Source organism: Ruminobacter amylophilus, from assembly GCF_900115655.1.
Lineage (GTDB): Bacteria > Pseudomonadota > Gammaproteobacteria > Enterobacterales > Succinivibrionaceae > Ruminobacter > Ruminobacter amylophilus.
Map to the genome: position 1 here is coordinate 57,672 of NZ_FOXF01000005.1, position 55,278 is coordinate 112,949.

The following is a 55,278-nucleotide window of genomic DNA, read 5'->3' on the forward strand; positions in this document are numbered from 1 at the left end:
AGAATATGGTTCAGATGCTGCATCAACCATTACCGGATCCCAAGGCAGACAATCCATTGGAGACTGGCCCATTGTGGTGAACCACATTACCTTGACACCATGGCTGGTCATCCATGCTGAATCAACGCCTATGCTTGCCAGTGGAATCGTAACCTGATACATACGACCTGCAGCATTCTTGTTTGAAGTCGGCATCAGATCAGTATAAAGGGATGTATCCTTGTACTGGTCAGCACCACCATCGTAATTATTGGCAATACCCCAGTAATTTGCTGATACTGGCTGCTGATAAACCACACGTTCAATACCAGCGGCATCAAAACCGATTAAATAGCCACCTTCTACGTCATAAGAGAACAGGCCTTCTGAATTAGTAAGGAAGAGCCCCGGCTTGTTAACGGTAGGAAGACGAGGGTGGAACATAAGTAAAGTGTCCAGACCATCTTTAATATTCCAGAATGTTAACTTATCATTCCAAGGATTACCGCCTTCATCCATCAGACCTACACCGGCCTTTCTCTTGCCGGTATTAATTGCAATACCGTTAGGAAGGAACTGGTAAGAAGAGGCATCGAAATCACTTCCTGTTTCAGCATCCTGAAGATTTGGGAATTCCACCATCAGATAAAGATTTGTGTCATCCCATGCTGCGTGAAGACTGTAAACATCAGTTGGATATTCATGGTAGCCACGATAAGCGCGAGGGTCATCGTTTGCGGCACTTACAGCTATTAAAGTGTCATCCCCCCAGTCAGACGCTCCAGAGATAGTCTTATTGGCACCTACGTTACCGTTAGGATTTGTTGCATGATACGCATCTGAAACAGCTCCTTCAGTAGTACCACCGGTACATACTGTTTCGGTCTTGGTGGTGCACACTTCCTCGCATGAAGTATCTGCATCACCCTTACAGTACGGATCGCTGTCAGTACAGATATCTGAAACATTGATGCTTACTGGATTGGTAACAAAAACACTTGTCTTTCCGTCAGACACTGTAAGTTTTGCGGTGTAATTACCATTTGCAGCATATGTATGTTTTGGATTCTTTTCAGTAGATGTAGCACCGTCACCGAAATTCCATGAATATGTGAGTTCATCACCATCCTGATCTTCAGAGTTATTGGTAAACGTTGCAGTGTATCTGTCTACCGAAACGCTGAATTTTGCAACAGGTGAATTATTTTCCATTGTTACGGTAACATTCTGCGTGAACTCTTCTGATGCCAGCTTACCGTCGTTAACAGTTAATTTAACGGTGTAGGAAGCATTCTTTGCTTCATAGGTATGCTGAGGATTCTTTGCAGTAGATGACTGGCCGTCACCGAAATCCCAAACGTATGATAACTGATCACCATCAGCGTCTGTTGAAGCATCAGTGAAAGTAACCACATTCTGTGCGGCACTGTAACTAAACATTGCAACAGGCTTGTGGTTTACAACTGGATCAATGATGCTAACATTTACACTGTGTTCCTTAGTAACAGTAGCTGCGCCATCATTTGCAGTCAGCTTGACTGTGTAGGCACCTGATTTAGCATACTGATGTTCCGGACTAACCTGAGTTGAGGTAGTGTTATCACCGAAATCCCATACATATGACAATTCGTCACCATCAGGATCGTTTGATGTATTTGTAAATTTCACCAGTCCATTGTCTTCTGTATATGAGAACTCAGGGACAGGAGGATTATTTTCAGATGAAACCTTTACAGGATTGGTGATACTTGACTCGGTCTTGCCATCTGAAACAGTCAGTTTAACACTGTAATTGCCATAATCAGCATATACATGAGTTGGATTCGCATCAGTTGATTTCTGACCGTCGCCGAAATCCCAAACGTATGATAACTGATCACCATCCTTATCAGATGACTTATTAGTAAATTTAACTGTCTTTCCGTTAACTTCTGAAGTGAACGCAGCTTCTGGAGCATTATTTACATTAGCGGTAACATTAACAGTTACAGACTGAGTTAACTGATAAACATCTCCGTCAGCAATGGTAACTACAACAGTATATGTACCTGATTTCTTGTATACATGAGTTGGGTTCAGTTCAGTTGAGGTTTCATTGTCACCAAAATTCCACTTTACACTTGCTGCATCTGAAACATTTGTCAGTTTAAAGGTAACACTTCCGGTTCCTTCAGTCACGCTATATGACATTTCCGGTGCATCAGGTGATGGAGGAACTGGCTGATCCGGATTATCAAATGTCTTCATACCTATGGCAGAAACACTTCTTAACATCTTGATTCTGTCATTATCGTTTTCTGACAGATATGTCTTAATCTTCTGCAGTAAACCATGCAACTGATTCGATACAGTACCGTAAGCACCTGAAGACAGGTCATTTGCAAGCTTGCCATAACCTAAAATAAGTAAAGTATCGGATAACGATTTAACATCTGCATCAAGACTGTTGAACACGGTATCATAACCAAAATCATTAGAATTTGCACTTGTGCCGATAATGCTGGCAAGATCATCAGGCCCTGCTATATTGCCTGAACCGGAATTCTGGGAATACGCCAGATTGGTTAATGGATTCAAATTAACTACATCTGAAACAGACTTTGTTGATGCCCCTGAAGCTGCTCCGCCAACGTTGGCCTTGATTCTCATCTTTGAAAGAGCGTTCTGGGCAATGACATTCACATCATTTAAGTTGATTGAACTATCGTATTCTAATTTAGCTGAACCGCTAACACCATTCACGGTTTTGTTTGGCTCACCTGAGTCACAGCTGTCATTTTTGTTTAAATCAAGACAGATTTGGGTTACAGTGCTTGATGCATCTGCATTACCATCAGCCATTGCTGCGTCATTAGAAGAATAAAGACTGTAATTTACAGTCATATATGCATTATCTGGTGTTGGATTATCCCCACCACCACCGCCACCGCCACCACACGCAGTGACTGCCATAGCAGATGCAATAGCTAAAGATAAAGTTGTTAATTTCATTGTCTATAATCCTGAATTGGGTTTAACATCTGACAAATTTAAATAAATTTAAACATGTTTTAACATTGAGTTAACATTTCAAATTTACTTTAATTTAAAATTTTAATACATAAAAAAAACGATTTCAAACTTATTTCATAAATATCTATTTTTTATATTTTTTCTGAAATACAGATCACATTTATACAATGTTTTCTAAATTTTATAGGCACACAAAATAATAAAGAGTTCGTCTTTATGAAAACGAACTCTTTTATAAATTTGTGGTTTTAATATCAGTTATTACTTAAGAAACTGACTCTTTGAAACCACTTTTCCACCGGTATATCCCTTAACAAGAACTCTCATAGAAGCACCAGGAATATTACCAAGATTTACGGTTCCGCCACTTACAGTGTAGCTGGTTCCGGTCACGAGATCCTGATAGGTACCATCGGTAGCACCGCTTACAGTCACATCACCGCCACCTGTTCCAGGAATGGCAACAATGGCAACATCATTTTCGTACTGTCTTTCAAATACGAAAGGTTCGCCGTTAAGAACTTTCAGAGTTCCTCGTCTTAAAGCAATCGATGCCTTTCTTATTGCATTTAAATCTGTAATGTGACTGATGATTGGATCACCGTTATCAATTGTATCCCCGACATACAGTCTACCGGTGTCCTTCACGAGGTCGTCTGCACTGGTAAGATCCGGAGGTAGACCAACGCGAACTCCGGTTTCATCACCGGCATACATTACTGGAATACCGCGAACGGTCCATAGCACGTTGTATGCAAGGGCTGAATTAGCTCTGTCAGTACAGCAGTGCTGTGCACCTGAACCTGACCAGGTGTTATCCGGAGTAAGGTCATGATTCTGGAAGAAAGTTACCAACTTGGTCGGATCGGCATACCAGCTGTCAAATGAGTTAAAGACGTTAGCCAGTTCGTTTACCCCGCCCTTGGTTACGTTATTTCTGAAGGTACTCATTAATGAGAAGTCCAGAACAGAAATACCTGAATCTCCTGATTTTTCCGCACCAGCAGCAGACGTTCTGGTGTAGTACCAAGGATGCAGTTCTGAAGGAGTGTTATCACCGAATCCCTTAATCAGAGCTTCGCCGAATACAAACAAACCAGGCTTATACTTCTGCCACTTTGATGTCATAGCCATAACATCCTCTCTAGGCATATGCTTAAGAGTATCTATACGAACAGCATCAATACCCATGTCAAGGTACATTCTCATCATGGCATTCATATAGTTCTGAACCTGCTCTGTTTCAGTTGTTAAGTCAACACAGTCACCAGCCATACTGCGCTGCTGTACTTCATCAACACTTTCCCAGTTGTTGGTGTAAGTTGAGTGATACCAGTAAGAATAAAGCTGCTGTCCTGAACCAGGAGACCAGTAATAATTATCGTATGGCTTTTCACTGTCAGCATTTCCATCCACAGGCACTGAAGCATCATTGAAGTGAACAGTGAACTTGGCGGAAGCATCTGGATCACCAGCGCAGACACGTCGATGCCATGTTGGAGCAACAGGATTGTCATTGTCACAGCGGTTATATGACTTATAATCACCTACATTCTTGACATACACATCTCCCATATTTATGCCGTCCTTGCCGTATTTAGCGTCGACATGATATTTGGTAGGAATTTTATCAAGATATACCTGACCGCGAATACCGTAGTTACTTGAATGGTTAAGCACCACGTCCTGAACAACCTTGATTCCCTTGGCATGAGCTGCCTTAATGAAATCAAAATAAGTTGCACCAGGGCTTTCAAGTCTGAGATCCGGCTGGAACCAGTCATATGCATGGTAACCGTGATAATCAAGACCTGAACGGTTTTCTACCGGTGGAGTAATCCAAATTGCGGTGAATCCCATTGATTTGATGTAGTCAAGCTGTTCAATCAGTCCCTTAAAGTCACCTCTCCAGCTTGGGTCATCAATATCAAAACGGTCACGACAATAATAGTTGTTGTCCTTATCACCATCGTAGTAACGTGCTGTTACGACAAAATAGATTGTCTCATCACGGAAATCAGTTGATGCTGAAACAGCAGGATTCTGCGATTTGATAAACCAGAAGAAGTGCTGTTCCTGTTTAGCACCGTTACTGCCTACAACAAGAGCGCGAAGTCTGTATGCTGTGCCTAACTTATCAGTGGAAGTATCCTTTAATGAAATCGGACCGGTATACTTGGTTGATGAAGTAGTTGGTTCAGTATTATCCAGTGTGTAGTAGATAGTAGCATCAGTACCGTTTCTGTCGGCATCCTCGGTAGTTAAAGTAACAACCTGATCTTCATGGTAACTGCCTGGAATAAGACTTGGAACAATGAATGGAGCAGAATCAACACCATCTAATCCTTCGGCAGTGGAGTCAAAACCTGCTGTACTGAGGTCATTCCAAGGAATATTGTTGGTGAGAACACTATCATCAGGATCTACCTCAGGATCAACCTTGCCGCCACCGGAAACCTTAGTAGCTGATCCAGAAAGAACACAGGAATCAATTACAGTCCACTTTCCGTCATAACATCCCGCTGAAGGAGCATTGGTCAAATCACCTGTAATTTTCTCTCCGCCTTTCAGGAATATGACGTTGACTTTGCTTTCTGTTATTGCTGAAGTGTCATAGAAAGACCATGAACTGTCTTCTGAAGCAGTAGTCATGGCTGAACCAGGCCATTCACCTGCCAGTACCCCTGAATCATTCCAGATATAGATACCGTCAGCAACTCCCTTATAGTAGATTCCCTTCTTCTCAGGAACAACACTTGTGCCTTCAGCAAGTTCGAATGTATAGGATTTAGATACACTCTTACCTTCACTGGTAACAGTGAGAACCACTGTCTTGGTTCCCCCCTGGGTATAGGTCACGGTCGGATTCTTACCGGTTGCAGTCTTACCGTCATCCAAATCCCAGCTGTATGTCTGAGGTTTTGAAACTTTAACAGTTGAATAGGCTGTTAAAGTGCCTTTCAGACCGTTAAAATCATAAGTGAAATCAACTTCAAAATCACCTGTTGCTCCGACGGTAACATTCTTTGTTGCAGGTTGACTTTCCGCTTTGCCGTCAGAAGCAGTCAAAGTAACAATGTAAGTACCTTCCTTGGCATAAGTATGAGTACCGCTTTCAGTCTCAGAAGTTGAACCGTCTCCGAAATTCCACTTATAAGTGAGAGTATCTCCATCTTCGTCTGTTGATTCGGATGCATAGGTTAATGTTAAACCATCAACACTTGACTTAATTTTAGCAACCGGAGCATGATTGCCGGATGTAACGGTAATCTTTTTAAAAACTGTTTCACTGTTTACCTTACCATCAGAAACAGTAAGTTTAATGGTATATTCACCTTCCTGGGAATAATCATGTGTACCTTTTTCCAGTTCTGATGTAGTTCCATCACCGAAATCCCACAAATAAGTGAGTGAATCTCCGTCTGCATCTGTTGATCCGCTGGCGTCATAAGACAGCTGCATACCAGACAGGGATGATGAAATAACAGCTACAGGAGCATTATTGATAACAACATCAATGCTTACCTTGTTCTGAACTTTTCCGTCTAGCTGACCATCACTGGCAGTAAGAGTTACAGTATAATCCTTCTTTTCTGAAGGGTACTTATGGATCGGATTTTCTTCAGTTGAAGTAGTGCCGTCACCAAAATCCCATACGTAACTGAGTTTATCCCCGTCATCGTCCTTAGAGTTATTGGTAAAACTTACAGTTACTTTGTCATCCGCAACCTGATGTGTAAAATCAGCCTTTGGTGCATGATTAACAACATCTTTCCTAACAACTACAGTATGAGTATCCGTTGCTACGGTAGTACCTTCAGAATTCAGCAGTTTTAAAATAATGGTGTATTCACCATCTTCATTATAGGTATGGACAATTTCCTGTCCCTTTTCGGTATTTCCGTCTCCCATGTTCCATTCATATGTAACATCACCGCTGATACCTGATGATTTTGCCTTCATTGATACCACAAGACCGTTTGATTCAATGTCGGAAATGGAAACTGTAGGAACAAGAATACTTTCTACCGTAACAGTGAATGGGTAAGAAGCTGTTGAATCACCTGCTGTATAATACAGAATAACAGTATATGCCCCTGCCTTACTGAAAGTTTTTGTAACTTCTGCTCCGGAAATTTTTTCAGATGTACTCCCGTCCGTAAAGTCCCAGACAGGATCCTTCGCATCGGTTTTTAAAGTTACAGTCAGACCATTTGTAGTAATATCGATATTTGGAATTACTACAGGTTCATCCTTGGAAACTTTTACACTGAATGTTGCAGGCTCTGACTGATTTCCAGCCTCGTCTTCAACAACTAAAGAAATGGTATAGCTGCCTGCTTCACTGTATGTATGAACCGGAGACTTTTCAGTTGAAGTGCTGCCATCTCCAAAATCCCACATGTATTTTGCAATATTGCCGGAAGAATTATTAGACAGTTCAACAGTCAGCTGCTCAATCTTTGATATACTGAAACTTGCCTTAAGATCTGCACCGCACATTGAAGATGTGGTTTCAAATTTTTTAACTTCCTTTACGGTTGCCAGTCCATCAGTAACTGACAGAGTAGCCTGATGTTCGCCTATATTACTGAATACATGCTGAAAACTCTGCTTCTTTTCAACGGTTCCATCATCAAGTTCCCATTTATATGACAGGGTATCACCATCCTGATCTGTAGCCTTCGCGGTAAAAATCACTTCACGACAGGCAACTTCTACAGCCTGAACATTGGTGATCTGTGGCTCATGATTAGTATCAACGCCGTCAATCAAATGATCAAAATTACTATGGGTAGCATATGAACTTATAATACCCTCGACTGAAACACCTTTATTCAGGGCTGTCTCAATTTTGGCGATTGCTCCTTTAACATTCTGAACAACTGCATCGCTGCCAAGATTATGATTCATATTGGACAGGGACTGCAGGAATACGGATACAGCACTTCCAGATCTGATGGTTGAGTCAAAGGCTGAAGCATTGATACCGATTAAATTTGCCAGAGAACTCTTTGCTGCAACAATATCAAGTCTCTGGTTTTTGGAATATCTGTAAAGCTGAGAAGTCAGCGGATTGACATTGATTGAAAGATTGTTTGATTCAGCCTTTGTAACTGAAGATAACATCTCGGCACTGGTAACGTTAATAAACGTTTTTTGGTTATTAACAACAGCCATCAGGTTGCTGCCCTGAGTAATCTGATCTTTGGTAAGAGTCTGATTTGCATAACCATTGCTGTCTGTTGAAGTTAACTCAAGATCATCTGTTACGCTACATGATTCATCACGATTATCATCCAGACACACGGTTATATTTGATACTGGAGCTCCGGTCTCGTCCTGAACGGCCAACTTGACGTTATAATCGGAAATAACTGGATCATCTCCATTACCGCCGCCACCGCCGCCTCCACAGGCTGTTACACCTACGGTGAGCATAATGGCTGAAGCAAGTCTGCTATATTTAAAATTCATGTTTCAACACCTGTAATTTTGTTCATGAAAAAGTTTTCAGAGAAAAATTTTATCATATCAATATCACAATCCATTTAACACATTTAACAGATATTTAACACCGATCACACTAATAATTTGATATGTGTAGACATTTTATATAGACATTTAGTATACGTTTTTAAAACAGAAAACCACTGTCAAACAGATGACAGTGGTTTTAAAGATTGATAAATATCAGCTAAATTACATTATTCCAATGTACATTTCAGCAACTCATCAACAGCAACATATTTATCTGATACAGGATCACTGTTAAGTCCGCCATCGGAAACCACGAGAGTCACGGTATATTCACCTGGTTCAGCATAAGTATGTGTACCTGACACTTCTTTTGATGTACTGTTATCACCGAAATTCCAAGAATAAGTCAAAGTATCACCATCTTCATCAGTTGATTTGCTTGCATCAAATGATAGAACCATACCGGAAATTGAGTTGGTCATCACTGCTACAGGCTTGTGAGAATCTGGCACATAAACAATATCAACAGGATTAGAAAACTCATCTGTCAGCGCACCGTCACTTACGGTTAACTTAACTGTATACTGCTTGGTTACATTGGTGTAAACATGAGTTGGTGACTTCTCAGTAGAGGTCTGATTATCACCGAAATCCCAAGAATAAGTCAAAGTATCACCATCATCATCCTTAGAAGTATTAGTGAATTGTGCCTGTACCCCATTCACTGTATAAGTGAATCCGGCAACAGGTTTATGATTTTCCGGCGCTACGGTCACATCCTTCGAACTTGTTGCAAGAACCTTTCCTGATTCATCAAGTAAAGAAACGGTCACGGTATATGTTCCCTTCTTGCTGTAAGTATATTCAACGTCTGAACCGGTTAATGTGGTGCCGTCTCCCATGTTCCAGCTGAATGTCGCATTAGAAGGAGCATTCTCTGCAGAAGCATTCATCTTGACATTGAGGTATGATACGACCGGCTCACCAATACTTACAGAAGGGTCCGCAGGAGATACAACCTCAACTTCAAATGTTTTACTTCCCTTACTGTGCATCAGAACTACAGGATATTTACCACCGGCAGCAAAAGTCTTGGTAACGGAAAAACCGCTTAACTGCTCACCATCAGAGAATACCCATACAGGATTTTCAACATCTTTTGTGGTAAATGTAACAGTCAGTCCATTTACATTGTACTGAATATCAGGATCAACAGGAACAGGGTTAACCTCTACTTTTACCGGATACGTATAGGCTTCAGACTTAGTACCGTCCTTGCCAACAACAATAAGTGAAACGGTGTATGTTCCTTCAGCCTTATAAACATGTGTTGGATTCTCTTCAGAAGACTTTTCTTCATCACCGAAATCCCATTCATAACTTTCAATATCACCTGATGAAACATTTGAAAATTCAACCTGGAGTTCAGTAGCTTTAAATGTGAACAGAGCCTTAAGCTCAGTGAAACTGCCACACATATCTGAGTTAACAGTCACAGACTGACTCTTTGAAACAGGAGCTTTCCCGTCTGTTACTGACAACTGAACATTATATGTTCCGTTTGCAGCAAATATATGCTGAACATTAGGACCGGTAAGCGAACTGCCGTCACTGAATGTCCAGGTAAAGGTCAAAGGATCTTTATCCTCATCAGTTGCGGTAGCGGCAAACATATAGGTTCTGCACGCAGCTAATGCAGATTTCAAATCAGTAATTACAGGTGCATGATTTTCTGCATCTTTTTCTAGATGGTCAAAATCACGATAATTCTTATATGAAGTTACAATTTCATCAGATGTTAAACCATCAGATAAAGCCTTTGAAACTTTATCACCAGCTCCGGTAACAATGGATATTACTGTTGAATCATTTAAATTGTCACCTACGGCATCAAGAGATCTGATAATAATTTCAAGAACACTGTCCTTCTTTACTGAATTGGTAAATTCTGTGCTGTTAACATTCATGATACTTGCAAGCTTAGCAATTGCAGCATCATGAGACAGGTTGTTGGCTTTGGCATACTTAGTCAGTTGAGTTGTGATAGGGTTGATATAAATAACGCCTTGTTTTACGTCAGCCGATTTTGCTGCATTAACAACTGAGTCGGTAAGCACATGAGAGTAAACACTGCCGTCACCGGAAATCGCAATCATATTCTTCAATGATTTGAACTGTTCTTCAGTGAAAGTATGAATTGCTGCACCGTTACTGTCAGTTGTTTTCACTTCAACGTCGCTATCATTACATATAGCATCACCGTTTACGTCAAGACATACCTTCGCGCTGCTTACACTTACGCCATCAATATTCTGAACGATTGACTGGATTTGATAGGTAGTATTTGGATCTGGTTTAGGTTCATCACCACCGCCACCGCCGCCACAAGCGGTCACACCAATGCCTAACATCATGGCTGAAAATAATCTTGTATACTTATACTTCATAGCTTTTATACCTACTATAGCTCCGGGGAGCTGTGCCCCGGGCTTATCATCGTCATCCTAACTTCTTACTTATACCAAATTGTCACTGCTGTACCTTCAGCCACATTAGTTCCGGTGGTACCGTCGTCGTTAACGGTAACAGCATGAACTTTTTTCTTCCAGCCGTCAACTCCATCAATGGTTAAGTTATTACCACTGTTAATAACCATCTTGATTGAGGACCAGCTGTCACCTACGGCCTGACCATTAATATCAACAACAATGGCTCCGTTATTCTGTGAACCTTTGATATTATTTTCAATCATAGTCTTTGTAGTCATGCGGAATGCAGGATGAGCCTTACGCATTGCAATAAGATTCTTGTAATAATCAAAAGTATCCTTGTAAGAAGTCTTTACATCCCATTTGATATCGTTTGAACCATCTGCTGATTTATATGAATTTTCATTCATATTTTTGGTACGGCCAAATTCTTCACCTGCATGGATAAACGGAATACCCTGGCTCACAAGAATTACGCCATTACCGTACGCCTGTAAACGTTTAGCGTAATCTCCTGTAGCTCCCATCTTGGTGATCTTGTCAGTCCAGTTCAGATTATCATGAGCGGTAATGTACTGAACTGCCTGTTCTGGATCTGCAGCAAACAGCGGAGTCCATGTATTGGTGCTGTCACCTACACCACCTTTGATACCGGCCATTACACAACCGAAGTTTCCATCAACATCGCCGACGTCAGAATAAGTTTTGTTGAAGAGGAAGCCTCCGACCGCATTATCACTGCCACCCTTGAGGCATTCACGATATTTACCGTTAAATACGCCAACGTGACCGCTAGCAGCATTTCTGATTGTTCCAAGTCTTACACGGGTGCTTTCTGAAGGATCAGTAGCGTAACCGTTCCATGGTTCACCATACATAAGGAATTTACGATCAGGATATTTATTATTGAGATATTCACCCCATTCCTTGAAGTCAGACACATCAAATATGCCAACGAGGTCGAAGCGGAAACCGTCAATATTGTATTCAGTAGCCCAGTATTCAAGAGAATCACGGATAAAACGACTTACCATGTCATTCTTGGCATCAACTGAATTACCGCATCCGGATAAATCTACTGAAGTGTAGTACTTACCGGAAATCTTAGAGAATACATCCTTGCTGTAAGTATGGTTATATACCACGTCCATAATTACACGAATGCCGTTCTTGTGGAATTCATCAACCATGGTCTTGAATTCCTTAACCTTCTGCTTGTAGTTTTCAGTACCAAATACGGATGTGTAACGATCTTCAGGAACGTTGAAGTTTACAGGATCATAACCCCAGTTGTAGCATGATGAATCCTGAGAATCAACATTTGAACAGGTACCGTAATCATATACCGGAAGTAACTGAACGTGAGTTATGCCGAGATCTTTCAAATGATCAAGACCGGTCTTTAAACCTTTTGAATTGGTAGTTCCTGCCTCAACCATACCGAGGTAACGACCGCGATTGGCAGCTGAAACACCAGAGGAACTGTCAATGGTGAAGTCACGTACATGTACTTCATAAACAATTGAATCTTCTCTTTCCTTTAAAGCAGGACGTTCAGCCCATCCGTTAGGAAGATCGGTATCACGCATGTTCATAACGATGTTTACATTGTTTTCAGCAACTGCACCGGTACCAGTGTAGTTAGTAGGCTTTATCATCTTACCGTATGGGTCGTGAACATCGCTTCCGTTAACCTTGAACTGATATTCCTTACCGTCAAGATCGCCTTCAACAACTGCTTCATAAACATCAGAATATCCGGAAACGTTGGTTTTGGACATAGTGTACGTCTGACCGTTAACGGTTACTGAAACATTTGATGAATCAGGAGACCAGAGTCTGAATGTAGTTGCTGTCGGAGTGTATGATGCACCAAGGAAGGTGTATGCAAGGCTTGAAGTTTCACAGTTATTGGTACTTCCATCCTTGTCACAGTTTGCTTTCTTATCGTCAACTACGGTTTCTTTCTTGGTAACAGTAAGAACCTTTGTTGATTCATTGAAGGTTATAGTGTATTCACCTGCTTCAACACTGATGAAATCACCGGAAGCCTTTAATGCTTCACCTGCCTTACCGCCTAAGAAAATACACTGATCCTTGCTGTTAGGAAGAGCTTCAATCTTAAAGCTTGTAGCTTCGGTAAAGTTGAATTCACCGGTCCACTCTGAACTGCTTGCTGACTTTTTGATTAACTCATGAGTTCCATAATTATCATGAGAAGTTCTGATCGCAGTCTTGGCATAACCGGTAGTTTCGCCACCACCTACAGTTACATCATCTTCTGCTGTATTGCTTGCCTTGCTTGGGTCAGTTACAGTAAGTGTTACGTGATACGTTCCCTTTTCATCATATGTTACTGATGGATTCTTATCTGTTGAGGTCTTTCCATTACCGAAATTCCAACTGTAAGTTAATGTATCACCATCTTCATCCTTTGATGTGTTGGTAAAGGTGACGTTAAGACCATTAATTTGGGTGGTAAAACCTGCAACAGGGTCATGATTGGAAGAACCTGCTTTCACAAATTCATAAGTCATGTCCGCATCTTTAATCTTTAAGGTGTAGTCACCTGTCAGAGTAGTATATTCATCACCATCAGTAGAAGTATTAATTGCTAACTTACCAGGTGTTCCGGATGCACCATATACATTTCCGGTCCATGCACAGCCTTCGGCAACCTTAAATCTCTGCTTATCAGCTCCGGTAAGAGTTACATCAATAGTCCAGTAACCGGTTGACTTGCTGTAAGTCATAGGATCAAACTTCCATGAATTTGAAGTACCGGCATAACACAAATTATTCTTGGTTGCTGGAATGGAAACACAGCTTGAATCAGTTGGGTTTGTTAAACAGTAACAACCTTCTGTTTCAGGATACTTCTGACAGTAAGACACACATATACCGTCAGTGGTCTGAGATCCCTTACATAAGCAGGCTGCTCCATTCGGATCTGTTTCACAGGGATCTACTCCTTTGCCGCACCACTGTGAGTCAGTACAGATTGCAATGGCACTCATTGAAGGAATGGTAACAGTAATTTTTCCACCACTTACAGTTATATCCGAACCGCAAGGATTATTCTTAGGATCAGTTGCCCCGAGGATATCACAATAAGTACCGTCAGCCATAGTCACATTGAAGCTCTTGGTTACTTCACCGCCGCTGGTATTCATGGCATAGAAACCCTTTGAGCCTCTATTAAACCACAGTACATTGTCACTAAATCCACTGGTAGATACCGCTTCGCCACGTGTTGCTCTGGCAAACCTTGGAGCGTTAAGAACAAAAGGCACACGATGCTGACATAACCAGCCTCCCTGACAACGGTCCGCACTTATCGGACCGGCAGGATCGTGAGAATTGAACTTATAACCTGAATAAATCTGTCTAACCTTACCTTTAGGCCACACTGCAAGCCATGACTGAGCAAGATTATATTTAGGATTTTCCTGAGTTCCCATAGAACAGGTTCCAGCTGAACAGCGATGATATTCATCATCGTGATTGTTTACGAATACCTCAGCATTATCACTGTCTACAGCAAGCCCGAAAGTTAAAGCACTACCGTAATCACCGTTATCAAATATTTCCTTCATGCGGTCAACATAGCTGAAATCAGTTACTACTGAATTATCAATAAAGGTATATTTGTTCGGCTGAATATCTGGAGCTTCCAGGGAATTACCGATAACTTCCATATAAATCGGAGGTCTTTTTCCTGCTTTTGCTGCAGTTTTCTCCATGATGGCATTAATGTCGTTATAGTGCATGTGCTTAGCAGCATCTATACGGAAACCGTAAACCCCCATGTCCATAAGTTTAACCAGAAAATCAGCAATTTTGTCCTGAGTGCTTGAATTATCTGTGGCAGTATCCGTCATTCCAAGAAGAGCACACTGTCTTACGTTCCATTCATCGGAATAATTTCCTACCGAACAGCCATTATGATGAAAATCGCCGTCGTTAAAACCATCTGGATAGCTGTTGTTTCCGTAAGTAGAGCCACCAAGACCTACACCGTCGTTAGGTCTCTGATTGAATACGGCGTCAGCAAAAACCTTTACACCAGCTTCATTACAGGCTTTTATCATGTTTTTAAGCTGCGTTTCATTACCTGTCATGGTTGTAAAATTATTAAAATTAACAGGCTGATAAACGGCCCACCAGACATTTCCTTTATTTGCGTGTTCGGCTGGCTGTGAAATCTGAACACCGTCAAAACCGGCAGGTCCAAGGTATTCTGTACATTCCTTTGCTATACTGTCATATGACCACTGAAATGGATGAATAATAACCATTTCACTCTCGTAATTCTTGGCAAACGCCAAATTAGGCGCAAATGCCAACACAGCGGAAGATACAGCCAAACTTAGAAGTTTAACTCTAAAGTTATTTAAGCTCATCTAGATACTCCGTCTATCAAAATGAATAAAAAAGAAAAAATAAGGAAATAAAAACACCCGATTTTTATTTCAATAATTTGAAAGAATAACATAAAACGTTTTCAAAAATTCTGACATTAATCAAATTTTAATTGAAATTTAACATATTTTTTACAAAATTTTCATTATAAAATATCGGATATCTCATATAAAATTAATAATACACAAAAAAATCAGTCTCTGAATAAGACTGATTTTTTATCGTTTGTTTCTCTGATTTATCAGGAATGAGAATTACGAACGGATATTCTTTTTTTATCCATATTCATAAAGGTAAATTCAATTTTTTCAGTGCCAGTACAACCCCGGTTATGCATCTTGCTTCACAAAGGTCTGAGTCATCGTCGTATAGGAGAGACATTATTCTGTCCAAAGGTACATACTCCCTTTCAATGGCCTCTGGTTCATCTCCACTGTCAAGACGATGTTCTGACAGATTTACCGCCATAACCAGATGAAGCTTAAGCCCCATAAATCCGGGAGCGAAATTAAGAGTTCTCAACAAGGTAAACTGTTCAGCACCTAACCCTATCTCCTCGCCAAGTTCTCGTTCAGCAGCCTCCAGCGGGGTTTCACCTGCATCTATTTTTCCCTTTACAAAACCAAGTTCATACTTCTCAGTTCCGACACAGTATTCTCTTGTAAATACAAAAGCCTTTTTTTCTGAATCGTAGGGAACAACCATTACGGCTCCGTTGCCTCCGGCAAGCCTCTCATACGTTGTCTTAACGCCGTTTGAAAATTCGAGATCAACACCTTCGATTCTGAATAAGCGGCTTCTGGTAACTTCCTTTACTCCTAGTATTTTTGGGAGAACATGACTGTATTTCATTCTACATACGCCCTTTATACTTAATTTTAATCTGTCCGTCAGTCCCCGGCTTTCCCAGCATGCCAATGAGTGCCCCCACTTTATCAGGAATAGCTCCCTTTGGCCTCAACCCGCCTGTTAAATCATATTCAGACATATTAACTACACTGATGTCTCCATTAAAAGAGAAAACGTCAGAATCCTGTTTTATCTGTATCTTAAGATTACGTTTGTCTCCTTTAATTTCAACATTGATTCTGCCCACATCTATGAGCGTTTCTGCATCAAACGGATGCTGAACCAATACATCATTAAGAGTAATAACTCCGTCGATACTGTTAAAATTTCCTTTGTTATCAAAAAGAACCGTTTCCAGATTACCTCTTATTCCACCTTCTACCTTAAGCTGTATAGGAAGTTTTAATAAGGGAATGACCTTTTCAAGATAGCTGTCAAATTTTGCATTCTTTATCCTGATTTCTTTGTTAAGACTAAGAACATTAACATCACATGCTCCAGTCAATATTTCAGGATCAGAAACCGTTATGGCTACACCTTTGGAAAAAAACAGAGTAAACATGTTGAATTTCCAGTCAATCTTACTTAGACGAATATTATCAATATCAACTGTTTCAACATGACCGTTCCACAGATCCCCTCTAACATCGTACAGTCTGACATTATTAGGAAGATCTATCATGGATACAAGTTTATTCGCAGGGGCCAGATAAAGAACAAAGAAAATAAATACAACGATTATAAACAATGTCCTGACAATAATCTTTTTAATCATCATATTCCCCTTTATCCAATCTGACCAGAATCATGTTGGATATATATACGATTCCGTCCCCCTGTTTATCAAGCGTAATCTGATCCACGGTAACACCAAACCTGTTTTCAAGTTCTGTAACAAAGTTCATTACTGATATATAGCTTGCCGCTTCATCGGTCTGAACCTTAACTTTATTCTTTTCCTTGTTGTAGTCAGAAATGACATTCACACCTTTAATTTTGTTGTTTCTTGCGGCTATAACGACGCATTCTTCCATACGTCTGCCCAAATCCGGCCTGGTAACATCCTGAGGAGAAACTCTTGATGCGTTTTGAAGGATATAATTATACCCGCTCTTTGCCCTGTCTAAACTCAGTTGAGCGTTCTTTAACTGGTTCAATTTAGGCCTGATACCGACAACAAACAGGAACATGAAGACTGCTATTGTAATACCCACCGCCAAAATCACCTTCTCTCTTGATGTCTTATGGCTGAGACCTTTTTTTAAGTTTGCTCCTGATAGAGAAAATTTACCTGATGACACAGAGCTCAGTTTCTGCATCAAAGCCTGAATTTTTTCTTTCATTACTTTAATCTCCTTAACTGAACTGTATTCAACATTCTGTCACGGCTTGGCTTGGATTCAATAAAGCTACCGGAAAAATCAGGACTTAAACCTTTTAAAAAAGCTTCCTTGTCAAAACTGCCGTCTGTTAAAAACTGAAGTGTAAAAGTCTTTTTAGGTCTGTCAAACTTAAGGCTTACCATCTCAATGTTTTTCTTGGAATACACATACGGTACCATTATTTTTGACAGATCCACGAAACCTTCATCAGTGCCGATCGGTGATGAATTTTCAATCAGCGCCTTCATTTTTCCAACCGGGTCATCAACATTTCCTGTCTGATGATTAATCTGATTAAAAATAATTCTTTGCTGATTGCGATAGTCCATGGTCTCACGAATTATCGACTTTGTTTTATATGACATATTAACAAACCACAGACTGAACATGATTACAATCAGAACAGCCACCTTTATCCAGGATCTGACAAACTTAACGTGGTAATTAATTTTTCTCTGCTTTGACGATAAGTTTATTTTGCTTTTTATTGTTCCCTCAGCAATTACCTTCTCGGCAGATTCAACAAGTGATTCCTCCCACTTTTCTTTAAACTCCCCAGGAAGCTCACTCAGTGAAATATATTTTTTCTTTTCGTCTTCACTTCCTTCAATCATAGGAAGCCAGTCTTCCTGAATTTCCATTCCGGTATTCTTATCATATCTGACTAGCCATACATTGTCATACTTCAGGAGATAACCTGCAAAATCAGCTTGATTCTTATCAGGGTAAGGAATGGTTAAAACATCAGGTACAATAATATCGACACTCAGACCGAGAAGCTCAAGGGCTTTTTCAAGATTTCTGAGTTCTGTGTGTTTGTAAATAACAACCTGATAATCATTCCCCTGTCTTTCCAAAACCCTGACAGAGAAATCGTCAACATCTTCCGCAAAATCATCTTCAATCACATACAGCAGTGAATTATATGCGCTCTTCTTTAGTTTTCCCGGAAAGGTAATCTTTTTAAAAGTCATAGAGGATGCAGGATAAAGCAAAACCACTATACGTTCCGGTGAGCCGGAATTAGTCTGAGCCAATTCTTCAATCGTTGCATTATGCCCGCTTGAAATTATATTTTTTGATGCATCATCATATGCAAACCAACTGTAATCTCTGGGGAAAGATAAATTAGGACGAATAAAAAGATACTCACTCATTAAGTTCACCCCTTAAGCGCTGATACACGACAAGACTGGTATCAGAATCTCTGTAAAATCTGGTTCGAAATGCAAATTCATGCTCTCCGAAAGATACTTTAATATTTGCCACGAAATAATTTGAATTAGTAACAACCGTCTTCTGCAGTCTGGTTTTCAATCCGTTCATGGCATCCGTATATTTTTGTATAACTGAATTATTTAAGAAACCGTCTGCAGTATCCCATCCGTATTCCGGACGCTCCTTGTTTATGACATTTAACGCCGTATCAAAATCCATGGTCCCTAAAAACATTGCTGACAGCAACGGTGCCTTTTTAAAAGTCAGAGTATTGATACTCACATTCATATCTGAAGTCGGAAGTGCACATATCAACGGTTCAAGCCTTCTGTAAATTTCAGGTGTCATGCCTCTTATAGCTCTAAGTTCACTCTTATCGTAAAACATTCCTTGAGCCGTAAGATGGGGACTCGGTATAGATGAATAATACTGATCTTCAGCACCTACTGAAGACCTCATATCGGAATCCGTATCAATCCAGTCCATTGCCGAATCCACAATGGTGTCAGCAGTGTTTTCATCCGCTCCTGCGGAAATTATCAGTTGTGTAAAAACAAGTGCGGGATATGTTTTCTTCAGCAATCTGTAGTCAGTGTTCAGAATTGCCGACTCACTGGAAGTATCAATTGAAAGATTGTTATTCAGGGAATTTATATTAAAACATGCCATCTCATCATAAACGGTACCGCTTATTACGGAATCGTCCAAAGGGATCACCTGATTAGGCTGAGCCCAGTTCATTCCCAAATACACTTTTGACTTTGTTTTTTTGAAATCATCTATCATGTATTTTTTGATGATACCTTCTATACCGTCAACATACCATTTTGATGTCTGTACAAGGTCGGCATTGCTGGTTATAAAAAAGACGCGGTTATACCGCACTGCTATTGTGGTAGCGGTGATAATCATTATAGCTATGGCAAGCAGAGCCATTATCAGTGCAGTTCCATTGTTTTTCTTCATTAATGTTCACCGGCTATAACATAAATGGTCTTTTCTATCTTACCGTAATCTTCCAGCTCAATTTCAATCTTAAATCCTCCAGGCAAAGACATCTTGTTCTGCCAGTCTTTTGTCCACGAACCTGATTTATAAAAATTAAGCTTAAAAGAATTAACGCCACTTAAAACAGGTTCAAATTCAGGTTCAAACCCCACAACAGTGTCCGGAAAAGGATACGTGGCTCTCTGTAATTCCTTATTCTTAAGTCTGTACCAAACTCTGGTAATTTCGCCTCTTGGCAGCATTGCCCCGGGATTTAGACTGCCTCCAACAGAAAAAGACACCCCTACCCCATCTGACTGATACTTATTTTCCCCAACCTCAATAATTATTTTGCTTGAAGATCCGTCATATCTGAATTGACGGGGAACAGCCTGCGAAAAGTCTCTATCCACAACAGAAAAAGCCTTCTGCAATTCTACAAATCTGGCAGAATTCTCTTCAACCACACTATCAGCATTAATGACTCCGGTTATTATTTTATATGTAGCCTGAGCCAGAATTGCCATAATGACAATCGATAACAGAACCTCAATCAGAGTAAAAGCCTGAAATCTACGCATGTTATTTACTCACATAGGTTCTCAAATATGCCACAGGTGTATCAGTATTGGTTTTAGACGTTATAAAGACCTCAACTTCAAGAGATCGGAAATTAACATCCTGTGTATTCTGCCCGCGATACCGATAGTACCAGGTTCTTCCGGCCAGCTCCTGTTTATCATTTACCCAGCTGTTGCTCGGCCAGATCTTGTTTAACTTTATCTGACTGAGAACATTATCTGCCACCATCTGCCCGAAATAAGACTCCTCCATTCCGGATAATCCGTGCATGGTATTGTAAATAACATTCATCACCGCTGAAGATGTAAGTGCAAAAATAACCAGAGCAATCATCACTTCCAGCAATGTCATTCCTTTATTTTTCTTTTTCATCTCAGAGCCTGTCCTTTTCAGAGTCAAAAAGTCTGAAGCGTCCCGTTTCAGTGGCTATTATCATTATGGGATTATTCTTATCGTCACCTTCTTCAGGAATAAGTCTCAGCCTGAAGGGGGTCACCTCACCAGTAGGATAAAACAGAATCTGCGGCCAATTGCGTTTTTCCACGTCTCTTGCCTGTTTATCAAAATCAACTTCGTCAAGTGTTTCGTCTTTTGTCTCGACTTTCATTCCGCCGACTTTCAGTTCTGCCTTGATCCCCTCATCAAAAGTAACATCTGTTGCAATACCTTCAACATTATAGGGACTCCAGGTCAGCTGATCCCAGTAGGACAAAAACATCTGCTGTTCAACGGAGAGATTCGTAAGCTTCTTATTGCCGTTCGGTGTCTGATACAGAAAAGTGTATCCGTCTGGTTTTACCCAAAGACCTATAATCCGCCCTTCCATTGATGCCCTGTCGGAAATCTCTTCCATAATAAGTAACAGTTTGTCGGCCTGTTCTGAGGCACTGCCGGCAAGACTGTCGTCTCCGGGAAGAGTCATTGATACTACTGATGCTGAAATCCCCATAATGAGAATTACCATCAAAATTTCAATTAAGGTAAAACCGTTATTTTTCATGAAAACTCCGGCATCAGTCTATGCAGGTTCAGTGTTAAAAACGCACCATTAATTACTGGTGCAGGCATCCAGAGTTTCTGTGGTCACGGTATCAACATTCCAGTTACCGATATCATCACAGGTCCCTGCTTCACCATCTGGACCGGCACTGAATACATCGTACTTACCGTGATCACCAGGCATCTTGTAATAATAAGGGCTGTCCCATGGGTCATTGGTAAGCTTTTCCACATAGCCACCGCTGCGGTATTTCTTTGGAACCGGTGCTGAAGTAGGCTTGCTTACAAGAGCATTAAGCCCCTGATCCGTAGTTGGAAATCTCTTAACGTCCATCTGATACATCTTGAGAGCTGTTTCCAACCCCTGAATATCAGTCTTAACCTTGCTGATGTTTGCTTCATCAAGGCTTCCCATTACATTTGGCGCCACCATCGCAGCCAACAGACCAAGAATAACGATTACAACCATTATTTCCAGAAGCGTAAAACCTTTATTTCTAGACATTGTTACTCCAAAATACTATTCAATAAATTTGTACACACATTAAATTATCTGCCACCGACCATTGTATTCATCTGCAATAGAGGCTGCAGTATTGATATAACTATAAAAAGGACGATTACCGCCATACCAACTATAAGCATGGGTTCAAACACGGCCAGAGCCATGGCCACATTTCTTTTAAATTCATTACTCTGATTAGTAGCAGCTCTGCCCAGCATATTATCCAATTCACCGCTCTTTTCACCTGATGCAATCATGTGCAGCATCATGGGAGTAAAAAGCTTTGTCTCTCTAAGCGAACGGCTGAGCCCTTTACCTTCACGTACCTTTTCTGATGCTTCAGACAATCTGTCCTTTGCCACGAGATTAGTCAAAGTATCACTTGCCACTCTCATGCCTTCAATAAGAGGCACGGCACTTGAATGAAGTATACATAAAGTTTGGGCATATCTGGCGGTATTTAATGACCTGCTTACCTTGCCTATCACTGGTAACTTAAGAATCATGGCATGAATTTTTTTCTTAAAAACCGGATTTCTCATGGCAACGGAAAAAGCACAGAGTCCAACACCCAAAACCATAAGAATCAATATGCCGTAATGTCTGACAAAATTGGACAGTCCAATCATTATTAAAGTTGACTTAGGCAGAGTGGCATTCATATGCACGAACTGCTCAACCACTTTCGGTACCACTGTGGAAAGCAGGATACCGATAACCGAAACTGCTACCACTGACAGCACAATCGGATATATCAGGGCCTGTGTTACCTTGGCCTTGAGTTCCTGTTTGTTTTCAGTGTAATCAGCCAGTCGTTCCAGTACTTCATCCAAATGGCCGGACTTTTCACCTGCGGCCACCATTGACACGTACAGATCATCAAAGACCTTTGGAAATTTACGCATAGAATCTGCCAGCGTCAAACCTTCACACACCTTCTCACGTACAGAATTAATAATAGCCGCATGCTTAGGATTTTCACTCTGCTGTGCCACAGCTCTCAATGTCTCTTCCAATGGCATGGATGACGAAACAAGTGTTGCTATCTGACGGGTAACAAGACACAGGTTAGCGTTGGACATTCTCGGTTCAAACAAGGATGAAAAAGAAAAACCGCTACTGCTGTTACTACCGGCGGAAGTCTTCAGTACACCTTCACGGACATCAGAAGGAATCAGTCCAAGTTCTTTAATTTTAGCACGGGCACTCTTGGGAGAATCGGCTTCCACTGTTCCCTTCTTCGATTTACCTGTCTTGTCAACAGCCGTGTACTGATACGTTGCCATTAGTCTTATTCCCCACTAGTTACACGCATAACTTCCTCCAGAGAAGTTTTTCCGGCAAGAACCTTTGAAAAACCGTCATCTCTGATAGTAGGAGTGTATGGTCTTACTACTTTTTCGATGGCAACCTCTCCATCAGGGCTGTGGATTGCCAGCTGAACATCATTATTGACCTCGACAAGCTCATGAATGCCGCAGCGCCCCTTGTAACCAGTATTATTACATTCGCTGCAGCCAACCGGTTTATAAATTGTTACAGGATGGTCAATTCCCAAAATTTCCATATCATGAGCTGAAGTAACTACCGGCTGCTTGCAGTACGGACACAGAGTACGAACAAGTCTCTGAGCCAGAACAGCCAGAAGCGAGGTAGAGAGAAGGAACGGCTCAATTCCCATGTCCTTTAAACGGGTTATTGCACCAACAGCTGTATTTGTATGAAGTGTAGATAAAACAAGGTGACCTGTCAGTGATGCCTGAACTGCTATCTCTGCTGTTTCATGGTCACGGATTTCCCCTATCATAACCACATCAGGGTCCTGACGCAGAATAGCACGCAGTGCTCTCGCAAAGGTCATATCAACTTTCGGATTTACCGGAGTCTGACCAATTCCCTCCAGATCGTATTCAACAGGATCTTCTACGGTCAGTATATTTCTGTCTTTGGTATTGATTTCAGAAATACCTGCGTACAGAGTTGTACTCTTACCTGAACCTGTTGGTCCGGTTACAAGAATAATTCCGTGAGGCATTCTGATAAGCCTGCCGAATTTCTCCGCAATTGCCGGAGTCATACCCAGCTGACTCAATTCCAGACGTACACTGTTCTTATCAAGAAGTCGCATTACAATACGTTCGCTGTAACTGGTAGGAATGGTAGAAACACGCACGTCTACAGTTTTTCCGCCTACTACCAAGGAAATACGGCCATCCTGAGGAATTCTCTTTTCAGAAATATCCAGTTTGGCCATAACCTTGATGCGTGATATCAGATAAGGTGTAAATTTTCGTTCTAGAGATATATTTTCATGCAGAACACCATCCACACGAAATCTTATAACAAGCTTATTTTCATATGGTTCAATATGAATATCTGAAGCTTCTTCCTTTACGGCCTGCGCCAGCATGGCATTTATAAACCTTACCATCGGTGAATTTTCACTGTTATCCAGAAGATCTGCTTTATTAAGATCGTCTGAAAGGCTCAAATCCTCCACGTCATCACCCATGTTGCTGGCAATTCTTTGGGCTTCAGAATCATCATTCTGATACAAGTCAGTCAGCAGATTGTCAAAATCTTCAGCCGGCAGCTTCTTCAGTCCGAAATTTCTTCCGGCAAAACGTCTTACCTCGAGAAGCACATCCATGGAAGGCTGTTCCTTGAAGAAAAGATAAACATTTCCGTTATCTGACGCCAGAAGAACTCCTTTATCCCTGGCAAAAAGGAACGGAAGTCTCAGCTCATCGGCAGGAACGGCTTCAGGTTCAACTGCGGAAATAATGCTCTTTAACGGATCTGGTGAAGCCTGTACAGGCTCCTCTCCGCCATTTTCAACAGAAACGACCTTTTCAATATCTACAGTATCAATATCATTCAGATCAGACATTTATCACAGCTCCGTCCATCTTGCTGATTACTTAGGTTCATTACTGTTTACCACCTGAATAACATCAGGAGCTATGACTATTGTCGAATTAAGCTCAGGCATGACAGGTGTTGATAAAGTTATAGGCAAAAGTCTCAGCCCCCGTTTGTTGCGCTGAAGCTGTTCATTTCTGAACATGGAATACTTTGCCGCAGAAAGTTCAGCGTAATCACCATCTTCACGCAAAATAATAGGACGAAGAAATACCATCAGATTTCTCTTTTCATACGAACTGGAGGTATACTTAAACAATTCTCCCAAAATAGGAATATCTCCCAAAAACGGAACCTTGGTTACACTCTCAACGGTCTGATTATTCATCAATCCGCCAAGAACAACAGTATCACCGCTCTTTACAAGTACTGAATTCTTAATGGTTCTTACATCAAAAGTTGCCCCATTTTCATCTTTGGCACTGCTGCTGTTAACACTTGAAACTTCCTGTTCAAGAGTCAGCATTACACTGTCTCCTTCATTGATTTGCGGAGTAAATTTGAGTTTTGTACCAACTGTCTTTCTTTCAATAGTGTCATATCTTACGGATGTATCGGAAGTACTTGTCTGTGTACCTGTTTTAACAGGAACTTCCTGACCGACATTAAATTCAGCTTCTTCATTATCCATGGTTATGATACTAGGCGTGGACAGAACATCATTACGTGAATCGGCCTGTACCATGGACAGCAGACCAAACCAGTTTCCGCTGTAAAAACCGATACCGCCGCCATTAAGCTTTGCCAATGAAGAAATTCCGGAAGTTGTAACAAGATTGGACACCGGAACCTGACTTCCCGTGAACTGAACCATTCCGCCGGAGGTGTTACCCCACTGAATACCAAGTGAAGCACTTGTGCTGTCGCTGATTTCCACAATTATCGCTTCAACCAGGACCTGAGCCCTTTTAATATCGAGCTTTCTAATGATGTTTTCAATTTCTTTTATATAATTGGGTTCAGCATTAACTATAATCGAATTTGTAGCTTCGTTGCTGTAAATATTTATCTTGGCACCTGAGGATGTTCCGTTTGATGCCCCGTCGTTTCCGGTTATTGACTTGCTCACGCCATTAAGTGTTTCAATAACCTCAGCGGCCTTGGCATATCTTAAATAGAATACCCTGGTATTTCCTGATGATGCCTGATCCATGTCAAGCTTATTAATGATTTTAATAACCCTTTCACGAGCTCTCGGTTCACCGGAAACCACTACAGAATTTGTTCTTTCATCAGCAACCATCTTCGGCGTAAGAAGTGCTGACGTTGCTGATTTTGATGCGTCTTCTTTGATAATGGTGTTTACAACACGTACAACTTCATTGGCTGAGGCATGTTCAAGCTTAACAATCTCTACCTCCTGATTACCGGCCTTATCAACTCTGTTAACAATGTCGGCAAGCCTGTTTACCACCTGAGCCCTGCCGGTAATAAGCAGAACATTAGACGGTTCATAATGAACGACGTTACCGGCCCCCTGATTATCGATAAGTCCTCTTAACAGCGGGGCCAGTTCCCTTACACTCACATTTCTTACAGGAACAACTCTAGTGATCATCTCATCACCGATTCCTCCTGACTCGCTCACTGGAACACCGGCTGTTTTAGCCACGGCGGATCTGACGACTTTGTACACGTTGTGATCTGTTTCAACTACGGCATAACCGTAAACCTCAAGCACGCTTAAAAAGAACTGATAATACTCTTCCTCGTTCAGCAAATCGTAACTGCGTACATTGATTTTTCCACGCACGGCAGGATCAACTATAAAATTTTTATTGAGATTTTTTCCTACCGTACTGATAAATTCATTAATATCAGTACCCTTAAAACTTGCTGAAAATTCCGCGGCATTGAGAACTGAACCATATCCAAACAATGCCAGAGAAAGAGCCACTGCACAACAAGATTTTTTGAGACTGTTGATTTTCATTATTATTCACCGTTTACTGAATGTCTAAAACGATTGTTTCTTTTGAGCCGTTACGATCTACAACTATATTTATCTGGGTCATGTTCTGCAACTCCCCCATCACAGCCATGGCCTGAGCACTGTCAGTAAGGTCCTTACCATTAATTTCCACAGCAATGTCCCCTGCTTTTAAACCTGCGTCTATAAACAACTTCCCTTCACTGCCAGGATTAAGTTCATACCCTATAATCTTTCCATCTTTTTGGGCTGGAGAAATATTTATGTAATTGAATAGATTTCCAGGATTACTGAGTAATTCCGTACGAACCGTCTGTAACTCACCTTTATCAATTTTTGATGTCTGATTCTTTTTTGAATCCTTTGCCTGAGATGATTCGGAAGGCGCAGATACGAAGATATCTTCAGGTAACTTGATAACCTCTTCCACACCGGCATTATTGATAACTATTTCCTGTGGTTTTATCTGAGAGATAACGGCATTTGTACCTTCGATTTTTTCACCTACCGAATATACATTTTCAATCCCCTTCATCACAAACACCACAGCCCCTCTCTTAGGGTCTGAACTGTATGAAATACCTGTAATTTTTACGTCAAGTTTTGAACGCGTGGCAGCTGGAGACTTGTTCTGCTGAACAGGCTGATTTGCCGGTTCTACACCAAAAAGACTGTAATTGCTCAACTTTACACTGGTTCCTGGAGATTGAATTTTCTTTAACTCCTGAGGCGTAAGACCTGCTAATGCAGGACTTTTATATGGAATTTTATGCCAAAAAAAGACAGCTGCCTCATAGCAGACTACAAATGTCAAAAGATAAAACAAATACGCAGAAATTTTTGTATAATATCTGTCAAGATGCTGTGGGCTTTTAGTTGAGGAATTCACGTTGGTATGAGCATTTTCAGCTGATGAGTCTTTGCTTTGTTTTTTCTCAAAAAAACGTTTTTTTAGCGTTTCTATAGAAATCATAACAAACTCCACCCCACATTAAATTCATACATCCTATAATCGTACGAAATTGCTTTAAATTTGTAAAATGTTTAACAATTTTTTTTGATGTTTTTTTATATAAATCACTAAAAGAGAATTATGGCTAACACTGAAAACTCTGATACAGACAAAGGCATTCGCCTAGATAAATGGCTTTGGGCTGCCAGGTTCTACAAAACAAGGTCTATAGCTAAAGACATGATAGAGGGTGGAAAAGTTCACTACAATAACTACCGCACCAAACCGGGGCGAATTGTGGAAGTCGGAGCCAAAATTGAGCTATGGCAGGGATTCAATAAAATCGAGATTACGGTCCTCGGTCTGAGTGATCAGAGACAGAAAGCAGCTATAGCCAGAACCCTGTATGAGGAAACTCCTGAAAGCATCTCCCGTCGCGAAAAGCAGGCAGAAGAACACCGTATGCAGGTTCTGTTTGCCCCTCATCCTGAAAACAAGCCGGATAAAAAACAGAGAAGAGAGCTGTTAAATTTCAAGCATCAGTCAGATTTATAAAACATTACCCCGTATTGCCTAGGAGACAGACATGACAACATTACAAGATAAAAACGAAGAATTCAGCAAAACAATTACTGAGCTGAATCAAAAGAGTGCTCTTAGCAGTTTTGATAAAATTCTTTCATTTGAATTCAATGACTATGACCTGCATGGAGATATTGTTCAGACAAACAACGCCATAAAAGGACTTCTTGAAGGACATTCCTATCCAAAGTGCATACAGAATCTGCTTGCAGAAATGCAGGTTGCGGTATGCCTCATGGCCTCAAAACTTAAATTTGAAGGTGAAATCATGCTTCAGGTAAGAGGCGGAGGAAAATATTTCAAATATGCCGTATTAAACAGTAATGAAAGAAACGAAACCAGAGGTCTGGCTTCTTTTGACAGCAAGATTGATGAAAATACTCCGTTTAACCAGCTGCTGACTCGGGATTCAATCATGACGATTGATATCATGCCGAAAGTCGGCAATCCATACAAAGGAATTATTGATATTTCCAAGAATTCGCTGGCTGAATGTCTTGAAGACTATTTTACTCAATCTGTGCAGGTTCCAACAAAAATATGGATATACAGTGATGCCAACAACTCAGGCAGAGCAGCAGGAATCATTATTCAGGCACTTCCAACAAAGAATCCGACAAAACAAAAGGAAGATTTTGAACATGTTTCTGTTCTTACAGACACAACAACCATGGCAGAAATTCTTTCTCTTAACAACAGAGAAATACTTTACAGACTATACAATCAGGAATCTGTAACACTTTACCCTGATAGAGAAAAATCTGTATCATTCAAGTGCAACTGTTCACGGGAACATTATAAAGAAATGCTTTCCCACCTCAACCCGGATGAATTGGCATCAATTCTTCAGCAGGATGGACATATAACAACAGAATGTCATTACTGCCGTAAAACCTACACATTCGAACACGACGATGTTATTGAAATAATAAAAGAAGCCAAAAAACATCAGCATCACTAAATTGCAAAACAGTGCATGGTAATTAAACATGCCTCATTCCATTGCATAATGCATGATTACGGCACGATAATCTGTAATTACATTTTTCCTGCATCGATTCAATTGCAGACAAAAAAAAGGGAGAAAACTTTCTCCCTTTTCTTTCAAGGTTGATACTTACATCAGATTGTAAGCTCTTTCACCATGGCTTGTTAAATCTAAGCCTTCACGTTCCTCATCCATTGGAACTCTTAATCCGCCAAACAGCTTACCGGCAATATAGAAGGCAGCGATAGAAGCTACACCGCACCATACAATTGATATAACAACAGAAGCGAATTGACCTGTGAATTGACCGAGCATTGTTTCCCATCCTTCATGATAACCCACGCCACCAAGAGCAGGGGCACAGAAAACACCTGACAGAAGGGCTCCGGTTATACCACCGATACCATGAACACCGAATACATCAAGAGCATCATCCACTCTTAACATTCTCTTAAGAACGTGAACTGACCACAGGCAGATAACACCTGCAACAGCCCCAATTATCAGTGCACCACCCACACCAACGAAAGCACATGCTGGAGTAATTGCAACCAGACCGGCTATCGCACCAGAACATGCACCAAGCAGTGAAGGCTTTCCTAAAAGAACCCATTCAGCAGCAAGCCATGAAAGTGTTGCAGCGGCCGGGGCTACACAGGTATTTGCAAAAGCCAGAGCAGAAGTACCGTCGGCAGTTAATTCTGAACCTGCATTGAATCCAAACCAGCCTACCCACAGTAATGAAGCACCAATCATGGTCATAACAAGGCTGTGTGGAGTCATGTTTTCACGACCGAAACCTATACGCTTGCCCAGGAAAAACGCACCGACGAGAGCACAGATAGAGGCATTGATATGAACCACGGTACCGCCAGCAAAGTCATATGCATGCCAGGCTGAATCAATATATCCACCGCCCCACACCATGTGGCATAAAGGGATGTATGAGAAAGTAAACCAGAACGCTATTACAAACAGTAGTGCACTGAACTTGATTCTTTCTGCTAAAGCACCTATTATCAGACACGAACTGATTGCCGCGAAGGCACCTTGGAATGAAAAGAAAGTAAAATCTGATAAGGAACCTGTTGCTGTATCAGGAGTAACGCCAAGCATGAGAAACTTGTCCAGATTGCCCATGAAATAGTTTAAAAATCCACTTGAGTTTGTTCCGAAAGCAAACGTATAACCATAAATTGTCCACAGTACAAAAATTACAGCAAAAATCACAACGGACTGTACCAGTATGGACAACATGTTCTTGGCTCTTACCAGACCGCCGTAAAACAAACCGATGCCCGGCAAAGACATCAATATTACCAGAGCGGTACATATCATTATAAATCCATTATCAGAACTCGACACTTCCGGTGCAGCTTCTTCTGCAAAAGCAACTGTCGAACCCAGTATTGATGAGGAAAGAATTCCTGTTCTTAAAATATTCTTCATACAGATCTCCAAATTACTAAGTAACTCATGAGATCATTTATGCAACATCTTTGCCAACACTCAAATTATTTTAATAATCACGAAGTATCATAAAGTTCTGATAGAGTTTCTGCACTCTTTAAAACAGCCGACAAAACGGACATGTAGTATTTAATTTACATGATGTCGTCCGACAAACTCCACAAATATTGCCCAATTTATTAGATAAATAACATACAATATAAGTATGACTTAAATCGGAGGGTACCATCATGAAACTACAGACAGAAGTGATTGGTTCAGATAATCATAAAACCATAGCCATGATCCATGGCTGGGGTATTTGCAGTAAAGTGTTCTACCCTATTGTCGAATCTCTGAAATCAAAATACAGAATTGTTCTTATTGATATGCCAGGTTATGGAATTAATAACTGTATTCCTGCAAACAGATGTGATGGTATTGTAAACTCATTAGAAGAAACAATTCCTGAAAACTGTGCACTTCTTGGCTGGTCTCTCGGAGGGATACTTGCTCAGAAGTTCTGTATAACAAATTCAAAACACATCAAGGCTCTTGTAACAGTTTCATGCTCACCAAGATTCACTTCAGAACCTGAAACCGGATGGCCCGGAACAGATGCAAAATTACTAAAAAAATTCTCATCACTTATTTCTCAAAACAACTGTCAGGCGGTTATAGATAAATTTCTAAGTCTGCAGGCAATGGGTTCAGAAAGAATGAGAGATGATATCAGAATTATCAAACAGCTTATATCAGAAGTTCCAGCACCTTCGTACTATGAATTACAAGCAGGACTGAAAACTCTGATGGACGAGGATTTGCGTAATAACATATCACGAATAAGCTGTCCGTCTCTTCATATGTACGGTCTGAAGGATAGGTTATGCCCTGCATCAACTAAAAGTATCTGGAGCACCAAGGAAAACAGTCATACCATAGTATTCGAACAGAGCTCCCATGCCCCCTTCATTACCCAGACATCTGATTTCAATGAACAGCTACAGCTGTTTCTGGACAAATACTACAACTGACAGAAAAGACGCTATTAGAACCAGAAAATAGCGTCTTTTAATAAATGAGCCTTTAGAGAATAAACAAACTATTTAACTAGCGTCTTAAGATATTCATCCTTAATTTTCTTAAGTTCTTCATCACTTAAAATTTCAACCGGAGCATATTCATGATCTCCTGAGAAATTAAACTGAGGTTTATCAATAGGTCCAAACCATTCTTCCGGAGTATACGAAATTTTATTGATATACCATGTTACCTTTCCCTTAGGAGTAATAACATCAGCATCGTCATCGATGGTTTTATTCAATATACCTCTGGCGATTGGACTTTCGTACGAAATAAACCCTTTTCTGCCATATACTTCAGCTGTATTGACAATATGCACATGCAAAATTTCACCATCATCATTTTCAATTTCAACATATGCACCAAAATAGACCTTATTATCTCTAATACCATCAGCACTGCGATCCAATATCTCAGTATTCTTTAAGGTATCAGTCAAAAACTTTACCCGTCTGTCAATCTGACGCAATAACTGTTTATTATACTGATAATCAGCATTTTCACTACGATCTCCAAGTGATGCAGCCCATGCCAGTTTTTCCACAACTTTAGGACGAATATTTTCCCAAATTTCATCAAACTCTTTTTTAATTAGCTGATGTCCCTCTGGTGTAACAAACTTAAAAGCCATAATACCCTCCAAAGAAAAAACCATGCTGAAGTCAGCATGGTTTTCATAATTAACAGTTAATAACTGTATTCAGACAGCATATTAAAGCTGTGGACCAGCCTTAACAAGAGCCTTACCAGCTTCGTTGGTTTCATACTTCTTGAAGTTGTTGATGAAACGCTGAGCAAGATCCTTAGCCTTAACTTCCCATTCAGAAGCGCTTGCGTAGGTGTTACGTGGGTCAAGGATGTTGGTGTCAACACCGTTTAACTTGGTAGGAACTACGAAGTTGAATAATGGAATGGTCTTGGTTTCAGCCTGATCGATTGAGTGATCAAGGATAGCATCGATGATACCACGAGTATCACGAATAGAAATACGCTTACCGGTACCATTCCAACCAGTGTTAACGAGGTATGCCTTAGCACCGCTCTTTTCCATGTGCTTAACAAGTTCTTCAGCATACTTGGTTGGGTGTAATTCAAGGAATGCCTGACCAAAACATGCAGAGAAGGTTGGGGTAGGTTCAGTAATACCACGTTCGGTACCTGCTAACTTAGCAGTAAAGCCTGATAAGAAGTAGTACTGAGTCTGATCCTTATCAAGGATAGATACTGGAGGAAGAACACCGAAAGCATCAGCAGATAAGAAGATAACCTGCTTAGCAGCTGGACCAGCAGAAATTGGGCGCTGAATGTTCTTGATGTGGTAAATTGGGTAAGAAACACGGGTGTTTTCAGTTACAGACTTATCAGTGAAGTCGATCTTACCGTTAGCATCTACAGTTACGTTTTCGAGAAGAGCGTCACGACGAATTGCATTGTAGATATCTGGTTCAGATTCAGCATCTAAGTTGATAACCTTTGCGTAGCAACCACCTTCGAAGTTGAATACACCATTGTCATCCCAACCATGTTCGTCATCACCGATGAGCTTACGCTTTGGATCGGTAGAAAGGGTGGTCTTACCAGTACCTGACAGACCGAAGAAAATAGCGGTGTTTTCACCGTTCATATCGGTGTTAGCAGAGCAGTGCATTGAAGCGATACCCTTTAATGGGAGGTAGTAGTTCATCATAGAGAACATACCCTTCTTCATTTCGCCGCCGTACCAGGTATTTAAAATAACCTGTTCCTTGGTGGTTACGTTGAATACTACTGCAGTTTCAGAATTAAGACCTAATTCCTTGTAGTTGGTAACCTTTGCCTTTGATGCGTTGTAAACGATAAAATCTGGTTCCTGTTCGAAATCAGCTTCTGACTGAGGACGGAGGAACATGTTGGTTACGAAATGAGCCTGCCAAGCTACTTCAACGATGAAGCGAACCTTCATACGAGTGTCTTTGTTAGCACCACAGAAACCATCAACAACGTATAACTTCTTGTTAGAAAGTTCCTTCTTTGCTAAATCCTTAACAGCAACCCAAGCTTCCTTAGATGCTCTGTGGTTGTCGTTCTTGTATTCGTCAGAAGTCCACCATACGGTATCGTGAGAGTTTTCGTCATCAACGATGAACTTATCCTTTGGTGAACGGCCGGTATATACACCGGTCATTACGTTAACAGCACCGAGCTCGGTTTCCTGACCCTTATCAAAACCTTCTAAAGATTCCTTAGTTTCTTCGTTGAATAAAACTTCATATGAAGGATTGTAAAGAACTTCAGTAGTACCGGTAATGCCGTACTTTTCTAATACTGACTTATCAAACTTTGCCATTTTTATGGTTACTCCAATTATTTAAGAAGATTTAAATAAACATGTCTGATTTTAAGAGATTTAAACAAATTAGTCTATAAAAATAAATCAAAAAATTGTAAAAATTTATGCTTTGCGAAATGATTATTTTTTCCGCTATTGATTTATCAGTGAAAACATTACAAAATCATTCTCTATCAACATCTATATCTTTCCACTGGATTTATTTTTTCAGTACCAAGTCATTAAAATTTAACATTTGATACGGTCTGGTCCCCGATCTTGACATAAATAATGTGATTGGGTATCTTGCATGTATTTACTTACGGTATTGCTAGACAATATTTTCCATAATACGGACAGGTGATCCACATGATTAAAATTACCCCAAAAGCTGAAGAATATTTTGTTCAGCTCCTTAAAACTCAGGCCCCAGAAACAAAAATCAGAGTATTCGTTTCCAATCCGGGAACTCCTGGAGTAGAGTGCGGAATTCTATACTGTCCCAAGAACTCCGTGACAGGATCTGATGACATTTTTAATTACAACGGTTTTGATGTGGTTATTGACGTATCAAGTCAGCCTTACCTTGAAGGTGCCGTCATAGACTTTAAAACAAACAGTGAGAATAAAAGTACTCTTACATTCAAAGCCCCTAACCTAAAGAAATCAATGCTTGACGAAAATGCCTCACTCTATGACAGGTTAGAACTGTTCTTCAGAACCACTGTCAATCCGAGTCTTGCCGCACACGGTGGAGTCGCAAAGCTGATCAGTGTCTCCGAAGACGGAGTAGTCAAAGTCAGTTTTGAAGGAGGATGTAAAGGGTGCAGTATGGTGAATATCACACTGTCAGAGGGAATTGAAGCCAACCTGAAACAGGCATTCCCCGGCATGATTAAAGAAGTTATCGATGTGACAGACCACGAAGTCACTGACGAAACATACGCAAAATAATACATAAGTATGATTATGTAGTTATGAAAAAGGACCATTTTCGCGACTCCGGTAGGTATGTCTAACTTATAGAGTCCTTATAAAATGGTTCTTTATCTTTAGATATTCGCCAACAGACAATCAGATTATTATAAAAGTCTATTCTGACTTCTGAGTTCGTGACAGCAGAGTTGCGGTAGCATCTTTCGCGGATTTACCTTCATACAAAACTTTGTATATTTCTTCGCATATAGGCATTTCTACATTATATCTTTGGGCGAGCTGATAAACCTCTTCAGTATTGTCATAACCTTCAACTACCTGACCGATTTCCTTAATTGCCTCATCAACAGTTTTTCCCTGTCCTAAAGCAATACCAAAACGTCTGTTTCTCGACTGGTTGTCTGTACATGTCAGAACGAGATCTCCCAAACCGGCCATTCCCATGAACGTATTCGGCAAAGCCCCCATAGCCCTGCCAAGTCTCTGTATTTCTACCAAACCTCTCGTAATCAGTGCCGTTCTGGCATTTGCACCGAAACCAAGGCCGTCAGAAAGACCAGCCCCAATGGCGATAACATTTTTAACGCAACCACCAATCTGAATACCGATATAGTCAGGATTTTTATAAACTCTGAAATTTTTGCTTGAATGAATCAATCTTGAAAATTCATCCGTAAAATCATCGCATGAACCTGAAACAGAAATAGCTGTCGGCATTCCCGCAGCCAACTCTTTTGCAAATGTAGGTCCGCTGATAACGGCAAATGGAATACTATTTCCGAATTCCTCTTTTACCACATCACTGAGAAGTTTTCCCGTTTTTGCCTCTATCCCTTTGGTTGCCCAAGCTAACCTGTGATCAGGTGAAAGAAATGGTTTTATCTGTTGCAGCACATTTCTAAAATTACTGCTAGGAATTACTACAAGTAATATATTTGTGTTTTTTACAGCAAATTCAAGATCACTTGTAAGTTCAAGAGATTCCGGAAACAGTATGCCGGGTAAAAAGTCCTCATTGGATCTAGTCTGCTGCATTCTGTTAATTTTACTCTGGTTTCGTCCCCATAAAAGAACCTTGTTACCATTTCGAGCCAGGGAAATAGCCAATGCCGTGCCATAAGAACCAGAACCTATTACAGAAATAGAATAACTCATTTGCGAACTCCAAACGAATTTTTTATAAAAAAAACACAGAGCCAGTCAAGGCCCTGTGTTCATAGAAAAACAAATATTACTTGTCTTCAGCTTGTTCTTCTTTCTGTTCCTTTGCAGCCTGAGCCTGCTGTCTCTGCATATAGATTGCATCAAAGTTAAGTGGCTGTAAAATGAATGGAGGGAAGCTTGCCTTGTTTACTAAAGAACTAATGTTTTCTCTAGCATATGGGAAGAGAATGCTAGGAACAGTGGCATTGAGCACATGAGCCAGCTGTTCTTCACCGAAGTTTTCTGCATGAACTAATGCAGCCTGATTAACTTCACAGAGGAATGCAACCTTATCTTCAGCATTCTTTGTGGTCACTGTTAATCTTAAATTAACTTCATAAACATGATGTTCAGGATCAACGTTATCATTCTTGATATCTAAATCGATCTTGCTTTCTGGCTTCCATTCACTGCGGAAAACATGAGGTGAATTAGGAGTTTCTAAAGAAATATCCTTATTGTAAATTCGAAGAATTTCGAATATAGGATTTAACTGTTCATCAGCCATTTTATGTTCCTTAATATAATTACATCAAACTATTCGGAATTTGAAATTACCCCTTAACCACAGGATAATTATTAATCGTCCATTCCTGCATTCCGCCATTAAGTATCACACTCTTGTAACCTTTCTTTTTCAGGTTCTTTGCACACTTATAGGCAGTCACGTCATCATAACCCTTGCCTATGACAACAATGGTTTTATCTTTAAATCTTTCAACCTGTGAAAACTTCTGACCAAGCAAGTCCTCAGAAGAAACAGACACGGCTCCTGCCAAATGCCCTTTCATAAACTCTTCTGTTGTGCGAACATCAACCAAAGCAGCAAGATCATGATTGTACATATCAACAGCATCTCTGGAATTCAGCAGTTTTAAGCCGTCTTTCCAAATAATTGTCTGATAGTAAATAACATAACCTAAAGTTATCACCCACAACAAACTAATAATCTGATGTCTGCTGACAAAAGACACTAGCTCATTCCATAAATCCAAAGATTCCATATAATAAACACGCCCTGGTATCTGTTTTAACCTATCCGTTCCCAGCCGGTTCTTTCTCGAAACTGACTGAGCATAATGATCCGAGGGGTATATTATCACATGCGAAAAAATTTTAAAATAATCGTCACTAATAATCATTTTTTTCAAAAAAACGATAATGAATAATAAAACAGGGATCTGATTTTTTGGGTAAATTGAACGCAATATAACCAATTTTTAGGCTGTATCATAAAAAGATTTTCTGCATACATAAAGATCATGACGACAAAATTAGTGTAAAATATGCACCAGAGTATTAAAACTTAATTTTTGACAAGATTTTTTTCACTGAATCAACGTAATCATATTAGGAAATAAAATGGCAAAGAAACCTTTTGCACTCATCATTATGGATGGTTGGGGATACAACACTGTTAAAGAATTTAATGCTGTTGCAAATGCAAAAACCCCAGTTCTTGATAAACTCACTCAGGATTATGCTAACACTCTGATTTCCGCTTCTGGTGAAGATGTCGGTTTACCAGACGGTCAGATGGGTAACTCTGAAGTTGGCCACACCAATATTGGTGCCGGTCGCATCGTTTATCAGGACTTAACCCGCATTACCAAGTCCATCAAAGATGGTGACTTCTTCACTAATGAAGTTTTCAATAAGGCTATCGATTCTTCTGTAGCAGCTGGTAAGGCAGTACATGTAATGGGTCTTATGTCACCTGGCGGTGTTCACAGCCACGAAAAGCACATTCTTGCACTTTTTGATCTTCTCGCAAAGAAAGGCGTTAAAAAGGCTTATTTCCATGCCTTTACCGACGGTAGAGACGTTCCTCCTCGCAGTGCTCAGAGTTCAATTGATCTTTTCGAAAAGAAGTTCCAGGAATTAGGTACCGGCAGATTTGCCAGCATGGTAGGTCGCTACTATGCAATGGATCGCGACAACAGATGGGATCGCGTTGAACAGGCATACAACCTTATAACTTTAGGTGAATCTCAGTTTGCACCATTCGCTTCTGCAACTGACGCATTAAATGCCGCATATGCTCGCGATGAAAACGATGAATTCGTTAAAGCTTCTGTTATTGGTGAACCAGTTAAAATGGAAGACGGAGATACTCTGATTTTCATGAACTACAGAGCAGACCGTGCCCGTCAGATCTCAAGAGCTTTCGCAAATGACGATTTTAACGGTTTTGAAAGAAAAGTTCGCCCTGCAATCAACTTTGTAATGCTCACCGAATACGCAACTGACATCAAGGCATCTTGTGCATTCCCTCCATCAGATTTAGTAAACACCTTAGGTGAATGGCTTTCTAAGCATGGCAAGACTCAGCTCAGAATCTCTGAAACTGAAAAGTATGCTCACGTAACCTTCTTCTTCAACGGCGGTGTTGAAACTGTATTTGAAGGTGAAGACAGAGAACTTATCCAGAGTCCAAAGGTTGCAACCTATGATTTACAGCCAGAAATGAGCTCTACCGAACTCACTGATAAGCTTTGTGCCGCTATTGAAAGCTGCAAGTATGATGTAATCATCTGTAACTACCCTAACGGAGACATGGTTGGTCACACCGGTGTATACGAAGCTGCTGTAAAGGCATGTGAAGCTGTTGATACCTGCATCGGTCGAGTAGTTGATTCTTTAAAGAAAGTTGGTGGCGAATGCCTCATTACCGCAGACCATGGTAACGCTGAAAGAATGAAGGATCTTGAAACTGGTGTTGCATATACTGCTCACACCAACCTTCCTGTTCCGTTAATCTATGTAGGTCGTTCAGCTGAAGCTGTATCCGGCGGTAAGTTATCAGATTTGGCACCAACAATTCTGAACTTAATCGGCATGGAAACTCCGTCTGAAATGACCGGCAAGGTATTATTCAAGGTTAAATAATCACCTTATATGACAACAGATAAGCGGTACTCAACATCTCTCTTCACAAGAAGCAGAATGACTCTGTTAGTACCGCTTTTTTCTGTCCTTTTTTTACTGATGCAGCCCTCTGAAGCTGCATCGTCCTCTCAAGGCAAAGAAGAAAAATCAATTGCCACTCTGAAAAAAGATATTGAACGTCGCACTGAAATTATAAAAAACCATGAAAATGATCTGATGTATCTGAAAAAAGAGCGACAGAGCTACGATAAATCCATAAAACAGCTGGATATCAAGCTGTCTATTACTGAAAATAAAATCAAGTTAGTCTCAAGTCAGATCGATGAACTGGTAAACCAGATTAGTGATTTAGAAAGGCTCACTGACACTAATAAAAACCAATTGAGGAGCATGGTCAGACACCTGTACATGTTCGGTGAAAACCCGGGTATTAAACTGCTTCTGGGCAATGAAACTGCTAAAGACAACGACAGATACATGACCTATTATCAGATTCTTGCGGAACAGAGAAAAGAAGTTATCAGTAATATTGCTCAAAATCAGCTGGAGATGGAAAACAGCAAAAGGTATCTGGAAAATAAAAAAATCGAATTATCAAATCTTAAAACTGAATATGACGACAATCTCGGTTCGCTTAACAAAGAAAGAAGCGAACGCAAACACATGGAAGAAGCCCTTCAGTCCAACATCGACAATGAAAAACTTCAGTTAAAAAAGCAGGAAGAAGCCCTGAAAGCTTTGGAAAAAGCTATTGAACAAAAGAAACAGGAACTTGAAAAGCAACGAAAAAAAGCAGAACAGAAAGCTATTGAACAGGCTAAGGCTCGAGCAAAAAAAGAAGGGAAAGATACTGAAAAAGCAGCAAAAGAAGAAAAAGAAAATTTTGCAAGAAAAAACAATCTGACAGGATTGGGACCAAAACTGTCCTGGCCGGTTAAAGGAAGTATAATCAAAAACTTTGGAGATATCAGATTCACCAATACAAAATGGACCGGTATTCTGATTGCATGCAATGCAGGAAATAATATAACTGCAGTAGCTGATGGTGATGTCCTTTATTCAGGGTGGCTTAATGGTTGGGGAAACATTATAGTAATAGACCATGGGGCCGATTATCTGACAATCTATGCCAATAATCAGAATAACCTGGTTAAAAGCGGACGCCGCGTTCACCGCGGAGATTCAATAGCGACCTCTGGTAACAGTGGAGGTCTGCAGACTAATAGTTTATACTTTGAAATTAGAAAAGGCGGAGTTCCATTGAACCCTCGCAAGTTTTTACACAGGTAGGTTATATTATATGCGACTGACAGTATTTCACGATTATGAACCTGAGCCTCTATGGACCAAAAGCCTCAATAAACTTATAGATCCAATGAATTTTAATGATATCCAACAGCTTGGTCACGTTCATCTTGCTGTATTTAATGATGGAGTTGTTGGTATCTCCGTTACCGATAATAACCATATCGTATATATTAAAGTTCGCGACATCACCAGAAGAAGAGGGGTCGGTAAATATCTGCTTGAAGAGACCAACAGATTTGTCCTCAAAAATAATGAATCAGTCATTATTGACACAGGGATTTTTCCTGCCTCAGAACAGGATGGACTGGCATACTTTTTAGAAACTCAGGGATATATAAAATCTAAAGATAACGACAAAATCTTTATATTCCGAAACTAATTGCCAGAAAATATATAAAAGAATCCCCTGACTTAAAGCTTTGCCTAATATGTCAGGGGATTTTTTGTTTAAGAGATTTACTTGTTTGTGCCGTTGCCAAACACTAAATCGTAAATTGTCTGAGACTTCTTCGGTAAGGTATGCAGAGCCTTAATACGACGTACAGTCTTAGACTTGCCCCTAATCATTATACTTTCGGTCTTTGCAATATTACCATCAAGAGTAACTCCGTCAAGCAGATCTCCCTTAGTAATACCTGTAATTGAAACGATAATACTGTCAGTCTTCACCATGTCTTCAAGTTTAAGAACAGTCATAGGCTCAATTCCCATAGCCTTGCATCTGGCAATTTCATTTTCGCCATGAGCTCTGTTGTCTGGTGTATCACCCTTTGCAATGTGACGAGGAATAAGTCTGCCCTGCATATCACCTTCTAGAGAACGTGCTACAGCAGCACTTATCACGCCTTCAGGCGCACCGCCAATACAGTAAAGGAAATCTATATCACTGTCAGGCATACAGGTTAATACGGACGCAGCCACATCACCATCAGGTATTGCATATACTCTCAGTCCCATGTCATGCATAACCTTAATGGCTTTTTCATGTCTTGGCTTAGCAAGAGTAACACATGTCAAATCGCTGTACTTTTTGCCGACAGCACGCGCAATACGATAAATATTCTCTTCCAGAGATACGTTCAGATCGATAACCCCTTTGGCATCAGATCCTACAATAAGCTTCTCCATGTACATGTCAGGAGCTTTTAAGAAACCGCCCTTGTCTGCAGCCGCAAGAACGGCAACAGCATTATTCTGCCCCATGGCAGTCATTCTGGTACCATCAATAGGGTCAACTGCGATATCAACCTCAGTAGAGCCGTTACCTACATGTTCTCCGATATAAAGCATTGGAGCTTCATCAATTTCACCTTCACCGATAACAATCTCGCCATCAATGTCAAGGTCGTTCAACATGTATCTCATTGCCTTAACAGCTGCATCATCCGCAGAGACCTTATCTCCACGTCCTAGCCAATGATAACCAGCTAAAGCAGCAGCTTCGGTAACACGACAAAATTCAAGGGATAATTCACGTTTCATAATAATTCCTGACTATCTGATAAATGTTAGGCAAATTTTATCACTAATTAACCGAATAACAATAAATTTTTATATACCGGCTACCTTAATATTTTCAATCAGCACCGATCCCAGATCGGCAACATTTCTCGAATCTCCGTCATTGGCTATAGCTACGATATTATTGAACATTTCCTTAAAGTTACCTGCTATTGTAAACTCAGCTATAGGATACTGAATTATTCCGTTCTCCACGTAAAATCCGCTTGCACCTATTGAAAGTTCTCCGTTTATAAGTTTAATACCGTTTCCCATTGTATCGTAAACAATAATTCCCCTGTCCATCTGACGAATAAGCTCGTTCTTGCTGCACAGAGGCTCTCTTTCATCCACCACGAAAGTATTACTTACTCCTCTGTTGTGGGCATTGTTTTCCATGTTCAACTTGTTGGCGAAATAATTATTTAAAAAATAATTATCCACATAACCATTTCTGATAATAGACATTGGTTTTGTTTTTACACCATCACCATCCATATAACAGGAACTCATTCTTCCAACTATGTGCGGATTCTCGTTTATTGAAATCCACTCAGGAAGAACCTTTTTGTTCAGACTGTCTGTCAAAAAACCGGTTTTATAATACTGTGTATGTCCATCAAGCGCGGAGAACAGCACATTCAGCAGCATGGAAGACTTGTTAACATCAAAAATTACAGGATAATCACCAGTTTTAATCTTCTGTGGACAAAGCTGAGATACTCCTTCATCTATGGATTCTTTTACAAGAATCTCATCATTCCATAACTTCTCGTGACATGAATCGTAAGTATACGAACCACCATATTGACGATCATCATCTTTCCCACACATTAAAAGGAGATTACGTGAGTACGAGGTATCCGCACTACTGACCACCAGCCCCTGAGACGTGGCCATGGCAGAAATATAAAGTCCACTGTTCTCCTTGGCGCTTACGACGGATATTACCCTCTCGTCCGCTGCCATAGCCTTAAGTTCAAGATTTTTGCACCTTTCAAACATGTCATTCGGCTCTATATCAAGAGGATGAAAGGTATCAAAATCCATCTTTTCAAAAGCAAGAAACTCTTTTGCAGGGAGACGTGCATCAGGATCCGGATCAGTATGATTGGCGATACTCAATGCTGCTCTAATGCTTTCATCAATGGCAGACCTGGACAGATCACTTGTAGATACAGTACCTTTTCGATCATCTTTATAAACCGTTATGGCCAAACTTCTTCCGTTGGTAAAAGAAATATTCTCCATTTCAGTATTACGTGATGATACAGACAGACCGGTAGCCTTATTTAATCTTGCTCTGGCTGCATTAGCACCAAGCTGCTCAGCTTTTTCCACTGTATATTGAACAAGATCTTCCAAGTTATTTAATTCAAGCTGAATATCGTCATCCATTTCAATAATTCCAAATAATCACCAATGATGTTAGAATACACTAAATTTATTTAAGGATCTTTAGATTATGCCTAAGTATACAGATTTTTTTCATAAAAATGATATCCCTGATGATGACGGATGGGTTTCAAAAAGCTCTGAAAAGCGTCACGCACGTCATTTGAGAGATGTTGCTATCGAAATTCTTGCCCTCGCAGATTCAGAATTCGACCGTATACCTTTCGGTGATAACGATTCTCTCAGAGAAGCCATGCTGGTTGCCAAAAAGCTTAAACCAAGATCTGAAGAACTGCGCAGACAGATACTGCACGTAGAATCACTAATGAGAGTAGCCTCTGAAGACGATGTTAAGCTTTTCGAAAACATGTTAAAGGCCATTAAAGGGGCAAAGGTTTCTGAAAATGCTCAGTTTCATCGTCTGGAAACACTGAGAGACGAGCTCATCGCCACGGGGATGGAAAAAATCAACAGTCTCATGTCAGAAAATCCGTCTATTGATCGTCAGAAATTGAGAGCATTGGTCTCAAAAGCTCAGAAAGAGGCAGAAAAAGAAAATAGCGATCGTCGTTACTACAGAGAACTATTCCAGTTTCTTAAGACAAACATAAATCAGGAGCAATCAGATGAATAAACTATTCAGTTTTATACTTGCTGGTACAGCAGCTTTATTCAGTTGTTCTGCAACTTGCTTCGCACAGGATTTTATCATAGATGTAAGATCCCCTGCTGAATATGAATCAGGTCATGCAGAAAACAGTATTAATATCGTTTTCAGTGACATTGTTAAGGGAGTTACAGAAAATGATATCAAAAAAGACGACACCATCTACGTTTATTGTCTATCAGGGAAAAGAGCTGAAAGAGCAAAGAATTCCCTTAACAATGCAGGTTATCAGAATGTAATTAATCTCGGCGGATATGAAGACGCGGTAGTTTACTTCAAGGAACATCCAGTCAAATAAAAAACTGTATCTATAATATTACGCAAAAGACGCTGTTTATAAATAAACAGCGTCTTTATTTTATGGATAAGATACAGAGGCAGTTTATCTTGAACCGCCAACTGTTACACTGTCAATTCGCAGTGTCGGCTGTCCCAAACCTACTCTTATAGACTGTCCCTGTTTTCCGCAGGAACCGGTTCCCTTATCAAATTCAAGGTTATTACCAACCATGGAAATATTCTTCATAACTCCTATGGCATTACCGATTAAGGTTGCATCCTTTACAGGATACTTGATTTCACCATTTTTCACACGATAAGCCTCTGTCGCTGTAAATGTAAATTTACCTGCAACGGTATCAACCTGACCTCCACTGAAATCCACAGCATATATACCATCATCAAGACTCCTGATGATATCTTGAGGAGAATCTTTACCGGAAAGAAGATAGGTATTGGTCATTCGAGGAATCGGTTTACAGTAATAATCAGCTCTTCTACCATTGCCTGTTGACTCTTTGCCCATTAAACGGGCATTGAGTTTATCATACATAAAGCTTTTCAGAACACCATTCTCAATCAAAATATTCCTCTTGCTTGGAACACCTTCGCTATCAACATTAAATGTTCCTGTACCATTATCCACAGTGCCATCATCAACAATGGTGCAGAGCTTGGAAGCGACTTCTTCTCCCATCTTATCATGGAAAACAGACTGACCTTTACGACACGCATCTGCTTCCAAACCATGACCTATAGCCTCATGAATGAGAACAGCAGGCCACCCGGATGCCAATACTACCGGCATAGTTCCTGCTTTTATAGGTACTGCTCTCAGATTAAGAAGTGCCTGTCTTACCGCATCTCTGGCAATAGCAAGGTATCTTGGCTCAGTCTCAACCGAGGAAACAGATGAAACTCCGCGAACATAATCATCAGGAAGAACAGGAACGTCTTCGTAGAAAAATGATAAATCGTAGATTTTTCCTGAGGCACTGTGTCCGCTTTCTGAAACACCGTTTTCTTCAACAATGACAGCACAGCTTAACGTAACCTGAGGAGTAATCTCGGCTGCTGTAACACCTTCCGTAGTAAACAGAAGACTGCTTTCATTGGATGAATTCAACCCGATCTTAACTTCTCTAACTCTGCTGTCTAGAGATCTTGCAAATCTGTCAATTTCATTAAGCATCTGAACTTTCTGTTCTCTTCCGATGCTGTTAATAGGGTCGTAATTACCTGTATTGTATATTTTATATGAAGGATTAAGATTCAGTCTGACATCTGAACTGCCACCCTTGTTTGATAAAGTTCTTGCAGCCCTGATCGCCTGATGAAGACTGTGATTATTTATTTCATCCGAATGAGCTAGAGCTGTTTTTTCTCCTAAAACACCTCTGACCCCAAACCCCTGATCTATGCTGAAAGCACCTGATTTGATTTTCTGTTCACTCAATCTCCAGCTTTCAGAAACAGAACACATAAAAAAGATATCACCGAAGTCCACACCTGATGAACACAATTTGTTTATCATTCCTTCGATATAATCTACACTCATGCCATTTTCTGACAGTAATTTCTTCGTAGTAATCTTAACTAAATCACTGGCTGTATTCATATATCTTTCTCTCTTATAACTTCGCTGTCAACGGCATACACTTTCTAATATTCAACTTTAATTCTAAATCAATTTTGTGTTCAATTATCTGAAAATCATTAATTTCTAACGCTTCAGTCACTACATTTCCATCAGGATCAATAATTAATGAATGACCATAACATTCGTATCCGTCCTGAGAAGTTCCATTTAATCCTGCTCCTACAACATATAACTGGTTCTCAATGGCTCTAGCTTTAAGCAGTACATGCCAATGTTTTAAACCTGTTCTGCGTGTAAATGCCGCCGGAACAATTATAATGTCTGCCCCCTGCTGTCTTAATTTCGCAAAAATTTCAGGAAACCGTAAATCAAAACAAATGGCAATTCCGACACGAACGTGACCGACAGTAAAAGTTACAGTTTCAGTTCCAGGTGTGTAAAAGCTACCTTCATCATAAAGAACACCGCCAACCAAAGCTTTAAAAAGATTGATTTTTCGGTATTTAGCGATCAGACGGCCACTTTTGTCAAAAACAGCGGATGTTATATAAAACCTGCCTTCTTCGTATTCAGGCAAAGTGCCTGCAACCAAATAAACGTCATGCTTTCTCGCAAGTTTACCCAAAGAATCAATCGCTGAATTCCAACTGCGGGACAGAATCTCATAATCATGATTATCCCGACTGCAGCATGCAAAATTTTCCGGAAGAACAACCAGAGTCTCACCATCAAAAGAAAGCAGCGACTCAAGCTGCATATCTACCTGAATCAGAGTATCTGCAACACTTCGCTTTCCTGCCGGCAGTTCAATAACCACAACCCTGCAATCATTCATCAGGCCATCACCACATCATACTTTTCACGACGGTACATATGTTCAGCACGAACTTCCACAGTCTTCCCCATAAAGACTTCAAGTTCGGCAAGAGCGTGCTGTTCATCAAGCTGTAAGGCTTCCGCAACATCTGTAGACGCGTATACAATGAACTTCTCTGCCTTATACGCGTGATTTACCCTTAATATATCTCTGAGAATTTCATAGCATACAGACGAAACACTCTTCACTGCCCCTCTGCCCCTGCATTCAGGACATTCACAACAGAGAAGATGCCCCAGACTCTCTCTGGTTCGCTTTCTTGTCATTTCTACAAGACCCAGTTCAGAGAAATCAGAAACAGTGGTCTTAGCTCTGTCTTTAGCCAGTTCAGTGAGAAGTGCCTGCATAACTCGATCTCGGTGGGTTGCATCAGACATATCAATAAAATCAATGATAATGATGCCACCTAAATTTCGTAACCTCAGCTGTCTGGCAATAGCAGCTGCAGCCTCCACATTGGTATTAAAAATGGTATCCTCTAGATTCCTGTGACCAACGAATGCCCCTGTATTAACATCTATTGTTGTCATTGCCTCAGTCTGATCAATCACAAGAGAACCACCACTTTTTAGCTGAACCCGCCTGTCAAGAGCTCTCTGAATTTCATTTTCAACGTCATATAAATCAAAAAGAGGTGTGTCACCTGAATAATGTTCTATCTTACCCACCATTTCAGGAACAAATTCATTGCTATACTTGACAAGCTCTTTGAAGGCGAGTCTGGAATCCACTCTTATCTTATCAATGTCATTGCCTACAAAATCTCGTAAAAGTCTGAAAGCAATGGATAAATCCTCATGCAGAATTGTTCCGGCTTTTGCTTCTTTATAACTTTTTTTGATATTCAGCCACATGCGTTTTAGGAGCAAAGCATCCTGCTCTATTTCCTTTTCACTGATCCCTTCCGCCGCTGTTCTTACAATAAAACCGCCAACTTCTTTATCAACAAATTTTGAAACTATCGATTTTAATCTGTTTCTTTCTTCATCGCTTTCAATTTTCTGAGACACGCCCACATGGGCACTGTCAGGCATAAAAACAAGATATCTGGAAGGAAGAGTAATATCAGTTGTAAGTCTGGCCCCCTTTGTACTGATTGGATCCTTGACCACCTGTACAAGAATATCCTGTCCCTGACGCACCAGAGCGGAAATATCACATACTTTGAAATGTTCCTTTTCATGAGGATTTACGCACTCTGTATGAGGGACAATATCTGAGGCATGCAGAAAAGCAGCTTTTTCATGACCTATATCGACAAAGGCTGCCTGCATTCCCGGAAGGACACGACTGACCTTTCCTCGATATACATTGCCGACCATGCTGGAATTAGAGGAACGTTCAATATAAATTTCTGACAGTAACCCTGAAACAACAAGTGCAACTCGAGTTTCAGACGGAGTAACATTTACCAAAAGTTCATTCATGAATACCACCTTCCATAAAACTGTTCAGAATAATTCTCAATTCCGCCTGAGGCAGACCAATGATGGAACTGACACTACCAGATACGCACTTTATATAACTCCCACCTATCCCCTGAATAGCGTATCCACCGGCCTTATCAACAGGTTCACCAGTTGCCCAATAATCAGAAATATCCTTTTCCGACATTTCGACAAAAGTTACATCGGACTTCACATAGCTACTGACAGTCCTGTCTCTGTCTATTACACTAAGTCCGGTGAAAACCTGATGAGTTTTTCCACTCAGCTTGCTCATAAACAGATGAAACTCTTCGAAATCCGCAGGTTTTCCAAAAATTTCATTGTTCATCGAAACAGTTGTATCAACCCCGACAATAACTGCATCAGGATGAAGACTTAATATTTTTTCCGCTTTAGACAGAGAGAGTCTTCTGACATATTCACATGGAGTTTCAGACTGTGACAATCTGGATTCATCAATATCTGCAGGAACAACTTTAAATGAAAAACCCATGTTCCCTAATAACTCTCTTCTCCTCGGTGATGCGGAAGCCAGAATTATTTCGCGATTATTCATCTTCTTTCTTAGGACTGATTAGATGATATAGAGACATTAAAAAAACATAAATAATAGGCCAACATATGGAACTTGAAAGAGCTGACCAGAAAATATTGTAATCTACGGTAACAACACCGAACAGATGTTCTCCCCAGAATAATACAAACTGACCGATAAAAATAACTGTTCCCACAACAATAGACAGTTCCGGCAAAGAATAGTATTTTATCGAATCAAATTGCGTACGAATCATCCACACCATGAACGAAAAAGCCAAAGCATGAATTCCTAACGTTGTACCAAGCAGGAAATCCATACATAAACCAGTAATCCAACCTGTAAAAACATTCACTCTTGAAGGAATGGCCACAACCCAAACCAGAACAACGAGGCACGCATAATTTGGCAGATAATCACTTAACGATGCAGGAAGTTTCATTATTGAAAGGACAAGAGCAACGATAATTGACATCCATATGAGCAAAAATGAGCCAGTACTCTTAATGGTCATTGCTGCCTCCTGTTGATTTCACTTTATTATCAGTTTTTGTGTTTCCTGAATTTTTTGAGGACTTATCCACAACAAGAGACTTGTCATTCTGTGTAGGAATTGACTTCTGTATAGTTTTTTCCTTTACATTCTGCATCGTTTCTTCTGTATTGCTTGACACTGCCTTGATTTCCTCAATGGTTTCCTGCTCAGAATCAGGCAGCCACAACAGTAACATATACTTCAAACGATCCAAGGTTGCAAGTGGTTGAGCCTTGATTTCCGCAAACTGCAAACCTTCCTTTCTGTCGAAATTGGTAACTCTGGCCACAGGATATCCGGATGGGAAAATCCCACCGAGACCGGAGCTGATAAGCAGATCTCCTACCTGAATATCTACGTTTCTAGGCATGTTAACCACATTGAGTTCATTTACTATTCCAGTTCCCGTTGCGATGGCTCTGATACCATTACGCATAACCACAACAGGTATTGAATGATTCTGATCTGAAATCAGCAGTACACGACTGGTAGAATTTGCTACGCTGATAATCTGACCGACTATACCCTGTTCATTAATCACAGGCTGACCTTCATATGCCCCGTCTTTAGCACCGCGATTAATCATTACAGTCAGTGAAAAAGGATTGGTGTCAACTCTCATAACTTCAGCGCCCATTCGTCTGAATGATTCCTTTATTGGAGAATTATTCAAACGTCTAAGCTCTTCATTGTCATGAATAACACTGTCATATCTGAGCAGTTCTACTCTTATTTCAGAGAGCTGATACTTAAGAAGACGATTTTCGTCAGCGATTTCCTGATAAGATCTCAGTCTTTCATTAGCTGAACTTACTAAGGAAACGGGAGCGTCAGCTATATAGTAAACAGGGGTTAGATAACTTTCTATATGATAGCGGACATCTTTAAAAAGATTGAAACGACTGTCTAAAAGTATCAACACCAATGAAAGCATGCCAACCAATGAAAATCTTATATTGGCTGACATACCTAATCTGTTCTGCATAACGCTCATCCGTTAAGGAATTTATTACTCAAACAACACAATGCCTTTATCGGCCATTTCGAGTGCAGCCCCGCCACCTCTTGCTACGCAGGTTAAAGGATCATCTGCAATAGTAACAGGTACCTTGGTACGCATATGGAGAACCTTGTCAATATTTCTTAAAAGAGCACCGCCGCCAGTTATGGTCATGCCTCTGTTGGAAATATCAGCAGATAATTCTGGAGGTGCGTTATTCAAAGCCATGGCAACAGCATCAATAATACTGCTCAGTGGCCCCTGAAGAGCTTCTAAAATCTCAGTAGAAGTTATGACCAAAGAACGAGGAGCCTGTTCAATAATACTCTGACCGCGAATTTCCATTTCCCTTGGTTCGTCGTCTTCACCTTCATATGCACAACCGATTTCTATTTTGATTTTTTCAGCTGTTACCTCACCGATTTCCAGACGATGCTTATCACGAATATAGTGCACAATAGCCTGGTCAAACTTATCACCGCCGGTTCTGACTGAAGAAGCGTATACAATACCGCTCAGAGCAATGATAGCAACTTCTGTGGTACCGCCCCCGATATCTATAACCATCGAACCGCTTGGTTCAGTTACAGGTAATCCGGCACCGACAGCTGCAGCCATAGGTTCTGTGAGCACATGAACCTCATTGGCCCCGCATACTCTTATTGAATTCTTAATAGCATTTCTTTCTACAGGTGTTGAACCATATGGAACACAAACTAAAACTCTTGGTCCGCTAGAAATCCATCTGAGGAATTTCAGCGATTTGGTAGGAATGGCATGCATAAACTCTTCAAGCATGCGTTCTGTGTACTTACAGTCAGCAATTACACCATCTTTCATAGGTCTTACAACCTTTATATCCTCAGGTGCCTTACCTAACATTCTCTTTGCGGCATTACCGACAGCGATAGGTGTCAAAGGTCTACCTCTGGAAAGACCTCTTTCCTTAACCGCAACAACTGTAGGTTCGTTCAATACAATACCTGTGGATTTAACATAAATCAGCGTATTTGCTGTTCCAAGGTCAATAGAAAGGTCAGTAGAATATAAAGATCTAAGTTTATTAAACATTTATTAAATCCGGATACAACACTTACTCACGGCACCTTATGCCGAGTCTTAAAAGATTACAATGGGGGAAACCCGAGGCCTTAATTTCTACGTATTTACCTTTTTGAAAACTTAATAATTTTCTCCAGGTACTACATTATTCCACATGTGATTAAACAGTAGACTCTACCTTTTTCACTGACTGAATTAAAAATAAAGCATGCTGATTATAACACTAAATAGGTTATCTTTTAAGAAAAACTTGCAAAAGCTTAACAAGCACAGAAATTAAAAATGACCTTTAAATCAGCTATTCAGCACTGACATTCCAACTGATATCGGAGGCCTTGGTGGTCTCAGTCCTTTTTACTTTATAGTAAGACGTATTACCTGAACAGGTGGCACTGTTTGGAGCACAGGAGGAACTTATAAACGGAACATCACATACTGCAGAAGAAGTTATCTGATATTCATACAGAACATCAGAACCGGATACATCATCGCTGATAATCTTTTTAACATCAATGTAAAGTTTATCAAGATAACACCCATCTCTGAATCCGTTACACAAAATATTGCCATCTTCATGAGAAACAGAACTGCAGTTTGCAGGAAGAATTGACTTGGAAGCAGGTTCGCCATCACCCCATAAAAGTGATGAAAGCGAACCGTTGCTTGCTCCTAACGGAAACAGCTGAGCCATTGCAAACTCCGTTCCCGTATGAGCCAGAAGTTCAGCCTGCATTCCGACGGACACGGTCACTTTATTCTGATCACTGTTCATAAGCATACGGGCAGAAACGGCAATAAGCAGGGAAAAAACCACTATAACAGCTATAGCAGTCAGAAGCATAGATCCCCGTTTTCTGTGTAAATTCGTCACCATGTCAATCACCCGTTAAAAATCCACACTGCTGTGTAATTCAAACCTTTGACTTACAGTAATAAAATCATCGCCAGAAGATAATTTTACAGATACAGTAACACCGTTCTGTCCATTCGAATATGTTCCATCATTTAGTTTAAAAATATCAACTTTTGCTCCATGTTCCCCTTCCGCAGGATTGTTCAGAGGGACTGCAGAACCATCTCCCTGTTTATAAAAAAGATGCCCCTGAGTGCTTTGATAATATTTTTTATCGGACTGGCTGTCGGTAAGATACATTACAGTACCGCCACTTATGTAAGGGTCGTCTCCAAAACTTGTAACCTTTACCTTATAAACACCGGCAGTACAGGATGAGGAAACAGAAACGTCATCAGGCGTCATTACATTTTTTAATTCAAGAACTCCGTAAGAATGATCAAGCTTAAGATATTTAAGCCTGTAATTGCTCAGTCCGGAAGAACAGAGAACATCATTTTCAGCCAGCGGAAGATATAGGTACTGCCCCTCTTTTATGTCCGCCACACGATATCTTTCAACAGGTATGGTTAATGAGAGCATGGCACCGCTCCCTGATGAATATATATTTTCTGAAACAGAAATGCTGTACGGCATTGAATTCTCTATCTGAATTCGCAATCTGGCAAAAAGATTATGACTTATAGCAGCCAGCTGCGTTCTGCTACTGATACCGACGTACATTTTGGTTCCCTGCCACAAAAAAGACACGGTAACCCCGCCGGCAACACCGAGCAGTACCATAACAACTACAAGTTCAATTAAAGTAAAAGCTTTATTGCGTTTCATCAGTAGTTACTCCTTATAAAACGATACTCATACGTATCATCACGCGGAGATAACACCTTTATGATAATCATTTTCACTGTCAGCTTGCTAAATCCTGAGAATTCTACATCTTTGTTATAAACATCTATACTGACAAAATAATCTGAATAACTGTTGCACGCAATATCATTACTTGTCTCACCAAGGCTGCATGTATCATTATGGGTATTATCGACAAAGAAAACTGCAGGCACAAGACATTCACTGTCACCACAGACAGCATTGTTAATCCTCGTACAGCTTGTATCACTGCCTGTACACTTATTGTTGTTGCCATAACAGTAAGAATTCAAAGAATCCAAACCGCAAAGACTGTATGTATCAAAATCATCCACGTCATTGAAATTTTCAGGACGAGGATTAGAGCTCTCCGTGGAATCCGGACCAAAATTGGATTGTAACGTACAAGCCCCGAGATTACAGACATCTATCCCCTTGTAACTCACAGACTCACCACAGCGGCAGCCCCCACCCTGATGATCTGATTTCTCATCGTACGCTCTTATTTTCATCTGATTGTATATACGATGTGCCAGCAAATCAGCCTTAACCTGAAAACTAGGCTCAACGGACTTCATCTCCAGTGAACCAATAATGGGTATAAGGCCACTGAGAACAATCCCCATAACAACAATACCGATAACCAGCTCAACAAGCGAAAAGCCTCTATCTTTTACTTCCATGATACAGCCCCCTCGGTATTTACCTTAACTGTACATGAGGCCCCCTCGAACACATATTCAAGAGAAATATCTTCGGAGTTCTGAAGCTGGCCGATTCCATTGAAATGAAACTCGACATCACTGGTACCATTCATGGTTACCTTGGGATTTCCGCCCCGCATTTTCAGATTATTTACTTCGGAACAGTCATTCTTCAGACAGACGCCATAGTCGCCGGAAAGAAATGATTTGAAATAGACATCAGGAGAATCCCCCTGATTAATATTGATGCTCTGCGTTTGCAGTATCAGATTAGATACTTCCTGACACACAGAAAGATGCTCGCCAGAACCTGCTGATAATTTTGGTACGGCGTACACTGACAGAATTCCTAAAATTACTATTACTGTCACCAACTCTATCAAAGTAAATCCAGTAGAGCATCTTTCCATAGCACCACGCTTAATTACTGCTGTGAATATATGGTGTTATCAGACCTAACGCAGGTACATAGGTAAAACTCATATACTTGTCAGTACTGTTGTTAGGAGTTTTGTAATTACCACTTTCACTTCTATCAAGAGACACAACCAGATAATAGTGACAAATACCGTAATTTGCTACAGCACTGCCATTAACAGGACCTACACTGTATGAAATGAAATATTTATAGTTTTCTGAACTGCTGTTCACATCGCTTATGCTGGTAGTAGCCTTAGGAGGGTTCTGCAACATACTTTCCCAGATATGAAGACATTTATCTGAAGTCATGCCGACGTCATAATAAGAAGCATACTCAGCAGTTACAGGAGAGGAAGAGGAATTTATTGCCGTTGCGGCAATAGGATATCCAGGACTCATGGTACCATCTTCAATCTTGGAGGTTGAAGGTGTGGTCAGATAAAAACGGCTGCCATCATAAAGCACGCTGTTAACACCATCAACTTTAGGTCTGCTCTTTGCTTCCCACTGCGCTCTAACCAGCAGAATACCTGTAGCAAAATTACCAGCCACCCCCTCTACACTGGCCTTCTTAGCCTCTTCGGTAACATCTATGAAACGAGGTAAAGCTGTTGCGGCCAATATACCCAAAATAACAATAACAATAATCAGTTCAATCAGGGTAAAACCCTTATTGCGCTTAACATTTTTCATAGTTTTAGCTTTTTTCATCTTTCACTCCTAAAAAGACTACTTTGACTATATCAGGTAAAAACATCCTGTTTAATATTCCTGATAAACAACCCATTATAAGTTAATTATATCTAAAAATCAGTAATTCTCACTTAAAACGCCATCTTTTGCATTTCATTTATTGGGAGACATCTAATTTTTTAAAACAGTTAGATTATCACTTTTAATTTTCTCAAGGTCAAAAATAAAATAATCAACAATACTAATATGTTTGTGTGTTATTTTTATACTATATTTTTGGTTATACACTTGCACAGTTAACATCTAGCACAGGGGATTATTTTGCTATTAACGATTTTACATACATATATTCAAATATATATTTGAAATATTACATCACGTCTCTACT

The 55,278-nt window shown here is 40.4% G+C and carries 46 protein-coding genes (1 of these 46 cut by a window edge); 9 read left to right on the plus strand and 37 right to left on the minus strand.

The genetic code is table 11. From position 1 onward, the window contains the following. The 17 genes from BMY80_RS02455 to gspC all read right to left on the minus strand — a co-directional run. Nucleotides 1-2,970: the 5' portion of a PKD domain-containing protein gene (locus BMY80_RS02455; RefSeq protein WP_093140611.1), read on the minus strand. 2,910 nt of this gene lie to the left of the window's left edge; the window shows 2,970 of its 5,880 coding nt (coding positions 1-2,970); the start codon lies at nucleotides 2,968-2,970; the stop codon falls past the left edge of the window. A 282-nt stretch (nucleotides 2,971-3,252) separates the two neighbouring features. After that, a complete protein-coding gene (locus tag BMY80_RS02460) occupies nucleotides 3,253-8,469 on the minus strand; it encodes a PKD domain-containing protein (RefSeq protein ID WP_093140614.1) in 5,217 nt (1,738 codons plus the stop codon). Nucleotides 8,470-8,699: 230 nt separating this feature from the next. Beyond that, nucleotides 8,700-10,919 carry a PKD domain-containing protein gene (locus BMY80_RS12670; RefSeq protein ID WP_093140616.1) on the minus strand — a complete coding sequence of 740 codons (2,220 nt, stop codon included), beginning with the start codon at nucleotides 10,917-10,919 and terminating at the stop codon, nucleotides 8,700-8,702. 65 nt (nucleotides 10,920-10,984) lie between these two features. Next, nucleotides 10,985-15,364 carry an alpha-amylase family glycosyl hydrolase gene (locus tag BMY80_RS02470; protein WP_093140619.1) on the minus strand — a complete coding sequence of 1,460 codons (4,380 nt, stop codon included), beginning with the start codon at nucleotides 15,362-15,364 and terminating at the stop codon, nucleotides 10,985-10,987. 304 nt (nucleotides 15,365-15,668) lie between these two features. After that, nucleotides 15,669-16,235, minus strand: a complete 567-nt coding sequence (nudE, locus tag BMY80_RS02475) for an ADP compounds hydrolase NudE (protein WP_093140622.1) — start codon at nucleotides 16,233-16,235, stop codon at nucleotides 15,669-15,671. Between the two features lies 1 nt (nucleotide 16,236). Further along, nucleotides 16,237-17,007 carry a type II secretion system protein N gene (gspN, locus tag BMY80_RS02480; RefSeq protein WP_177178475.1) on the minus strand — a complete coding sequence of 257 codons (771 nt, stop codon included), beginning with the start codon at nucleotides 17,005-17,007 and terminating at the stop codon, nucleotides 16,237-16,239. After that, nucleotides 17,000-17,575, minus strand: a complete 576-nt coding sequence (gspM, locus tag BMY80_RS02485) for a type II secretion system protein GspM (RefSeq protein ID WP_031578236.1) — start codon at nucleotides 17,573-17,575, stop codon at nucleotides 17,000-17,002. Before gspM ends, gspN begins: the two co-directional genes overlap by 8 nt. Continuing rightward, a complete protein-coding gene (gene gspL / locus BMY80_RS02490) occupies nucleotides 17,575-18,771 on the minus strand; it encodes a type II secretion system protein GspL (RefSeq protein WP_031578235.1) in 1,197 nt (398 codons plus the stop codon). Before gspL ends, gspM begins: the two co-directional genes overlap by 1 nt. Then, nucleotides 18,764-19,798 carry a type II secretion system minor pseudopilin GspK gene (gene gspK, locus BMY80_RS02495; RefSeq protein ID WP_093140627.1) on the minus strand — a complete coding sequence of 345 codons (1,035 nt, stop codon included), beginning with the start codon at nucleotides 19,796-19,798 and terminating at the stop codon, nucleotides 18,764-18,766. The genes gspL and gspK overlap by 8 nt, the downstream gene beginning before the upstream one ends. Beyond that, nucleotides 19,798-20,400: a type II secretion system minor pseudopilin GspJ gene (gene gspJ / locus BMY80_RS02500; RefSeq protein ID WP_031578233.1), complete on the minus strand. Its 603-nt coding sequence runs from the start codon at nucleotides 20,398-20,400 to the stop codon at nucleotides 19,798-19,800. Before gspJ ends, gspK begins: the two co-directional genes overlap by 1 nt. 1 nt (nucleotide 20,401) lies before the next feature. Continuing rightward, the gene (gene gspI, locus BMY80_RS02505; protein ID WP_031578232.1) at nucleotides 20,402-20,773 is read right to left on the minus strand and encodes a type II secretion system minor pseudopilin GspI; all 372 of its coding nucleotides are present in this window, start codon (nucleotides 20,771-20,773) and stop codon (nucleotides 20,402-20,404) included. A gap of 1 nt (nucleotide 20,774) precedes the next feature. Then, complete coding sequence (gspH, locus tag BMY80_RS02510; RefSeq protein ID WP_093140629.1) at nucleotides 20,775-21,401, minus strand: type II secretion system minor pseudopilin GspH; 627 nt, start codon at nucleotides 21,399-21,401, stop codon at nucleotides 20,775-20,777. 48 nt (nucleotides 21,402-21,449) lie between these two features. Next, on the minus strand, nucleotides 21,450-21,905 hold the full coding sequence (gene gspG, locus BMY80_RS02515) for a type II secretion system major pseudopilin GspG (protein WP_051621692.1): 456 nt from the start codon (nucleotides 21,903-21,905) through the stop codon (nucleotides 21,450-21,452). 44 nt (nucleotides 21,906-21,949) lie between these two features. Beyond that, nucleotides 21,950-23,191, minus strand: a complete 1,242-nt coding sequence (gene gspF / locus BMY80_RS02520) for a type II secretion system inner membrane protein GspF (RefSeq protein WP_031578229.1) — start codon at nucleotides 23,189-23,191, stop codon at nucleotides 21,950-21,952. Between the two features lie 5 nt (nucleotides 23,192-23,196). After that, complete coding sequence (gene gspE, locus BMY80_RS02525) at nucleotides 23,197-24,795, minus strand: type II secretion system ATPase GspE (protein ID WP_084155357.1); 1,599 nt, start codon at nucleotides 24,793-24,795, stop codon at nucleotides 23,197-23,199. A 27-nt stretch (nucleotides 24,796-24,822) separates the two neighbouring features. Beyond that, nucleotides 24,823-26,760 (minus strand): type II secretion system secretin GspD, encoded by a 1,938-nt coding sequence (gspD, locus tag BMY80_RS02530; RefSeq protein ID WP_093140632.1) that lies wholly within the window; start codon nucleotides 26,758-26,760, stop codon nucleotides 24,823-24,825. A 13-nt stretch (nucleotides 26,761-26,773) separates the two neighbouring features. Beyond that, nucleotides 26,774-27,730 carry a type II secretion system protein GspC gene (gene gspC / locus BMY80_RS02535; protein WP_093140635.1) on the minus strand — a complete coding sequence of 319 codons (957 nt, stop codon included), beginning with the start codon at nucleotides 27,728-27,730 and terminating at the stop codon, nucleotides 26,774-26,776. Nucleotides 27,731-27,850: 120 nt separating this feature from the next. Here gspC and hslR point away from each other — a divergent pair, with 120 nt between their 5' ends. Next, complete coding sequence (hslR, locus tag BMY80_RS02540) at nucleotides 27,851-28,264, plus strand: ribosome-associated heat shock protein Hsp15 (protein ID WP_031578225.1); 414 nt, start codon at nucleotides 27,851-27,853, stop codon at nucleotides 28,262-28,264. A gap of 31 nt (nucleotides 28,265-28,295) precedes the next feature. Continuing rightward, nucleotides 28,296-29,252 carry an Hsp33 family molecular chaperone HslO gene (gene hslO / locus BMY80_RS02545; RefSeq protein WP_031578224.1) on the plus strand — a complete coding sequence of 319 codons (957 nt, stop codon included), beginning with the start codon at nucleotides 28,296-28,298 and terminating at the stop codon, nucleotides 29,250-29,252. A gap of 156 nt (nucleotides 29,253-29,408) precedes the next feature. On the opposite strand, the gene BMY80_RS02550 is transcribed toward hslO, so the two are convergent. After that, nucleotides 29,409-30,728 carry an ammonium transporter gene (locus BMY80_RS02550; protein ID WP_093140637.1) on the minus strand — a complete coding sequence of 440 codons (1,320 nt, stop codon included), beginning with the start codon at nucleotides 30,726-30,728 and terminating at the stop codon, nucleotides 29,409-29,411. A gap of 251 nt (nucleotides 30,729-30,979) precedes the next feature. Here BMY80_RS02550 and BMY80_RS02555 point away from each other — a divergent pair, with 251 nt between their 5' ends. Next, the gene (locus tag BMY80_RS02555; RefSeq protein WP_093140640.1) at nucleotides 30,980-31,762 is read left to right on the plus strand and encodes an alpha/beta fold hydrolase; all 783 of its coding nucleotides are present in this window, start codon (nucleotides 30,980-30,982) and stop codon (nucleotides 31,760-31,762) included. Between the two features lie 68 nt (nucleotides 31,763-31,830). On the opposite strand, the gene greB is transcribed toward BMY80_RS02555, so the two are convergent. Continuing rightward, the gene (greB, locus tag BMY80_RS02560) at nucleotides 31,831-32,442 is read right to left on the minus strand and encodes a transcription elongation factor GreB (RefSeq protein ID WP_084155355.1); all 612 of its coding nucleotides are present in this window, start codon (nucleotides 32,440-32,442) and stop codon (nucleotides 31,831-31,833) included. 81 nt (nucleotides 32,443-32,523) lie between these two features. Then, nucleotides 32,524-34,155, minus strand: a complete 1,632-nt coding sequence (gene pckA / locus BMY80_RS02565) for a phosphoenolpyruvate carboxykinase (ATP) (RefSeq protein WP_425441290.1) — start codon at nucleotides 34,153-34,155, stop codon at nucleotides 32,524-32,526. 333 nt (nucleotides 34,156-34,488) lie between these two features. Here pckA and BMY80_RS02570 point away from each other — a divergent pair, with 333 nt between their 5' ends. Then, nucleotides 34,489-35,073, plus strand: coding sequence for a NifU family protein (locus BMY80_RS02570; RefSeq protein ID WP_093140642.1), 585 nt, complete (start codon nucleotides 34,489-34,491; stop codon nucleotides 35,071-35,073). Nucleotides 35,074-35,211: 138 nt separating this feature from the next. On the opposite strand, the gene gpsA is transcribed toward BMY80_RS02570, so the two are convergent. From gpsA to BMY80_RS02585, 3 genes are all read right to left on the minus strand, one after another. Then, nucleotides 35,212-36,210: an NAD(P)H-dependent glycerol-3-phosphate dehydrogenase gene (gene gpsA / locus BMY80_RS02575; RefSeq protein ID WP_031578216.1), complete on the minus strand. Its 999-nt coding sequence runs from the start codon at nucleotides 36,208-36,210 to the stop codon at nucleotides 35,212-35,214. Nucleotides 36,211-36,286: 76 nt separating this feature from the next. Continuing rightward, on the minus strand, nucleotides 36,287-36,766 hold the full coding sequence (gene secB / locus BMY80_RS02580) for a protein-export chaperone SecB (protein WP_031578215.1): 480 nt from the start codon (nucleotides 36,764-36,766) through the stop codon (nucleotides 36,287-36,289). 46 nt (nucleotides 36,767-36,812) lie between these two features. After that, nucleotides 36,813-37,262: a rhodanese-like domain-containing protein gene (locus BMY80_RS02585; protein ID WP_031578214.1), complete on the minus strand. Its 450-nt coding sequence runs from the start codon at nucleotides 37,260-37,262 to the stop codon at nucleotides 36,813-36,815. A 358-nt stretch (nucleotides 37,263-37,620) separates the two neighbouring features. Between BMY80_RS02585 and gpmM the strand changes: the two genes are divergently transcribed. From gpmM to BMY80_RS02600, 3 genes are read left to right on the plus strand one after another with little or no spacing between them, the layout of a single operon-like run. After that, on the plus strand, nucleotides 37,621-39,147 hold the full coding sequence (gene gpmM / locus BMY80_RS02590; RefSeq protein ID WP_093140645.1) for a 2,3-bisphosphoglycerate-independent phosphoglycerate mutase: 1,527 nt from the start codon (nucleotides 37,621-37,623) through the stop codon (nucleotides 39,145-39,147). Nucleotides 39,148-39,204: 57 nt separating this feature from the next. Continuing rightward, a complete protein-coding gene (locus BMY80_RS02595) occupies nucleotides 39,205-40,437 on the plus strand; it encodes a murein hydrolase activator EnvC family protein (protein WP_177178476.1) in 1,233 nt (410 codons plus the stop codon). A 10-nt stretch (nucleotides 40,438-40,447) separates the two neighbouring features. Continuing rightward, the gene (locus BMY80_RS02600) at nucleotides 40,448-40,834 is read left to right on the plus strand and encodes an acetyl-CoA sensor PanZ family protein (RefSeq protein WP_031578212.1); all 387 of its coding nucleotides are present in this window, start codon (nucleotides 40,448-40,450) and stop codon (nucleotides 40,832-40,834) included. 77 nt (nucleotides 40,835-40,911) lie between these two features. Here BMY80_RS02600 and glpX read toward each other — a convergent pair whose 3' ends face one another. Beyond that, nucleotides 40,912-41,937, minus strand: coding sequence for a class II fructose-bisphosphatase (gene glpX, locus BMY80_RS02605; RefSeq protein WP_031578211.1), 1,026 nt, complete (start codon nucleotides 41,935-41,937; stop codon nucleotides 40,912-40,914). A gap of 69 nt (nucleotides 41,938-42,006) precedes the next feature. Next, a complete protein-coding gene (locus BMY80_RS02610) occupies nucleotides 42,007-43,353 on the minus strand; it encodes a metallopeptidase TldD-related protein (RefSeq protein WP_031578210.1) in 1,347 nt (448 codons plus the stop codon). A gap of 67 nt (nucleotides 43,354-43,420) precedes the next feature. Here BMY80_RS02610 and yjgA point away from each other — a divergent pair, with 67 nt between their 5' ends. Together yjgA and BMY80_RS02620 are read left to right on the plus strand one after the other, a co-directional pair. Further along, a complete protein-coding gene (gene yjgA / locus BMY80_RS02615; RefSeq protein ID WP_031578209.1) occupies nucleotides 43,421-43,984 on the plus strand; it encodes a ribosome biogenesis factor YjgA in 564 nt (187 codons plus the stop codon). After that, complete coding sequence (locus BMY80_RS02620; protein WP_031578208.1) at nucleotides 43,977-44,315, plus strand: rhodanese-like domain-containing protein; 339 nt, start codon at nucleotides 43,977-43,979, stop codon at nucleotides 44,313-44,315. The genes yjgA and BMY80_RS02620 overlap by 8 nt, the downstream gene beginning before the upstream one ends. Nucleotides 44,316-44,399: 84 nt before the next feature. Here BMY80_RS02620 and tldD read toward each other — a convergent pair whose 3' ends face one another. The 12 genes from tldD to BMY80_RS02680 all read right to left on the minus strand — a co-directional run bounded on the left by tldD (nucleotide 44,400) and on the right by BMY80_RS02680 (nucleotide 54,908). Next, complete coding sequence (gene tldD / locus BMY80_RS02625) at nucleotides 44,400-45,914, minus strand: metalloprotease TldD (RefSeq protein ID WP_031578207.1); 1,515 nt, start codon at nucleotides 45,912-45,914, stop codon at nucleotides 44,400-44,402. A gap of 13 nt (nucleotides 45,915-45,927) precedes the next feature. Further along, nucleotides 45,928-46,731 carry a nitrilase-related carbon-nitrogen hydrolase gene (locus tag BMY80_RS02630; RefSeq protein WP_093140650.1) on the minus strand — a complete coding sequence of 268 codons (804 nt, stop codon included), beginning with the start codon at nucleotides 46,729-46,731 and terminating at the stop codon, nucleotides 45,928-45,930. Beyond that, the gene (rng, locus tag BMY80_RS02635) at nucleotides 46,731-48,200 is read right to left on the minus strand and encodes a ribonuclease G (RefSeq protein ID WP_031578205.1); all 1,470 of its coding nucleotides are present in this window, start codon (nucleotides 48,198-48,200) and stop codon (nucleotides 46,731-46,733) included. Before rng ends, BMY80_RS02630 begins: the two co-directional genes overlap by 1 nt. Further along, nucleotides 48,193-48,777: a Maf family protein gene (locus BMY80_RS02640; RefSeq protein WP_031578203.1), complete on the minus strand. Its 585-nt coding sequence runs from the start codon at nucleotides 48,775-48,777 to the stop codon at nucleotides 48,193-48,195. The genes rng and BMY80_RS02640 overlap by 8 nt, the downstream gene beginning before the upstream one ends. Then, the gene (gene mreD / locus BMY80_RS02645) at nucleotides 48,770-49,270 is read right to left on the minus strand and encodes a rod shape-determining protein MreD (RefSeq protein WP_031578202.1); all 501 of its coding nucleotides are present in this window, start codon (nucleotides 49,268-49,270) and stop codon (nucleotides 48,770-48,772) included. The genes BMY80_RS02640 and mreD overlap by 8 nt, the downstream gene beginning before the upstream one ends. Further along, nucleotides 49,260-50,276, minus strand: coding sequence for a rod shape-determining protein MreC (mreC, locus tag BMY80_RS02650; RefSeq protein WP_051621688.1), 1,017 nt, complete (start codon nucleotides 50,274-50,276; stop codon nucleotides 49,260-49,262). The genes mreD and mreC overlap by 11 nt, the downstream gene beginning before the upstream one ends. A gap of 24 nt (nucleotides 50,277-50,300) precedes the next feature. After that, the gene (locus tag BMY80_RS02655; protein ID WP_031578200.1) at nucleotides 50,301-51,362 is read right to left on the minus strand and encodes a rod shape-determining protein; all 1,062 of its coding nucleotides are present in this window, start codon (nucleotides 51,360-51,362) and stop codon (nucleotides 50,301-50,303) included. Between the two features lie 289 nt (nucleotides 51,363-51,651). Further along, nucleotides 51,652-52,227, minus strand: a complete 576-nt coding sequence (locus BMY80_RS02660; RefSeq protein ID WP_143066434.1) for a hypothetical protein — start codon at nucleotides 52,225-52,227, stop codon at nucleotides 51,652-51,654. A 12-nt stretch (nucleotides 52,228-52,239) separates the two neighbouring features. After that, nucleotides 52,240-53,034 (minus strand): prepilin-type N-terminal cleavage/methylation domain-containing protein, encoded by a 795-nt coding sequence (locus BMY80_RS02665; RefSeq protein WP_031578198.1) that lies wholly within the window; start codon nucleotides 53,032-53,034, stop codon nucleotides 52,240-52,242. After that, nucleotides 53,034-53,756, minus strand: a complete 723-nt coding sequence (locus BMY80_RS02670) for a type IV pilus modification PilV family protein (protein ID WP_051621686.1) — start codon at nucleotides 53,754-53,756, stop codon at nucleotides 53,034-53,036. The genes BMY80_RS02665 and BMY80_RS02670 overlap by 1 nt, the downstream gene beginning before the upstream one ends. Beyond that, entirely contained in the window at nucleotides 53,747-54,187 is a 441-nt protein-coding gene (locus tag BMY80_RS12185) for a type II secretion system protein (protein ID WP_093140653.1), read from the minus strand. The genes BMY80_RS02670 and BMY80_RS12185 overlap by 10 nt, the downstream gene beginning before the upstream one ends. Nucleotides 54,188-54,197: 10 nt before the next feature. Continuing rightward, a complete protein-coding gene (locus BMY80_RS02680; RefSeq protein ID WP_031578195.1) occupies nucleotides 54,198-54,908 on the minus strand; it encodes a prepilin-type N-terminal cleavage/methylation domain-containing protein in 711 nt (236 codons plus the stop codon). Nucleotides 54,909-55,278: the final 370 nt, after the last annotated feature.

Excerpts from the sequence above, each read along its gene's own strand:
- BMY80_RS02460 (WP_093140614.1), bottom strand. The coding sequence starts at position 8,469 with ATGAATTTTAAATATAGCAGACTTGCTTCAGCCATTATGCTCACCGTA.
- BMY80_RS12670 (WP_093140616.1), bottom strand. The coding sequence starts at position 10,919 with ATGAAGTATAAGTATACAAGATTATTTTCAGCCATGATGTTAGGCATT.
- BMY80_RS02470 (WP_093140619.1), bottom strand. The coding sequence starts at position 15,364 with ATGAGCTTAAATAACTTTAGAGTTAAACTTCTAAGTTTGGCTGTATCT.
- nudE (WP_093140622.1), bottom strand. The coding sequence starts at position 16,235 with ATGAAATACAGTCATGTTCTCCCAAAAATACTAGGAGTAAAGGAAGTT.
- gspN (WP_177178475.1), bottom strand. The coding sequence starts at position 17,007 with ATGATTAAAAAGATTATTGTCAGGACATTGTTTATAATCGTTGTATTT.
- gspM (WP_031578236.1), bottom strand. The coding sequence starts at position 17,575 with ATGAAAGAAAAAATTCAGGCTTTGATGCAGAAACTGAGCTCTGTGTCA.
- gspL (WP_031578235.1), bottom strand. The coding sequence starts at position 18,771 with ATGAGTGAGTATCTTTTTATTCGTCCTAATTTATCTTTCCCCAGAGAT.
- gspK (WP_093140627.1), bottom strand. The coding sequence starts at position 19,798 with ATGAAGAAAAACAATGGAACTGCACTGATAATGGCTCTGCTTGCCATA.
- gspJ (WP_031578233.1), bottom strand. The coding sequence starts at position 20,400 with ATGCGTAGATTTCAGGCTTTTACTCTGATTGAGGTTCTGTTATCGATT.
- gspI (WP_031578232.1), bottom strand. The coding sequence starts at position 20,773 with ATGAAAAAGAAAAATAAAGGAATGACATTGCTGGAAGTGATGATTGCT.
- gspH (WP_093140629.1), bottom strand. The coding sequence starts at position 21,401 with ATGAAAAATAACGGTTTTACCTTAATTGAAATTTTGATGGTAATTCTC.
- gspG (WP_051621692.1), bottom strand. The coding sequence starts at position 21,905 with ATGTCTAGAAATAAAGGTTTTACGCTTCTGGAAATAATGGTTGTAATC.
- gspF (WP_031578229.1), bottom strand. The coding sequence starts at position 23,191 with ATGGCAACGTATCAGTACACGGCTGTTGACAAGACAGGTAAATCGAAG.
- gspE (WP_084155357.1), bottom strand. The coding sequence starts at position 24,795 with ATGTCTGATCTGAATGATATTGATACTGTAGATATTGAAAAGGTCGTT.
- gspD (WP_093140632.1), bottom strand. The coding sequence starts at position 26,760 with ATGAAAATCAACAGTCTCAAAAAATCTTGTTGTGCAGTGGCTCTTTCT.
- gspC (WP_093140635.1), bottom strand. The coding sequence starts at position 27,730 with ATGATTTCTATAGAAACGCTAAAAAAACGTTTTTTTGAGAAAAAACAA.
- hslR (WP_031578225.1), top strand. The coding sequence starts at position 27,851 with ATGGCTAACACTGAAAACTCTGATACAGACAAAGGCATTCGCCTAGAT.
- hslO (WP_031578224.1), top strand. The coding sequence starts at position 28,296 with ATGACAACATTACAAGATAAAAACGAAGAATTCAGCAAAACAATTACT.
- BMY80_RS02550 (WP_093140637.1), bottom strand. The coding sequence starts at position 30,728 with ATGAAGAATATTTTAAGAACAGGAATTCTTTCCTCATCAATACTGGGT.
- BMY80_RS02555 (WP_093140640.1), top strand. The coding sequence starts at position 30,980 with ATGAAACTACAGACAGAAGTGATTGGTTCAGATAATCATAAAACCATA.
- greB (WP_084155355.1), bottom strand. The coding sequence starts at position 32,442 with ATGGCTTTTAAGTTTGTTACACCAGAGGGACATCAGCTAATTAAAAAA.
- BMY80_RS02570 (WP_093140642.1), top strand. The coding sequence starts at position 34,489 with ATGATTAAAATTACCCCAAAAGCTGAAGAATATTTTGTTCAGCTCCTT.
- gpsA (WP_031578216.1), bottom strand. The coding sequence starts at position 36,210 with ATGAGTTATTCTATTTCTGTAATAGGTTCTGGTTCTTATGGCACGGCA.
- secB (WP_031578215.1), bottom strand. The coding sequence starts at position 36,766 with ATGGCTGATGAACAGTTAAATCCTATATTCGAAATTCTTCGAATTTAC.
- BMY80_RS02585 (WP_031578214.1), bottom strand. The coding sequence starts at position 37,262 with ATGGAATCTTTGGATTTATGGAATGAGCTAGTGTCTTTTGTCAGCAGA.
- gpmM (WP_093140645.1), top strand. The coding sequence starts at position 37,621 with ATGGCAAAGAAACCTTTTGCACTCATCATTATGGATGGTTGGGGATAC.
- BMY80_RS02595 (WP_177178476.1), top strand. The coding sequence starts at position 39,205 with ATGACTCTGTTAGTACCGCTTTTTTCTGTCCTTTTTTTACTGATGCAG.
- BMY80_RS02600 (WP_031578212.1), top strand. The coding sequence starts at position 40,448 with ATGCGACTGACAGTATTTCACGATTATGAACCTGAGCCTCTATGGACC.
- glpX (WP_031578211.1), bottom strand. The coding sequence starts at position 41,937 with ATGAAACGTGAATTATCCCTTGAATTTTGTCGTGTTACCGAAGCTGCT.
- BMY80_RS02610 (WP_031578210.1), bottom strand. The coding sequence starts at position 43,353 with ATGGATGACGATATTCAGCTTGAATTAAATAACTTGGAAGATCTTGTT.
- yjgA (WP_031578209.1), top strand. The coding sequence starts at position 43,421 with ATGCCTAAGTATACAGATTTTTTTCATAAAAATGATATCCCTGATGAT.
- BMY80_RS02620 (WP_031578208.1), top strand. The coding sequence starts at position 43,977 with ATGAATAAACTATTCAGTTTTATACTTGCTGGTACAGCAGCTTTATTC.
- tldD (WP_031578207.1), bottom strand. The coding sequence starts at position 45,914 with ATGAATACAGCCAGTGATTTAGTTAAGATTACTACGAAGAAATTACTG.
- BMY80_RS02630 (WP_093140650.1), bottom strand. The coding sequence starts at position 46,731 with ATGAATGATTGCAGGGTTGTGGTTATTGAACTGCCGGCAGGAAAGCGA.
- rng (WP_031578205.1), bottom strand. The coding sequence starts at position 48,200 with ATGAATGAACTTTTGGTAAATGTTACTCCGTCTGAAACTCGAGTTGCA.
- BMY80_RS02640 (WP_031578203.1), bottom strand. The coding sequence starts at position 48,777 with ATGAATAATCGCGAAATAATTCTGGCTTCCGCATCACCGAGGAGAAGA.
- mreD (WP_031578202.1), bottom strand. The coding sequence starts at position 49,270 with ATGACCATTAAGAGTACTGGCTCATTTTTGCTCATATGGATGTCAATT.
- mreC (WP_051621688.1), bottom strand. The coding sequence starts at position 50,276 with ATGCAGAACAGATTAGGTATGTCAGCCAATATAAGATTTTCATTGGTT.
- BMY80_RS02655 (WP_031578200.1), bottom strand. The coding sequence starts at position 51,362 with ATGTTTAATAAACTTAGATCTTTATATTCTACTGACCTTTCTATTGAC.
- BMY80_RS02660 (WP_143066434.1), bottom strand. The coding sequence starts at position 52,227 with ATGGTGACGAATTTACACAGAAAACGGGGATCTATGCTTCTGACTGCT.
- BMY80_RS02665 (WP_031578198.1), bottom strand. The coding sequence starts at position 53,034 with ATGAAACGCAATAAAGCTTTTACTTTAATTGAACTTGTAGTTGTTATG.
- BMY80_RS02670 (WP_051621686.1), bottom strand. The coding sequence starts at position 53,756 with ATGGAAGTAAAAGATAGAGGCTTTTCGCTTGTTGAGCTGGTTATCGGT.
- BMY80_RS12185 (WP_093140653.1), bottom strand. The coding sequence starts at position 54,187 with ATGGAAAGATGCTCTACTGGATTTACTTTGATAGAGTTGGTGACAGTA.
- BMY80_RS02680 (WP_031578195.1), bottom strand. The coding sequence starts at position 54,908 with ATGAAAAAAGCTAAAACTATGAAAAATGTTAAGCGCAATAAGGGTTTT.